This window comes from uncultured Ilumatobacter sp., from assembly GCF_963980585.1.
Lineage (GTDB): Bacteria > Actinomycetota > Acidimicrobiia > Acidimicrobiales > Ilumatobacteraceae > Ilumatobacter_A.
Genome location: NZ_CAXCAM010000025.1, coordinates 1 through 48938, shown reverse-complemented (window position 1 = coordinate 48938; position 48938 = coordinate 1). Strand labels below are relative to the sequence as shown.

Here is a 48938-nt window from a genome sequence, read left to right as displayed (position 1 = left end):
ACACACACAGCGCAACACAACTCATCATCGACACCAACGGATACTTCCCCACGGGCTAACCAGAATTCTCTCAGCTCGAACACATTGAATTGCCGTCATTCTGAACACCAGGTAACACCTCGGAGTTGATCAGCAGCCAGCGGCCAACAGACACTCCACCGTCGCAAACACGACATGCATAGCCGCTGTTCCCCGTCGTACATCGCCGCAAAATCAATCATTAATCTTGTCTTGAATCGCTTCGGGTTTCATGCGTGCTGGTTGGTTTGAGTCCCTGACGGAATTGCAGGGACGGTTTGTCGGTAGTGGTTGGTTTCGAACTCGGCGGGTGGGATGCGGCCGAGGTCGTGGAAGATGCGTCGGTGGTTGAACCAGTCGACCCATTCGAGCGTCGCGAGTTCGAGGTCATCGAGCCCGCGCCAAGGTCCCTTGTTCCGGACGAGTTCGGTCTTGTAGAGCCCATTGATTGTCTCAGCGAGCGCGTTGTCGTAGCTGTCGCTGCGTGACCCAACTGAGTTCACGACGCCGTCCTCGGCGAGACGTTCGGTGTAGCGAATGCTGAGATATTGAACGCCGCGGTCGCTGTGATGAACGAGCTGATCGAGATCTGCGCCGTCGCGTTGTCTGGACCAGATGGCTTGCTCGAGGGCGTCGAGCGCGAGGTCGGTCTTGAGTGAACGAGAGGCTTGCCAGCCAACGATGCGGCGTGAGAACACGTCGGTGATGAACGCGACGTAGACGAACCCAGACCACGTGCGCACGTAGGTGAGGTCTGCGACCCAGAGCCGGTCGGGTGCCGGCGCTGCGAACTTGCGATCGACCAGATCCCGCGGCCGATCCGCCGCGTCGTCGGCGAACGTCGTGCGGACGGGTTTGCCGCGAACAGCGCCACGTAGACCGAGGTCGCGCATCAACCGCTCGATGGTGCAGCGAGCGACCTTGTGGCCTTCGCGGTTGAGTTGCGCCCACACTTTCGCGGCGCCGTAGACCCCGAAGTTCTCGCGATGTACCCGCTCGATCATTGGCCACAACTCGGCGTCGCGCAGGGCGCGTGCCGACGGCTGGCGTTGTTTGGCTGCCCAGTAGGTGCGTGGGGCGATCTGCAACGCTCTGCAGATCGGCTCGACTCCGAAACGCTCCCGGTGGGCATCGAAGTACGCGATCACTTCTTGGTTCGACCGTCGAGCTCGGCCGCGAAGAAAACCGACGCCGACTTCAAGGTCTCGTTCGCTCGGCGAAGCTCTTTCACCTCACGCTCGAGTTCTTTCACCCGCTCGCGTTCATCGCTCGTCAACCCCGGCCGATGACCGGCATCGGTCTCAGCGCGGCGAACCCAGATCCATAGCGACTCGTGATGCACGCCAAGCTTGGCGCCGATCTCGTTGATCGCTTTCCACTGCGACGGGTACTCGTGCTGGTGCTCGAAAACCATGCGCACCGCACGCTCTTTCAGCTCCGGCGGATACCGCCTCAACCTCTTTGACATGACTCCATCCTCTCAAGGATCAGAGCACGCAACTTTCCCGGAGCGATTCATCTCGCAGCGTTATTTGGTTCCTCCACGTATGTCGAGCCCGAAGTCTTTTGTGCACTTCCAGCTGCCATCACGATGCCCAACCGGCCGCAAGGCGGGGTAGGGGCGGATCGTTGATATTTGGATGCGCCACCGAGAGTTCCAAAGTGTCCCATGAGGGAGAAAAGCGACAGAGATGAGCAATCCCTGATTAGGCTTTTTGACATCCCGAGAAAAGAACGCCGACGGCCGCTCTGCTGCCTCCAAAGAGGGCCTTACGCGAAGCTTAGGTGAGACGTGCGACCAACTCGGTGAGGGGTGCACGGAAGTCTCGCAGCGGCTCTTTGCCCGCAGCCTTCCAGGCAGCGTTGTCGAGCACGCTGTTCGCTGGCCGTGGTGCTGGACGAGGCGGATCCAGATCGGCAGTGGCAATCGGCGACACTCGCCCGCGTTGGTGGCCCGCTGCTTCCAGAATGTCGCCGACAAACTCGAACCATGAAACGGCGCCACCATTGGTGAGATGGAAGGTGCCCGCCCGCCGCTCGAGAGCGAGGGTGCGCAGCGCGGGCGCGAGGTCGGCCGTAAAGCTCGGGTGGCCGCGCTGGTCATCGACAAAAGCGAGTGGCGTATCTCCCGCAGCCAGACGCAGGATGAGCTTCACCATGTTGTCTCCGTACTCGCCGCAGACCCACGATGTGCGGGCGATCGATGCAGCCGAACCGGCTGCGATTTCTCCGGCGAGCTTCGTGCGTCCGTACACCGACTGCGGGTTCGTTTCGTCGGTCTCGAGGTAGGGACGGTCGAGCGTGCCGTCGAAGACATAGTCGGTGCTGACGTGCACGAGGTGTGCACCGAATTTCTCGCAAGCGGCGCTCACGATTCCAACAGCGGTTCCATTCACTGCCTGGGCGATATCGACGTTGGTCTCGCATGCATCGACTGCTGTGTAGGCGGCGGCATTGATCACGGCATCCGGAAGGTGCTGAGCAAGGAACGCGTCGACGGCAGCGGCATCGGTGATGTCCACATCGCTCCGGTCCGCCGCAACCACGTCGTCGCCCATCTCGATGCAATGTTGCACGAGTTCCACCCCGAGCTGACCGGCTGCGCCGGTGATCAACACCTTCATCGACGACTCATTCGGCAACCGTGACGACAGGCAACGGGCCGATGCCGCGGAAGTAGTCGAGGATGGGCTTCGACGAATCGTTGAGCCGCAGGATGGACTTGCCGTTGAAGTTCTCGCCGCGTACGTCGAGTTGGTACGTCGCCAACCCTGTCGCGAACGCCTTGCGCAACGTGCCTGCCGCAGCGATTGGGTCAAGGCCAGCATCGATGCGAACCGAGCTGCTGACCGCGTCAATCAGCTCCGACGCGAGAAACGGATCGGACTGCAGTTCGGTCATGGTGGCGTCAACGATCGTGGAAATAAACGCCTGCTGCCGCTGAATCCGCCCGAGGTCAGCAGTGGGGTCTTTGCGCCAGTTTCCGTCGCGGAACTCTTCATAGTTACGGCTCCGTGCGTACGCCAGCGCCTGTACCCCGTCAAGCCGGTTACATCCCGGCTCCTGAGCCAGTCCGGAGTTGAGATCGCGTGTGACGTACTCGAAGCAGATGGTGGCACCGCCGACGGCGTCAACGAGCTCCTTGAAACTGAAGAAGTCAATGTCGACCACATGGTTGATCGGGATCCCGAGTTCTTGGGTCACCGTGGCAGCGAGCACGTCGGCACCGTCGTTGTACGCCGAGTTGATGCGATCCTGCTTGCCAGACCCGGCGATGGTGACCAAGAGGTCGCGCGGGATGCTCATCAGTGCCGCACCGTTGCCGTCCTTTTCTTGACGGAGCACCATGATGGTGTCGCTGCGACGGCCCTGCACCGCACTGGTGTCGCCGATACCGCCGAAGTCGGGTGCATTCGGGTCCGAACCCTCTCGCGAGTCCGAACCAATGAGGAGATAGTTGACCGCAGGCCCCTCGACGGCGACCAAGATGTCCTCAAGCCCCTCGATCCGCTCAACATTTGCCGTGCGGTCGTCCGCGGCGCGAATCACGCCTGCCGCGCCAACAGCCGCAGTGAGGAGGGCGAACAGCAAGGCGAGCGGTGCCGAGCTCCGGCGACGCCGCCTCTTTGGGGCGTCGGCGTACTGATCGCCCCCTGGGTACTGCTGCATCAGAAGAACGCTAACCGGGGGGCGGGCTGGGCGTGCGGCACCACAGCAGATCAATCCGATGCGATACCGGCACCGTGTGTTCCGGGCCGCAGGTGCACAACATCACCCACATCAAAGACCCGCTTCTTACCCATCTCGGAGACCACGATGATGCGCCCCTCGGCGTCGATGTCAACGGCTTCGCCCTCAAAGGTCATATTGCCAGGGAGGTGGACGCGAACGAATTGCCCAAGCGTCAGCAATCGAGCCCGGTAGGTCTGAGCGAGGACCGCCGGATCACCCGATTGCGCGTCGAATGCATTGAGCACCTCCACGAGCAGCTGCTCAGCGGTGCAATCCACGAGATCGTTGACGCGCGCCGCCTCTGGCGGCGCCCACGCGACGTTGACACCGAACCCGACAATCAGACCTGGCGCCGACGTCGAACGTTGCGCCAGCACGCCGGCAAGCTTGCGACCGTCGTACAACACGTCGTTCGGCCACTTCAGACCCAATGTCGCCCGATTGCTCGCCTCGATCTTCAACCCCGCCAGCTGGTTGACAGCGTCCACAATCGCGACGCCGACCCGTTGCAGCATTGACGTCGGCCGATCACCAGGGGACATGAGATACATCGATGCGAGCAGGTTGCTTCCCGCCGGAGCATCCCATCGCCGGTCGAGTCGACCGCGCCCTGCGGTCTGATGTTCGGTGCGGAGCACAGTTCGATCCGCCAGCTCACCCTGTTCCGCCGCACGCAACAGGTCATCGTTGGTGCTCCCCGTCTCGGCCACGACAGAAACGTGCCATTCGTCCATCTTGGAAATGCCTGACGCCGGGCTCATGCCGCCTACATTGGCACCCGTGCTCAAGAAGATTCTGATTGCCAACCGCGGCGAGATTGCCGTCCGTGTCATCCGAGCGGCTCGGGAGATGGGCATCGCGACTGTCGCGGTGTATTCCGAACTCGATCGAGACGCCCTCCATGTGCGCCTCGCAGACGAAGCCTTCGCTCTCGGCGGCCAAACCGCTGCCGAGAGCTACATCAACACCGAAGCGGTGCTCGACGCAATCGCCAAGAGCGGCGCCGATGCGGTGCACCCCGGTTATGGCTTCTTTTCTGAGAACGCCGACTTCGCACGCGCCATCGCCGAGATGGGCGTCGAGTTCATTGGACCACCGGCAACGGCAATGGACGAGATGAGCGACAAGGTCTCGAGCCGTCAGGCGGCCATCCGTGGCGGTGCTCCGGTTGTTCCTGGGACGACTGAGTTCGCCCAGGGCCCCGACGAGATCCGCGATTTTGGCAACGAAAATGGTTGGCCGGCGGTCATCAAAGCTGCTTTCGGTGGCGGCGGGCGAGGCATGAAGGTGGTCAACAATGCCGATGAGGTCGACGACGCCTTCGCAAGCGCGCAACGCGAGGCACTTGCGTTCTTCGGTCGCGACGAGGTGTATGTCGAGCGCTACCTCACATGGCCACGCCACGTCGAGATCCAACTGGTCGGCGACAAGCAGGGCAACTGCGTCTGGATCTCGAGTCGCGATTGCTCGGCACAGCGACGTCACCAGAAGCTCATCGAAGAGGCTCCCGCTCCAGACTTGGCGGACGGCATCGAAGAGGCGATGGGCGAGGCAGCCGTCAAGGCAGCCAAGGCCGTTGGCTACTACGGCGCCGGCACAGTCGAGTTCATTTACCAGGACTCGGAGTTCTTCTTCCTTGAGATGAACACGCGGTTGCAGGTCGAGCACTGCGTCAGCGAAATGATCACGGACATCGATCTCGTCGAGTGGCAGATCCGGGTCGCCGCTGGTGAAGAACTTCCGATGACTCAGGACGAAGTCAGCGCCCTGCGGCGCGGCCACTCCATCGAGATCCGGATCAACGCCGAGGATCCGGCCGAAGGCAAGTTCCTCCCCTCGCCCGGGCCGATCACCAAGCTGGTCGCTCCGGACGGCTTCGGTGTGCGTTTCGATTCGGGGTATCTCTCCGGCGACGAGATCAGCCAGTTCTACGACAACCTGGTCGGCAAGCTCGTCGTGTGGGGCCGCAACCGCGAGGTGGCAATCGCCCGCACGATTCGAGCACTCGAAGAACTCGTTGTCGAAGGCGTTGCGACCACGATTCCGGCCGACCTCGCCATCTTGCGACACCCTGACTTCGCGGCGATGGAACACTCCACCAAGTGGGTCGAGCAGACACTCGACCTCACCGGCGTCACCGGCCAACCAACCGGTGCACCCGAGCAGGATGACGACGCCGAGCCGCTCGTGCGTCGATCCACGACAGTCGAGGTGAACGGCAAACGGTTCGACGTCAACATGTGGGTCCCCGAAGCTCCGGTCGGCGCGGCTGCGCCCGCAGCCAAGAAGAAGAAGCGGTCAGCGTCCGGCGCCGGTGGCGGCGGAGCTGCATCTGGCAGCGTCGAGGCACCCATGCAGGGCACGATCGTCAAGCTGCTTGTTGAGGTCGGCGACACCGTCGAGGCCGGTGCCGGCATCGTCGTGCTCGAAGCGATGAAGATGGAGAACCAGATCAACGCTGAGAAGGCCGGCACGGTCAAGGAACTCAAGGTCGCAGCTGGAGACACGGTGGGTGGCGGGGACATCCTCGCCATCATCGAATAGGCAACTGCTCCGGTCGGCACCGACCGTTGCTCGTTCGCTACCGTTTGGGGCGGGGAACAGACAACGCGAAGGGGACACACCATGAGCCACGGTGGACGACTTGCAGCGAAGGCACTCAAGGCCGCTGGGGTGGAGTGCGTCTTCACTCTGTCCGGTGGCCACGTCATGGGCATCTATGACGGATGCCTCGACGAAGGCATCCGGGTCATCGACGTGCGCCACGAGCAGGCAGCGACGCACGCCGCTGATGCATGGGCACGACTGAACCCGGGCAAAGTCGGTGTTGCGATCCTCACGGCCGGACCCGGAGTGACCGACGGTGTCACCGGCGTCGCCAACGCGTGGCGGGCCAACTCTCCGATCGTCGTCTTTGGCGGACAAGGCCCGTTCAACAACCTGCGCCGAGGCTCGCTCCAGGAGATGGACCACGTCTCGCTGATGCGTCCAATCACCAAGTGGGCGGACACCTGCTACGAGACCGCCCGCATCGGGGAGTACGTCGAGCAGGCGGTTCGCCACGCGATGTCTGGCGTTCCGGGCCCGGCGTTCCTTGAGATTCCGATGGACGTCTTGCACAGCCCAATCGACGTCGAAGCCATCACACTGCCAACGTTCCGCGACTACCGCGTTGCATCATCGGCGCCAGCAGCATCGATCGAGGTTGCCGCCAAACTCCTGCGCCAAGCCAAACGCCCCATGGTGATGGCTGGCACCGCCCTCAAGTGGTCCGAAGGTGGCCCCGCACTTCGCCGTTTCGCCGAGGCGACCCGATCGCCGGTGTACACGAACGGGATGGGCCGGGGACAACTCCCGATGGATCATCCGCAGTTCTTCAATCGGAGCCGGAAAGAGGCTCTCGCCGCGGCGGATGTCGTGGTGTTGGCAGGCACCCCGCTCGACTTCCGGATGAAGTACGGCGCCTCAATTCCTGCCGACGCACAGATCGTTCAGCTCGATCTCGACGACACGCTGATCGGCCAGAACCGGTCAGCTGACATCGGCCTCGTCGGGAATCTGGGCGTCAACCTCGATGCGCTCACCGACGCCCTCAACGGCAGCCTCGATTTCTCCGAACACACAGCTCACCTGCGCACGATCGAGGACGCTGCGGACGCAGCCCTGGCCGCCCAGTTGCACTCCGACGAAGTACCCATTGATCCGATGCGTCTATGTCACGAGATCGCCGACTTCGTTGCGACCGACGATGAGATGATCGTCATCGGCGACGGTGGCGACATCGTTGCCCAGGCTTCCAAGGTGCTCAGGGTCCCGCCGAACGGCACCTGGATGGACCCCGGACCTCTCGGAACGCTCGGCGTCGGCATGCCGTTCGCGCTCGCTGCGCAAATTGCCAACCCGGATCGCCGAGTGATGATCATCTACGGTGACGGATCGTTTGGACTCAATGGGTTCGAGTTCGACACCGCCGTGCGGTTCGGGCTACCCATCGTCGGCATTGTTGGCAACGACGCAGCCTGGGGACAGATGATGCGTCCTCAGGCGATGATCTACGGTGAGGACCGACTCGTCGCCACTGAGCTGAGGGCCACGCGCTACGACAAGGTGGTCGAGGCGCTCGGCGGTCATGGCGAGCACGTCACCCGGCCGCACGAGATTCGCGGCGCCATCGAGCGCGCCTTCGCCTCTGGGAAGCCCGCCCTGGTCAACGTCGAGATGCGCAAGGACGTTGGCGCGATGAAGGGTTCAACGTACGTCTAACGAGAACACTTAGCCGTGCAGATCTCGGCTGATCTCGGCACGGCGCAGCAGGAACGCCGGCTCATCGAGCCGCTTGCGGCGCATCCACGTCGTGACCTCACCGTTGCTCTTGCTCGCATTGCAACTTCGGCACGCTGGCACGATGTTGTCAAGGGTGTAGCGCCCTCCACGCGACAGCGCGAGAACACAGTCACGCTGCATGGTCTCGGTTGGCTGTGTTCCGCAATAGGCACAACCGCCCCACAGTTCCTGCAGCTGCGCCCATTGCTCGTCGGTCAAGTCGTGCTCGACACCATCCATGCGTCGCTTCCGCTTGCGTGCGGCCTTCGCGCGTCGACTCCTGTTCACCGCCACGCCTCAACAGTACGGCGACAGCAGTACGGCGATGCGATATTCAACTCAGTCACCACAGCCCGATCAAGTTGACGGCAACCGACGCCGGGCACGACCCTCAAGTGGGAGCCGGATTGAGTTGACTACTCCGCTGCTTCGGCAAGCGCTTCGCTCAGCGCCGGATGCACGAGGATGCTCTCAACCAGGTCACTCACCGTCAAGCTTGCCGTCACTGCGACCGCGATGACGGAGATCAATTCGGCTGCGTGACGGCCGACAATCGACCCACCGAGTATCTCACCGGTGTTCGGGTCGGAGATGATCTTGACGAACCCTCGAGTGTCGCTGTTGATCATTGCCTTTGCGGTCGACGAGAAGGGCACCTTGGTCACGCGGATCTTGCGACCCGAAGCGAATGCCTCCGCCTCTGCCAAGCCGACGTCGGCAATTTCAGGCTCGGTGAAGATCGCCGAGGCGGCTTTGTCGTAGTCGAGGTGGCGATGGTTGCGGGTGTGGAGGCCCATCACGTGTTCGGCGACTTTGCGACCCTGAATCGACGCCACGGATGACAGCGGGAGCTTGCCACTGATGTCACCCGCTGCATAAATGTGCCCGACGTTGGTGACGCAGTGCTGGTTGATGTCGACATAGCCCCAGTCATTGACGTCGACGCCCGCCGCATCGAGGCCAATGCCGGCGGTGTTCGGCACAGAACCGATGGCCAACACCGCATGGGACGATTCGATGACTCGACCATCGTCGCAGCGGACGACAACGGTGTCGCCAGCCTCGGAACGCTCGATTGCCTCTGCCCGGGCGCCCATCACCAGTTTCACGCCACGACGCATGAACTCCTGCTCAAGCACGGCAGCGACTTCAGGATCCTTGCCGGGCAGCACCTGCTGCCGGCTGACGACGAGGGTGACCTTGGCCCCGAACGACGAGAACATGTGGACGAACTCCACGCCGGTGACACCGGAGCCGACAACGGTAACACTGTCGGGAAATACCTTGGGCGGATAACAGTCGCGTGTCGTGAGGATGCGGTCACCGTCAGGGTGGCACCACTCGGGGACACGCGGCTGCGAGCCGGTTGACACCAGCGCGGCGTCGAACTCGACGGTCTGGAGGCCATCGACACATTCGACTTCCATTGTGTGCGGACCCGTGAACCGGCCCGACCCACGGAGAATGCGAATGCCCTGGCTCTCGAGGATCTCGGTGTTGTTGTCGCGCATCCGGTTCTTGATGCTTTCGATGCGGGTGGTCAGGCTCTCGACGTCGACTTCGGCATCGTTGTTCTCCAACCCCATGCCTTCGAGACGATTCGAGAAGCTGATCGCGCCGCCGGTGGCAATCATCGTCTTCGACGGAATGCAGTCCCACAGATGGGCCGCTCCCCCGACGACGTCGCGCTCGACCATGGTGACCTCAGCCCCCATCCGCGCCGCATGCGTCGCCGCATTGTTACCGGCTGGGCCGCCGCCGAGGATGACAAATCGTGTGCTCACACGGTCAGGCTACGCGAGTAATTGACTCGGGGCGTCGACCGATGGGCCGTGATGTCGCAGGTGTTCAGTGGTCGCCGACGTACAGGCCGTCGTCAGCGAAGATCGTCGACCGTTCGGATTCTCCATCCAGCGCAGCCAACGATCCGGCATTCGTGTTGCCGCAGTACCTGCTCGGGTACAACCCGACGTCGCGTCGCTTGCCGACCCATTCAAAGTGCATACCGTCAGGCGTCAGGAAGTTGCCGCCCCAGGCAAAGCCATGCTTGCGGAAAATCCGAACGGTGCGACAGTCCATGTCCGGCGGAGCGCAGCCCTGGCACGAACCGACAGTGTTCGTGTCCACCGCCTGGCCCCACGTGTGACGCGACAAGAAGCCGATGCTGCTGTTTGGGGTCAGTCTGTTGAATCGCGGGACATAACAGCCGCCTGCCGTGTTCGCGTGGAAATAGTTGATCGTGTACTCGAGACCGGACGCGATGACTTCGTTCATCGCGTTCGTCAGCGCAGCGCGTACGAGGTTGTGACACCCGGACCTCAGACTCAGCTGACCGATGGAGCCCGCCGAGATGTTCGCGTTCTTCCAGGTGCTGTCGATCGACACCGATCCGTTCGTGTTGACACGGTAGGCAAACTCGCCCAGGGCAGCTTTCGTTTGCGCCATCCCGAGCGTCGCATCCGGATCTGGCGGATCCCAGCTGCGGCGCACGCGGATTGATGTACTGATCAAGTTCTGCCTGATGAGTTCGGCATCGAGCGAGGCTCGCGAGTCGAAGCCCCAAAGCACCATCCGGCTCTCACGCGTGACGCCGAGACGCTCCGCAGCCTCAATCGACAACAACAACTCGGTACCGCCGGAGATTTCGTCTGGGACGACCTTCGCAATGGTGAACTGCAGCACCGCACCGTTGGAAGCGACGAGGTCGACAACGTCACCGGCACGAGCCCCGCGCAGCTCGGCTGTCAGTTGACCCATCACGATGTCGGTGGCGGTCAGGACTGCAGCAACGTCGTTGCCCATCAGATTTGCGACCGCATGTGCCGGTAGCACCGTCGTGGCCATGGGATACGAGTAGCCGGAGGGTGCCTGTTGCACGACCGAGCCACCTCGACGAACACGTCGCATCCCGGTACTCGCAGAGCGACCAATTGCGCCGGTGCCTCCGGCCGCTCGGGTGGCAGCCAACGCCCGTGCGCCGACATCGGACCGAAGCGCTCCGCTGTTGTAGATGGTCACGACGTCGACGTCCGGCCCTGCCGGGCCGGGAACACGAACCGCCGGCTGCGCCACCGCAGCTGGGCCGTCGATCTGCGGGTCACTCAGCGCGACCACCGGAAGTGCACCGGCCAGAGCAAGAGCGATCGCGATGACGACAGCGGGACGGCGCATCAGGAGAATGCTACGAACTCGCGACGAAAACATGGTGGCACGACCCCGAAGTTTCGCTACGGTCATCGCACCGTGAGCGAGCCGACCGACCCCCATTCCGACGACACTCCGGATGTCGTCGCCGCCCCTGAGGCGGCTGCCGGAAGCGGCCTCGCTGCCGAAAAGGAACGACGGCTGGGCCTGGTCGAAGCCATGCGGGAGTCAGGCGACAACCCATACCCCTACCGGTTCGACCGCACCCACACGCTGGCCGATGTGCGCAGCGGCTGGGGGCACCTCGAGCCGGGCATCGAAACCGAGGATCCAGTCTCGGTCGCAGGCCGCATCATGCTCAAGCGCGACTCAGGCAAGCTCATCTTCGCCACGATCCGCGACCGGTCCGGCGAAATCCAACTCTTCATCTCGAAAGCTGTGGTCGGCGACGACGAGTTCGCTGCCATCAAGGACCTTGATCTCGGCGATTGGGTCGGAGTCAACGGCACGGTGATGACCACCCGCAAAGGCGAGTTGTCGGTCAAGCCCGATCATGTCGAATTGCTGTCCAAGGCCATCCGTCCAATGCCCGACAAGTGGCACGGGCTCACCGACGTCGACACTCGATTCCGCCAACGGTATGCAGACTTGATCGTCAACGAGGACGCGCGCCGCAACTTCGAGATCCGCCACGAGACCGTCGCCAGTTTCCGCCGAACCCTTGCGAAGCATGGGTTCATCGAAGTCGAGACGCCGGTGCTGCATCCCGAGGTCGGCGGCGCCCACGCTCGGCCGTTCACCACCCACCACAACACACTCGACATGCAGCTGTACTTGCGCATCGCCGTCGAGTTGTACCTCAAGCGCTTGATCGTCGGCGGAATGGAACGCGTCTACGAAATCGCACGGACGTTCCGCAACGAGGGCGTCTCGACTCGACACAACCCCGAGTTCACGATGATGGAGCTCTATCAGGCGTTCGGTGACTGGAACGACGTGATGGACATCACCGAGGAACTCATCACCACCGCCGCCCAAGATGCCCTCGGCACCACGGTCGTCGAAGTTCGCGGTGAGCAGGTCGACCTGGCTGATGCCTGGCCTCGCAAACGCATGATTGACTACGCCTCCGAAGGCACCGGCGTCGAGCTCCATCCGTCCATGCCGATCTCCGACGTCCGCAAGGTCGCTGCGAATCACGACGTCTTCGTCGAAGACCGCTGGGGCGCCGGCAAGATCATTGAGGAGCTGTTCGAGAAGACGGCCGAGTCATCGATCATCCGGCCGACCTTCGTCACCGGACACCCGGTCGAGATCTCGCCGCTCGCGCGCGTTGATCGCAACGATCCCTTCCTCACCGAACGGTTCGAGTTGTTCGTCGACGGCCGAGAGCTCGCCAACGGGTACTCCGAGTTGAACGACCCCGTCGAGCAGCGTGCACGGTTCGAAGACGAACAGGCGGCCAAGGCGGCCGGCGACGACGAAGCCGGCAGCCTCGACGAGGACTACATCCGAGCGCTCGAGTACGGCATGCCACCCACCGGTGGTCTCGGCATCGGCATCGACCGTCTGGCGATGCTGTTGGCGGGCGTCGACTCGATCAAGGAAGTCATCCTCTTCCCCACCCTCCGACCCGAAGTTCACTGACCACGAGTGACTCCGGGGTCGGGACCAGGTGTAGCTCAGCTACTCCGGGGCCGGGCCACGCGTCACTCGACCATCTGAGAATCTGGAGAAACCAATGACACGCATGGCATGGGGCGCTGGCCTCGCAACGATCGACTCAGCAGGCAACACGCTCGACACCTGGTACCGCTGGCTTGGCTGGGGCGAGTACGGCAGCGACCCCGGCGCAGATGGCGCCGGGGGCGACTCTGTGCACTGGGACACGATCGAATCAAAGCTCGGCATGCGCGATCACCGTGACGAAGTACGCAACGTCACGATCCGGCCCGTCCGAATTTCGGTTGATGTCGATGCAGCACCCGCCTCGCCAGAGGATGCGTATCTCCGACTGCACCTACTCTCCCACCGCCTCGCTCCCCCGCACTCTTTGAACATGGACGGCACCTTCGGGGCCCTCAACAACGTCGCGTGGACCAACCTCGGGCCCGTTGCTGTCTCCGCGCTTGACGACGTTCGACTCAAGGTGAAGCTCGACGGCGGCGTACTGAGCGTGCACGGCCTCGACAAGTTTCCGCGCATGACCGACTACGTGGTGCCCACCGGCGTCCGCATCGCCGATGCCGATCGTGTGCGACTCGGCGCCCACCTCGCCGAAGGCACCACGGTGATGCACGAGGGCTTCTGCAACTTCAACGCAGGCACGCTCGGCACCTCGATGGTGGAAGGCCGCATCTCAGCCGGCGTCGTGGTCGGCAACGGTTCCGACGTGGGCGGCGGCGCCTCGATCCAGGGCACGCTGTCCGGCGGCGGCACCGAGACCATCTCGATCGGCGAGCGCTGCCTGCTCGGGGCAAATGCCGGCATCGGCATCAGCCTCGGTGACGACTGCGTTGTCGAAGCCGGTCTCTACATCACCGCCGCAACGCCAATTCTGACTCCCGACGGCGTCGTCAAGGCTCGGGACATCTCCGGAGTCAGCGGTGTCCTGTTCATCCGTGATGGGCAAACAGGACAGGTCATCGCCCGGCCGCGCGACAAGAGCTGGGGCGAACTGAACAGCGAACTGCATTCGAACCAGTAGCAAGCACCACATCGAGCACCGCAGTTTCGATACGTTGCAGCGCAATGGTGTGCACCACTCCGAGCCACAATCTGCAGAGCTGCTGATGGCGAAAGCTGACGAATTCGGTGCTCCAGTCGAGATCGAGGCCGCCGGCCGCATCGTGCCGATCACGAATCCGAACAAGCCGATGTTCCCGTCGGTCGGACCAAAGAAGGCCCAGCGAACCAAGCTGGACCTCGCTCGCTACTACGTGTCAGTCGGCGACGCGATCATGCGCACGCTTGTTGGTCGACCCGTGCTGCTCGAGCGCTACCCGAATGGCGTACGCGGGAAATCGTTCTTCCAGAAACGCATCCCCGACTCTGCGCCCGAGTGGCTACACACCACAACCGTGGAGACGATCAACGGCACCCCCTCACGAGCGCTGGTGATCGCCGACCTGGCACATGTGTTGTGGGCCTCGAATCAGGGGGTGCTCGGTCTACATGTGTGGCCCTACCGGGCGAGCGAGCCCGACGAGGCCGACGAAATGCGCATCGACTTGGACCCGACGCCGGGCGTGCCATTCGATCAAGTTCGAGAGGCGGCTGCACTGGTCCGCGATTACCTGGCCGAACTGGGGATGCTCGGGTTCGCCAAGACCACGGGCAGCAAGGGCATTCACATCTACGTGCGGGTCGAGCCGGGCTGGGATTCGTTCGCCATCCGCGGCGCCGTCATCGCCCTCGCCCGCGAATTATCCGAACGGCAACCGAATCTCATCACTGACAAGTGGTGGAAGGAGGAACGTGGCGAGCGGGTGTTCATCGACTACAACCAGAATGCTCCGCACAAGAACATGTTCGGCGCCTGGGGTGTCCGACCACGCGTCGGAGCACAGGTGTCGACACCGTTCCGTTGGGACGAACTCAACACGATCAATCCCGAGGTATGCACGATCGACACAGTGCCGCACCGGCTTGCCGCCCACGGCGACCCGTGGGAGCTGATGGATGAAGCTCCGTGCTCAATCGCTCCGCTCGTCGAGCGATTCGCCGCCGATCTCGCCGATGGCATTCCCGATGCCCCGTGGCCACCGGTGTATCCGAAGATGCCAAACGAGGCGCCCAGGGTGCAGCCCAGTCGCGCCAAGCATGACTAAACCTGCGGTTGCAGGTATTCACCCCGCTGTCCGCGAAGACGCTTCGAGCACGGCCAGCGACATCGTCGAGCGGCGAACTGTTGACCGGAGTTCGGAACTCGCGGAACAGGCTCCTGCGCATCCGACGTTGTGGAGCGTCCGCCTATCTCCCATGATGGGGCGATGACGACGATTGATGCGTTCACCCAGCTCGCACGTGGCCGCCGCACGTCGTTGGTGATGGAGTCTGATCGGTCCGTCGACCACGACATCATCGACCAACTCTGCGAACTTGCGTCGTGGGCCCCGAGCCATAAGCGCACCTGGCCGTGGCGTTTCGCCTCGTTTACCGGCGATGGTCGCTCGCGGCTCGGCACCACGATGGCGACCGATATGGCCGACGCTGACTTCGGTGACGACGCCAAACGCATCAAGACACAGGGCAAGTACCTCAGAGCGCCTGCCGTCGTTGTCGTGGGCTGCGAACCACATCCCAATGAAATGCTGCACCTCGAGAATCGTGATGCCGTCGCCGCCGCGATTCAAAACCTTCTACTCGGCGCAACGGCGTTGGGGCTCGCGAGCTTTTGGTCGACCCCAGCGCTCACGCGCCCACCCAAGGTGCTCGAGCTCTGCGGCTTCAGTCCCGACGATCGCATCGTTGGCGTGATCTATCTCGGTTGGCCAGGCGGCACGTGTCCGGTGCCTGAACGGGACCCCGTCGAGGTGGTCCGGATCGAGCAGTGATTGAATGCGGGGCGTGCCCGCACTCGACATTGCCACTCAGACGATCGTCACGCTCGACCTCGAAGGGGTCTTGATCCCCGAGATTTGGATTGCCGTTGCTGAACGGACCGGCATTGACGGTCTGCTGCGCACGACGCGTGATGAGCCTGATTACGACGTCTTGATGCGCTATCGCCTCGGCCTGCTCGCTGAGCACGGTCTCACGATGTCGTTGATCGAAGACGTCATTGCCGGTCTCGTTCCCCTTCCGGGTGCCCACGATTTCCTGGCGAAGCTTCGAGCCCGCACGCAGCTGATCATTCTCAGCGACACCTTCGAGCAGTTCGCTCGGCCCTTCATGCGCCAGCTCGATTGGCCCACAGTCTTCTGCCATCGGCTGGTTGTCACCGACGACCGCATCGTCGACTATCGACTGCGCCAACCTGACCAGAAGCGCAAGTCCGTGCAGGCCTTCCATGGGCTGAACTATCGAGTCATCGCTGCTGGCGACAGCTACAACGACACGACGATGCTCGGCGAAGCCGACGCCGGATTCTTGTTTCATGCTCCAGCCAACGTGATCGCCGAGTTCCCGCAGTTCCCAGCGCTTGACTCCTACGACGAGCTCCTCGACGCAATCACCGCCCAGCTCTCCTGAGGCCCATATCTCGCGACGAGACACATTCCAGCCGGCCGGCACCTCTTGGCCGTCAGCTGGCTTCCGGTCAGGGTGTGTAGACGCCGAAGACCTCGCGCAGGCTGTCGCTGATCTCGCCGAGCGTGCAATCGGCACGCAGTGCATCCTTGATGCTGTACAGCAGGTTGTCGCTCGTCCCGGCGGTCGCCTTGACCTTGCCGAGCGCTGATTCGACCGCCGCGGGGTCACGGTTGGCCTTGTAGCGTTTGAGCCGCTCGATCTGACCGGGCTCCAGTGTGGGGTCGATCGGAAAGACTGCCGGTTCGGGCTCGTCATCCATCGTGAACTTGTTGACGCCGACGATGGTCCGTTCGTTGTCGTCGATCGACTTCGTGTACTGGTAGGCCGAGTCCATGATCTCGTCCATTTGGTAGCCCTGCTCGATCGCAGCGACTGCACCACCCTTTTCGTCGATGGTGGCGATGTAGTCCCATGCGAGCTTTTCGACTTCGTCGGTGAGTGACTCGACCAGGTACGAACCGGCCATGGGGTCCGGCGTGTCGACGACACCCGACTCGTAGCCGATGACCTGTTGAGTTCGGAGCGCCATGCGGGCCGCGTTCTCGGTCGGCAGGCTGAGCGCCTCATCGAAACCATTGGTGTGGAGTGACTGCGTTCCGCCCATCACTGCGGCGAGCGCCTGCAGCGTGACGCGCATGATGTTGTTCATCGGCTGCTGCGCGGTCAGCGTCGATCCACCGGTCTGCGTGTGGAACCGGAGCATCTTGCTCTTGGGATTCTGGGCATTGAACCGCTCGGTCATGATCGTGTGCCACATCCGCCGACTGGCGCGGAACTTCGCGATCTCCTCGAAGAAGTTGTTGTGACCGTTCCAGAAGAAGCTGAGCCGCGGCGCGAAGTCGTCAACGTCGAGGCCCGCATCGACCGCAGCCTGGACGTAGGCAATAGCGTTCGCCAGCGTGAATGCGATCTCCTGAACCGCTGTCGAACCCGCTTCGCGAATGTGATAGCCAGAAATTGAGATCGTGTTCCAGTTCGGAATGTGGTCGGCGCAGTACCCGAAGATGTCGGTGATGATCCTCATCGACGGGCGCGGCGGGTACACGTAGGTGCCCCGGGCGATGTACTCCTTGAGCAGGTCGTTCTGGATGGTGCCGCTGATCTGGTCGGCGGCGACACCGTTCTCTTCGGCGACCAACTCGTACATCAGCAGCAGAATCGCCGCAGTCGAGTTGATCGTCATCGACGTCGACACCTTGTCGAGCGGGAGACCGGCGAGGAGCAGTCGCATGTCTTCCATCGAGTCGATGGCGACGCCAACCTTGCCGACTTCGCCCTCGGCCCGACCGTGGTCGGAGTCGTATCCCATCTGCGTCGGCAGGTCGAACGCGCAGCTCAGACCGGTCTGGCCCGCGTTGAGGAGAAACTTGAACCGCTCGTTTGTCGCCTCGGCATTGCCGAAGCCCGAGTACTGGCGCATTGTCCAGAGGCGTCCGGTGTACATCGAGGAGTAGACACCGCGGGTGTACGGCTCTTCCCCTGGCGCTCCGAGTTGGGTCGCAGCGTCCCAGTTCGCCAGGTCGGTCTCGTCGTAGAGCCGCTGGATCGGAATGCCGGAATCAGTGTGCGGAAGGTTGGGCGCGTCAGCCATGGGTCGATCGTAGGACGGCATGGTGCCTGACACCATGTCGTCAGCCGCCAACTTGTCGCGCTCGGTCAGTTCGCGGCGACGACGGCGACTTCCATTCGCCATTGCGGCTGGGCGAGTTCGGGAACGGTGACGAGTGTGCTTGCGGCCCGGTGGTCGCCGAGAAATGCATCCCGTGCAGCCATGACCGGGCCGAGCGGCTCGCCGCTCACCACGTACGTGGTGACCGACACGATGTCGAGCGCCAACATGTCGGCGGCTGCGAGCATTGCTGCGATGTTTTCCCACACCACCTTCGCTTGATCCTCCATCGCGTCAGGCGTCGACCCGTCCGGTGCGGTCGGCACGACTCCAGACGTGTGAAGCCAGCGAGTCGGATTCTCCACCAACACGGCGTGGTGATAGTTCGCCGCTGGATTGGCGATGGACGACGGATTCACGGGCGTTTGCACCCCTGCAGTGTCGCGTAGCGGCGCGACACAAGCGGGGGTCTGACCCCATTTGTGACTCTTGGGCCACACTGGCGAGGTGCAGTCGGCGACGTCAACCCCAGCATCGGGCGGTCCAATCGCCCGTTGGCTAAGTACCGCGCAACCCGAGGCGCTGTTCGTGTTGTCTGCGGTGGCGCAGTACATCGGCGCAGCGATCGCCGTGCTCCTGTTCGATCAGGTGGAACCGCAGACCGTTGCATGGTTCCGAATCATCGGCGCCTCCATCGCGCTGCTCGCCGTATCACGCGGCTGGCGCTCCGGGTGGACTCGTCCACAGTTGATCAGCGTGGCGGTGTTCGGCATCACCACGGCGCTGATGAACATCTGCTTCTACCTTGCGATCGACCGCATCGATCTCGGCAAGGGCGTCACCATCGAGTTCATCGGCCCCATCACCGTTGCCGCAGTCGCCACAAGGTCTCTCCGTAACGGTGTCGCGCTTGCCTTCGCGATTGTCGGCGTCGTCGTCCTCGGCGGGGTTGAGGTCGCCGACAACCTCGACGGACTGTTCTTCATCCTGTTGGCGTCAGCACTCTGGGCCGGCTACATCGTGTTGGGCTCGCGGGTCGCCCAAGTCGACCGCGGCGTCGCCGGCCTCGGTCTCGGCTTGTGCATCGGAGCGATCGTGACCACGCCAATCGGCGCTCCGTGGAGTGGCCCGGTCTGGCTCTCCCCCACACTTCTCGCGGCCTGTCTCCTCGTGGGTGTGTTCTCGAACGCGATTGGGTACGGCATCGACCAGTTCACGATGCGTCGCATTCCGATCCGTCGCTTTTCACTGCTGTTGGCGCTCCTGCCAGTCACCGCATCAGTGATCGGCTGGATCGCGCTCGACCAACAGCCGTCCGGGCTCGACATCATCGGCATCGCATTGGTGCTGGTGGGCGTCGCTGTCCAAGAGCGCGACGAGATCGAACGCGTCGAGCGGGTCGTCCGCACCGACCCGGCTTGACCTCGGGCGTTACAATTCAAACATGACCGACACCGTCGAGGAAACACTGTCCGCAATCCAGAAGCAGGCTGCTCCGGAGATCGAGGACATGGAAGCCGAGCGTCAGCGCCGCAAGGAGCGCCTCGCCTGTGGGCTGCGCACCATGGGTCGCCTCCATCTCGCAGAGGGTGTGGCAGGCCACGTCACTGTTCGCGACCCCGAGTTCACCGACCGCTTCTGGGTCAACCCGTTCGGCCACAACTTCAAGCTGATGACCGTGAGCGACCTCATCTGCGTCGACCACAATGGTGATGTCGTCGTCGGCGACCGACCCGTCAACGCAGCGGCGTTTGCGATCCACAGCGAACTCCACAAGGCACGGCCCGACGTCATGGCCGCCGCACACTCCCATTCGATGTATGGACGCACGTTCTCCACCCTCGGCAAGCCACTGAAGATGATCAGCCAGGACGCGACAATGTTCTACAACGACATCGCGCTCTGCAACGAGGGCAGCGGTGCCGTGGTGCTCGACACCGCAGTCGGTCGGGCCATGGGCGAGGCACTCGGCACCAAGAAAGCGCTCATTCATCAGAACCACGGCCTCATCACCACGGGCGGTTCAGTCGATGCGGCCGTCTGGTGGTTCATTGCTCTCGAGCGCCTCTGTCAGAGCCAGTTGCTCGCCGAATCAGCAGGTGAGCCGATCGAGATTCCGGACCACCTCTGCGAGGATGGTTACAAGGCGCAGGGCAACGACATCGCCGGCTGGTTCCAGTTCCAGCCGTTCTGGGACGAGCTCGTTGCTCGCGAGCCCGAATTCCTGACCTGACTCGCTGACTCAGCCCACCACGTGGTCTCAGTGGTCTCAGTGGGGGGCAGCCAGGCCCGGTGCGCAGAGGCCGTCGAGTTCTTTGATCTCGATGCGGTCACGGTTCTCGTAGGTGACTTCGTTCTCGGGGTTGGGCTTCAGGTTGAAGACGCGGAACTCCATGTCGTTGGTGTCGACAGTGAGAATGCGACCGATCAACGGCTCGCCCAGATCGAGGATGACCTTGATCGTCTCAAGCGCTTGGATCGAACCGATGATGCCGGGCAACACGCCAAGCACGCCGGCCTCGGCGCAGCTCGGCGCGAGTTCGGCTGGCGGCGGCTCGGGCACCATGTCGCGGTACGTCGGTCCTGCGGTCGGGTGGAACACGCTGACCATGCCTTCGAATCGGAAGATCGATCCGTGGACGACGGGAATACCGAGTTTCACGCTCGCATCGTTGAGGAGGTAGCGGCTGGGGAAGTTGTCGGCGCCATCGACGACCACGTCGTAGCCCTCGAGAATGTCCATGATGTTTGAGGCGTCGAGCCGCGTGTCGTAGGTGACGACGTTGACGTCCGGGTTGAGCATCGTCAAGGTCTTCTTCGCTGAGTCGACCTTGCGGTCGCCGATGCGGTCGATGTTGTGGAGGATCTGTCGCTGCAAATTCGACGAGTCGACGTCATCCATGTCGACGATGCCGATCGTTCCGACGCCTGCAGCAGCGAGGTACAGCGCTGCTGGCGAGCCCAGCCCACCTGCACCGAGCATCAGCACCTTGGCGTCGAGCAACTTCGTCTGACCTGCGACCCCGACCTCGGGCAGCAGCAGGTGGCGCTTGTAGCGGTTGTTCTGCTCGGGGGTCAGCGTGACGGGCTTCTTCCAGTCGCGCCCCTCGTCCTTCCACCGGCCGTAGCCGCCCTCCATCGAGACGACATTGGTATACCCGAGTTCGCCAAGGGTCTTGGCCGCAAAGGCTGAGCGGACACCACCTGCGCAGTACGCCACGATCGCAGCGGACTTGTCGACGATGCGTCCCTCGATCTGCGCTTCGAGATGACCACGCGGGATGTGGATCGCGTTCTGCAACGCACCTTCCTCAAACTCGTCGGGCTCGCGTACGTCAAGGACAAGCGCGCCCTCGGCGATCGCACTCGAAGCACCGTCGGTGTCGACTTCGTTGATTTCGGACTTTGCGGCGGAGAGAAGGTCTCGGAACGTTGCCATCGAAAAAGCCTACCGTCGATAGTTGACCTGTTGGGTCGGGAATGAGCGGGTACCGCCGCCGCCACCATCGTTTGCGTACCGGTGACATGTCGCCGGCGACATGTCACCGGTACGCAAACGGATCAGGTCAGGCGAGGAGTGCCGGTAGGACGGCGCCGATCTGGCCAACGAGCAAGTGATCCGCAAATCGGTCCATTCGGGTCTCCTCACCGTTGACAATGATGACTCGAGCATTTGCTGCTTTGGCGCGGGGGACGCAGTTGGCCACCGGAAAGACGCTGAGTGTCGAACCGACGGCGAGCAGCACGTCGCACTCTTCGCTGACCTGGAGCGCCCGATCGATGACCTCGGGAACAAGCGCCTGGCCGAAGCTGATCGTGTCGCTCTTCAGGATCCCGCCACACTCCAGACATGCCGGATCGACGTCGCCCGCACGCACCCTGGTCAGGCTTTGCGCCATCGGACGTTGATCCGCACAGTCCCAGCAGCGCGTGAACCACACGGTGCCGTGCACTTCGACCACCTTGTCGGGGTCGGTGCCTGCCTTCTGATGCAGCCCGTCAATGTTCTGCGTCACCACTGCGTGGAGTTGACCACGGCGTTCGAACTCGACAATGGCAGCATGACCCTGGTTGGGTTCCGCAGTCCACGCGGGTGTCGTCAGTCGGTTCTGCCATGCGACTTTGCGTAACTCCGGATCGGCAAGATAGTTCTGCAGGTTCGACGCCTTCTCCGCTGCCGGGTTCTTCGTCCACACGCCGTTCGGCCCACGGAAGTCGGGGATCCCGGAGTCCGTCGAAATGCCCGCACCTGTCAACACCACGATGCGCTTTGCTGCCGAGATCAGACTCCGAGCCGTCTCGGTTCCGACCGGAAGCTCGGGCAATGTGTGGCGGGGTTCGACTGACACCTGGTGATCTTGACCGATCAGCGCACTCCAGGGCTACTCATGCCGGGCGGTCGCAGGTCGGCCCGCTGGCCGACGTCGGAGGAGCACCTTCTACGATCGACTCATCCCAGCGGGCACGTCACCGAAGGGACCTCGTTCTCGAAAGCGAACCCATGACCCCCAACATTGTGCTCATCAACTGCGACGATCTCGGCTACGGCGACCTCAGCTGCTACGGCTCCGAGCTCCATGACACACCAGCGCTCGACGCCCTCGCCGCCGAGGGGGCTCTCTTCACGGACTTTTACATGGCCTCGCCGGTCTGCTCTCCGTCCCGAGCCGCGATGTTGACCGGCAGTTACCCGACACGAATCGGGTTCGGCGGTGAACCGATGAACAACATGCGCGTGTTGTTCCCCGGGCAGGGTGTCGGTTTGCACCCCGACGAGGTGACCATTGCGTCGATGTTGCGTGGCGCCGGATACGCGACGCTCGCTGTCGGTAAGTGGCACTGCGGCGATCAACCTGAGTTTCTCCCGACGAATCACGGCTTCGACGAATGGTTCGGGCTGCCGTACAGCAACGACATGGGACGCCAGGCCACAGCCGCCGGCCAGCCAACGCTTGAGGAATTGAACCAGCGCATTCAAGCCGCGGGGATGGACTTCGAACTCAAGTGGCCCCCGCTTCCCCTCATGGAGGGCAACGAACTCATCGAGTGCCAGCCTGACCAGGCATCCCTGACCCGGCGCTATGTGGAACGGTCGACGCAGTTCATCCGCGAGCACAGCGACGCCCCCTTCTTCTTGTATTTGGCGCACATGTACGTGCACGTCCCGATCTACGTGGAGGAGCAGTTCCAGGAGCAGTCCCGCAACGGCGCGTACGGGGCCGCCGTTGCCAGCATCGACTGGGCGACGGCAGTCATCGTTGAGGAACTCGAACGACAGGGCCTCAGCGACAACACGCTCATCATCTTCACCAGCGATAACGGCGCGCTCGCTCCTGGGCCAGACGGTGCCGGCAGCAACGCTCCGCTCCGAGCCGCGAAGGGCACCACGTGGGAGGGCGGCCAGCGCGTACCGTGTCTGATCCGGTGGCCTGAGCGAATCGCTCCCGGCACACGGGTCACCGAGATGACCTCGGCGCTCGACCTCTTGCCCACGCTCGGTCGGCTCACTGGCGCGCCGGTTCCTGTCGACCGTCTCCTGGATGGCGCTGACATCTCAGAGTTGATCGGTCTCGACGGCCCGCCGGTTGACGCAGGTCGCTGTTTCTTCTACATCGGTGGCGCAAACATCGAGGCAGTGCGCGTCGGTGGCTGGAAACTCCATGTCCGCAAGGGCGGGACCGAGCTGCTCGAGCTGTACGACCTGGCCAGCGACATTGGGGAGACGGTCGACGTGTCGGACGATCACCCCGACATCGTCGCCGAGTTGCTTGCGCGTGTTGAAGCGGGCCGAATCGACCTGGGCGAGCAAGCCAGTGGCATCGTCGGCGTCGGAACACGCCCCATCGGACGCGTTGACAACCCCGTCACGCTCGCCGACGTTGACCCCTCCGACCCGGCGACGTTGGCCGAGTACGACCTGCCCTACCGCGGTTGATCCGGTCCTCGATCCGCACTTCGCAATCGAGCCAGTCGATTGGCTCCGCAGGTCTACCTCACGCAAGTTACGAAGGCTCCCGACCCCATTGGCGGCGCGGTCGGTAGCGTGAGCCGCCGTGTCTACCCAGGTCGTGAATGAAGCGAGTAAACGTCGAACGTTTGCCATCATCAGCCACCCTGACGCGGGCAAGACCACGCTGACCGAGAAGTTTCTCCTTTACGCCGGGGCCATTACCTCAGGCGGTGCCGTCAAGGCGCACGAAGGTCGCCGGTCGGCGACATCGGACTGGATGGACATGGAGCAGAAGCGCGGCATCTCGATCACCTCCACGGCATTGAACTTCCCGTACCGCGACCACGAGCTCAACCTTCTCGACACGCCGGGCCACCGGGACTTCTCCGAGGACACCTACCGGGTGCTGTCTGCTGTTGACGCTGTGGTCATGGTGCTCGATGCGGCGAAGGGCATCGAGCCGCAGACGTTGAAATTGTTTGAGGTGTGCCGCTCACGCAACCTCCCGGTCATCACGTTTCTCAACAAGCTCGACCGGCCCGGCATCGAGCCACTCGAACTGCTCGACATGATCGAAGCCCAGATCGGTCTCCGCCCGACGCCGGCGACATGGCCTGTCGGCTCTTTCGGTGATTTGCGTGGCGTGATCGATCGCCGCACGGACATCTTCACCCGTTTCACCCGCACCGCTCGTGGGTCCCAGATCGCTCCGGAAGAAGACGTCCCGGCTGCACGCGCTGCGACCGAAGAAGGCAAGGAGTGGGAAAAGGCTGCCGAGGAGACCGCACTGCTGAGCGCAATGGAGGCCGATGTGGACATGCCGTCGTTCCTCGCCGGCGAGTCGACACCGGTGTTCGCCGGGTCAGCCCTGACCAACTTCGGTGTCAGGCACCTGCTCGACGCCATCGTCGACCTCGCCCCTGCGCCGACTCCACGCCTCGACGTCAACAATGAGCCTCGGCCGCTCGACTCGCCGGTGTCGGCGTTCGTGTTCAAAGTCCAGGCCAACATGGACAAGAACCATCGCGACCGTATTGCCTTTGCCCGGATCTGCTCGGGCCAGTTCGATCGCGGCATGGTTATGACCTGCGAGCGCACCGGTAAGCCGTTTGCCACGAAGTACGCGTCGACCGTGTTCGGTGCCGAGCGCACCACAATCGACGAGGCGTTCCCCGGCGACGTTGTCGGTCTGGTCAACGCCACCGGCCTCAACATCGGCGATTCGCTGTTCGACGAGACCGGCCCCAGAGTGAAATTCCCGCCGATCCCCTCGTTCGCCCCCGAGGTGTTCGCCACTGCCCGTCCGGTCGACACCGGCAAGTCGAAGCAGTTCCGCAAGGGCCTCGCGCAGCTCAACGAAGAGGGTGTGGTCCAGGTGCTGAAGGATCCGGACTGGGGTGACGCCTCACCGGTGTTGGCAGCAGTCGGTCAGCTCCAGTTCGATGTGTTCGCCAACCGACTCGAATTCGAGTTCAACGCTCCGATCGAGATCTCACCGGCCCCGTATCAGGCGATCCGAGTGACCGACAAAGAGTCGGCTGACAAGTTGCGCGAGAAGCCGGGCGTTCGCATCCTCGCCCGATTCAGCGGCGACATGGTTGCGCTGTTCGAAAACAAGTACGCCCTGCAGCGCATCGAGCAAAATGAGCCAGAGCTCACGCTCGAACCCATCGTCGCTGGCTGATCAATCCGTCGCGGCGTGATCTTTTTCTCCGTCGGCTGAATTCGGACCGCAGGTCGGGCCCAGGCTCAGCGATCGCGGACGAGTTCGACGAAAGATTTTCCGGTGTTGAGCGGAATGACTGCCCCGTTGGCGTCGCGTAGCGTGAACGGGTCGTACGCAGTCGTGCGTTCCCAGGTTCCTGGGATGCTCTCGCCGTTGCGGTGCACCACAGCCGCGCCCATGCCGACCGTGATCGGATTCGGCGAGCGGGCATCGACCGGCGACGGCGCATGGAACACAAGCAGTTCGACGACGTTGTCGACGGCGATCTGCGCACCCGACGCTGCCGTGTGGCGATTGCCGTTCTGCGATCGCAGGTACTTCGACGACTCGGCATCCCAGACCCAATCGACCGACACCCCGTCCATCCCGACATTGAATGCGGCCGTCGGTACCGCTCCGACGTCGGCGGGTGGCGTCCATGCGGGATCGATTGCCCAAAGCGGTCGAGCCGCACCTGCCGTCGGCGCATTGTCGAGAGCGCACGAAGGGTTGAGCTGAAGGTTGTGCGGTGCGCTTCGACTCGAGTTGCGGTTGTAACACGGGCTTTTCTGCGCCGTGAAGTTCACCAGAACACCAGACCGGGCGGCTGACTCGACCCAGTTCGTGACACCACCGTTCCCGCCCGACCACACAAGGATCGGCCGGTTCATCGGCGCCAGGATGTCGAGGTCCCCGGTGCGGGCCGACCGGACGGGTCCGAGTCGGTCGGGCAGCTGAGAGTGGAACAGCGCGACGAATCGGGTGACACCCTCGACGTTCTCTTCAATGACAACGTCAGCCTGATCGAGCCCCCACTGCGGCCGCGCCCGAGGGTAGTTATCGATCTTCGCCGCGATGATCGAACGGTTCGAGACATCGGATCCCGCCGGTTCGCCAGTGAGCGCTGCGAATCCGTCAAGTGCTGGGAGCGGTTCGTATGGTTCCCAGATCGGGACGCCGTTGTCGAGAATGGTCGTCGGGACCGGCACCGTGGTGGTCGTGGTCGTGGTCGTCGTCGTCGTCGGCGTCGTCGTGGTCGTCGTGGTGGTGGTCGTTGCCGGCGGCACCGTGGTCGTCGTTGGGCTCGTTGTGGCAGAACTCGTTGAGGGCAGTGAATCTGACAGCGTGTCGGTGCTGCCCCCTCTGGCGAGCCCGACGCCGATGGCGATCAGCAGACCCACAGCGACGACAGCGGCACCGGCAAGAACACCGCGGCGGCGCGCGAAATTCGGTTCCGGGGTGTCGGCCACCGCGGTGAAGATAGTGCCATCCGCGCTGCAAACGACGTCGGACCCTTCGACAACGTGCTGATGGCTTGCGGGGCCGGAGGATTCCCGGTCACGCGTGTGGGGTCACCACGACCCTGAACTCCCTCCGCCACCGCCACCGCCGACTCCGCCACCACTGAAGCCACCGCCGCCGCTCCCCGATGACGACGGCGCTGTTCGCGCCGACCGAAACGAACCTGCGGAGCTGTACACGAACAGCGGCCCGTGCAGCACACGTTCCGGATGCGGAATATTGCTGGACTCGATGGCCCGCTTCCATGCATCGGCGGCACCGAGCGCTACTGCCCAGGCGCTGTACTCGCGCACAACATCGTTCTTCCACGCCCACTCGACATGGCGTCCCTCACTTGCTGCAAGGAAGCGACGAAATGACTCCGACCGCAGGGTCAGCGCAGAACCCGTCGCCGAACGCGACGGCAGCAACGATTGATACACGAGGAACGCGCATGCGGTCACCACCAGCACGCTCAGTATGAGCGCGATCAGCGGATGCGACACTGCCGTGAGCAAACTGCGCCCAGCGGTCGCCAACGCACTCGCACTGATGACCAAGATGAAGATGAGCGGTACGAGCAATCTCGTCAGCGCCGTGAAGTTGACCGTCGGCGTACCTGGCGCACCGCGGGTCCACCATCCAGCTTCGGCGACGAATCGGAGTTGTTCACTTCGAATTGCACTCCACGCGCGCCCGAAGTTCGGGTCGTACTTTCCGAGCTCGATGGCGTCTCCGGACGAGAAGATTTGGTCGATGTGTGCCCGGTCGACTGCACTGAGCCGCGTGACGTCGGTTCCACGACGGAGCATGTCGTCGTCATCCACCGCGATCGCATCACGCGCGATCATCTCCGAGAACCATGCGGACACCGTGTCGTCGTCCACGCGCTCGGTCAGCAGCGCTGCCGCCTGCCATGGCTTGATGCCGCGGGGCGGTACGAACTCAATGGTCGCCAGTTCAGCGAGTCGACTATCCGGCACGCGATACGTTGGAACGTCGGCAATCGGATCACCGTTCCGTGGGGTCGGGAGGTCGCCGAATGCAGCGTCGGCTGCCCCACCAGCACCGTGCACCTCGTTGCTGCCGTAGCGACGACTCGTGGCAAACACGCCGACTGCGGCCAAGACGCCCGCTGGCAGCACGGCGAGGCCCAGCGGGCGGAATCCCGTCGGATTCCGCGCAGGGAGGGCCGGTGCCGCATCAAAGTTGGTCGGGGCGGTGGCGACAATCGTTCCGCCGACCGTGATGCCCTCACCCGGATTTAGCGGCTCGATCACCGCGACGTAATCGCCGCTTTCCGACTGGGTGAAGTCGCATCCACCAAATTGGCCGAGTCCACCGGTGTCACAACGGACATTGTCGAGTACGAACCCGGTGAGCACGACTTCAAACCGGTCAGTCGTGAACGTCTCGTCGGTCCCGATGATGTCCACGGCGAGGACGCCGTTCGACACGTCCGCTTCCGGCAACGTGTACTCGAGTTCGTACCGATGCTGGCCGGTGAAAAAGACCCCGGCGTTGCCGATTCGGATCTGAGTACGACTCCCGAAGTTGCTGCTGGTCACCTCGCCGTTTGCATCCGGCGAGAACGCTGCGACATCGACGGGGGCACCAAAGTCGTCTGGGATATCGCGCTGGTAGCCGCGACGTTCAGTGAGCCCGAAGTCGATGTCGACGACTTCACGGATCCGAATACCATCGACACCCTCTGGTCGCACCGTGACCTGTTTCGCGTCGAAGTGTTCGGGCCGAAAGAGTGCCTCGTCGCCGGCACCAATGACCCCAAAACCTGCCAGCGCCGTCATGGCCACAACGCTGAGACCGACGAGGGCGTGACCAACAGGAGTGACGCGGCGAATCATGCTGCCAGTGTCGCTCCTGCACTGCGACCTTCCTCTTGTTCCACGGTCGAGCCCACTGATTGAGTACCGGCTTCCTCCAGCATCACCGGCGCCGTTCACCCGGCGCATCACGATCATCCGCGAGGTCCAGACGTGTCGCTCCACTCAGAAGTCAGCCGTCCCACGAGTCCGGCCGATGATCACCGACCCGCAACTGGGTCGAGCGACGTCGAGTCAGGTGCACTGATCAACGTCCGCCAATGGATGGATCCGCTCGTCGACGACAACGGGCACGATCCGCGATCGGGCTACGTGGAAACGTTCTGGCTCGGCGTGCTCGGCCCGACGGCGACATGGCTCCTCCGGCGTCTCGCTGCTGGGCTCCAGCAGCATCCGGAAGGCTTCGCATTCGACCTCGTTTCTACGGCTGCAGCGATGGGATTGAGCTTTAGGTCCGGTCGGTCGTCGCCGTTTACCAAGGCGCTGCAACGCTGTGTCATGTTCGGCCTGGCACACCAACTCCCCGACGGCGGCCTCGCAGTGCGCCGCCGTATTCCTGATGTGGCCCACCGCCACCTCCGGCGAATGCCCCTTGATCTTCAGCGACTGCATCACGAATGGCAGACCTCCACGATCGATGTCGATGCCCTCGGACGAGCCCACCGATTTGCGATGACCATGCTCGAAGTCGGCGACGACCCAACGCTCATCGAGCCACAGCTCCGAGCGCTCGGCGTGCCGCGGGCAGTCGCCGAGCAAGTCACCGACAACGCGACCCGGCTCGACGTGACGTGACGTTCAGGAGCGCGTAGATCGCCGTCGGCGAGGCACCCGAACCGCAGTTCAGGCGAGGAGACGCTCGAGTTCGGCGTCGGCGTTGGCGTGGGGTTCGTCGCCGAGTTCTGTCTGCAGGCGCCGAAGCTCCATCTGGAGTTCACGAGCGACCGCGCCGTAGGCCGGGTCGGTGATCACGTTGCGCATCTCTGCCGGGTCGGCCACCAGGTCGAAGAGTTCCCACTCAGGCGGCTGCACCGGACCGTCAGCGCCCGCTTGGCCGAGGGGGTCGTTGTAATAACCGATCAGCTTGTGCGTTTTGGTCCGCACCCCGTAGTGCGCTGGCACGTTGTGCGCCCAGTCGCCGTGCATCCAGTACCGGTAGTACATCGACTCCGGCCAGTCGTCGGGCTCGGCATCGGAGAGAATCGGCAACAGGCTGCGGCCCTGCATCTCTGGGGGCACATCGACGCCGGCCAGATCGAGGAACGTCGGAGCGAAGTCGACGTTGACGGCCATGGCGTCGCTGGTCGAGCCCGCTGGGATGACCCCGGGAAGTCGAGCGAGGAACGGCATGGCGAGCGATTCTTCGTACATCATGCGTTTGTCGAACCATCCATGGTCGCCAAGAAAGAAGCCCTGATCAGAGGTATAGATCACCAGGGTGTTCTCGGCCAGACCGTTGTCGTCGAGCCAGTCAAGCATCCGCCCGACGTTGTCGTCGATCGACGCGATGACTCGGAGGTAGTCCTTGATGTACCGCTGGTATCGCCAGCTGATCTCGTCTCGTTCGGACAGGCCTGGGGGCACCAACGCCTTGAGGTCGATGATCGGATCGAGGTCCATCATCCTCATCTCCATCGCTTTGACCACGTCGGCGCGACCCTCGTGATCATCCATGAGCGTGCGCGGTTCAGGAATGTCGACGTCGTCGTACAGCGTGAAGTGTTTACTGCTCGGTTCCCACGTGCGGTGCGGCGCCTTGTGGTGGCACATCAGCGCAAACGGCCGATCCGGGTCTCGCATCTCGAGCCAGCGCAGGCTGTCGGCGGTGATCAGGTCGGTGACGTAGCCGCCTCGTTCGATCACCTCGTGTCCGCGATCGTCGTTCCTCGGCTCCAGCATCACCGGGTTGTGATAGTGGCCTTGTCCAGGTAAAACGCGCCATTGATCGAACCCCGTCGGATCGTGCTCGGGCCCGTGGCCGAGGTGCCATTTGCCGAACATGGCGGTCTGGTATCCGGCCGCCTGCAGTCGCTTCGGAAACGTGTCGAGCGTGTTGTCCATATGCGTGTCGAGCGTGGTCACGCCGTTCACATGGTTGTAGGTGCCGGTCAGGATTGAGGCGCGACTCGGCGTGCAGATCGAGTTGGTGCAAAAGCAAGCGTTCAGCCGCATCCCGTCCGCAGCGATGCGGTCAAGATTCGGCGTTTCGTTGATGACCGACCCATATGCGGAGATCGCATGCGCGGCGTGATCGTCGCTCATGATGAAAAGGATGTTCCGTTGCTTCATGGACGACACAGACGATATGGACGACATGGTGCCAGGCACCAAGTGGTCTTAGGCGGTGTGGGCGGCGCCTTCGGCCGGCGGAGTGAAATTGCAGGCGAGATCGATCAGCAGGCGCGTTCCGAACCCGCTTGCGCCCTTGGCTTGGACGCCACTGTCTGCCTGGTTCTCCATCGGGCCGGCGATGTCGAGGTGGGCGTAGGGTACATCGCCAGTGAACTCTGTCAGGAAGATTGATGCCGTGATCGTGGCAGCGTAAGGCCCTCCGATATTGCGCATGTCAGCAACGGCCGAGTCAAGCAGCTTGCGATAGCGCCTTGTCTCCATGGGGAGCTGCCACACTGGCTCGTCGACTTCTGCGGAACTGTTCTTGACCTGGTCAACGAAGTCTTGATTGGTGCCAAGGAGGCAGGCGATCTCGGTGCCGAGAGCCCGGAGCGCGGAGCCGGTGAGGGTGGCGATGTCGACAATGCCGTCGGGCTTGTCTTCCACGGCGAGCGACAGACCATCGGCAAGCACAAGGCGCCCCTCAGCATCTGTGTTGTGGATCTCGACGGTCTTGCCGTTGCGCATCGTGAGCACGTCGCCCAGTTTGAGTGCGCTACCAGACGGCATGTTGTCGGTGCACATCAGCCAGGCGGTGACCTTGGCCTTGCATTTCAGCGCCTTGAGCGCCGACATTGCTGAGAGCACGGCTGCCGCACCCGACATATCCATCTTCATCGCAATGTGGTCAGGGTTACTGGGTTTCAGGCTGATGCCGCCCGAGTCGTACATCACGCCTTTGCCGACCATCGCGAGGTGACCGGTCGGGTTCCGCGGTGAGTACGACAGCTTGACCATGCGCGGCGGCTCAGTAGAGCCTTGATTGACGCCAATCATGCCGCCGCAGCCCATCTGCGTCAGCTGATCCTTGTTGAAGACTTCGACATCGAGACCGGTTGCTGCCGCGATCTCAACGGCCTTGAGCGCGATGTCCTTGGCATTGAGGTACGTGGGAGGGGTGTTCGCAAGCTCGCGGGCCAGTGCCGCTGCACGCGCGACGACGACACCGTCGTCGGCGCCCTGCCGAACGCCTTTGCTGCGCTTGTCGGCAGCGACCAGGGTCAGGTCAGTCAGCTTCGCCCCGCCGCTCTCGTCATTCTTGAGGCCGACGTAGCGATAGCTACCGAGCAGGGCACCTTCGGCGACGGCATGTCCAGCCGCCTTCGCGTCGAGATGACCGAGGTCGGCAAGGTTGATTGCAAGATGGGCGTGCTTGCTCGCAGCGCGGGCAAAATTCGCAGCAGCGGTGCGCACGGCTGCGAGGTCAATCGAGTCGGGGTCACCGACACCAACCGCATACGCCACACCCTCGCCGTTCGGCACGGCGAGCATCTGGCCGACCTTGCCGTCAAAGTTGTTCGCGGCGAGACCTGCCCGGTTGACACCGAGCTGTCGTGCCACAGTGCCCTTGGTGGCGACCGCGTAGGCCACCGCTGTGGCGCCCTTCGGCACTGACTTGGTCGCGGTGACGTTGACGTTGGCGACGGATTGACTTGCATCGAACATCTGCACAGTCTGCCTCAACTCGTCTGAAACATTCCCGACCAGAGGCCTTCGAGTGGCGTTCACGCGTTTATGCAAGCATTTTTGATATCCGTGTTACCGTCCCAGTAGAAGAGATGCGAGGCGCATCACACGTGATCACGCATCATCTTCGTACATCAAATCAACCCGGTTGGTTTTGAAGCCGACCAATACTCCAGGAGGAGACACATGATTCGTAGGGGGAATGCGCTCAAGCGCACTGCGGGTGTCGTCATGGCACTCGGACTCGTCGCTACTGCTTGCTCATCGAGCAGCGATGGCGACGCGGACGCAAACACAGGCGACAGCGTCGCTGTCGAAGCACCGGTGGACACCGAAGTTGTCGAGTCGACCCAGTCCGAAGGCGGCACGCTCGCCGCCGTTCAGGCTGCCGGCACCCTCGAATGCGGCGGCAACGACACGCTCCCGGGCTTCGGTATCATCGACTCCGACGGCGCATTCAGCGGCTTCGACATCGACTTCTGCAAGGTCATCGCCGCAGCGGTGCTCGGCGATTCCGAGGCCATCAACGTCACTCCGCTCGTTGCGGCACAGCGTTTCCCAACGCTGCAATCCGGCGAAATCGACGTGCTCATCCGCAACACCACCTGGACGGCATCGCGCGACGGCGCCGAGCAGGCCAACTTCCTGAGGACCACCTTCTACGATGGTCAGGGCTTCATGGTGCGGTCCGACAGCGGCATTGCATCACTCGAAGACGCTGCCAACACCACGATCTGTGTGCTCCAAGGCACGACGACACTGTTGAACCTGAACGCTGTGTTGGGCGACCGGGGCATCCCGTTCACCCCGCTCGAGTTCGAGTCGAACGACGAACTGCAGCCCGCCTTCGTGGCCGAGCAGTGCGAAGTGTGGACCTCGGACGCCTCGCAGCTCGCTTCGTTTGCAGCAACGCTCGACATTGACACGACGGTGCTCCCCGACATCATCTCGAAGGAGCCGCTCGGCCCCGTCGTTGCTGATGGTGACACCGAGTGGGCCCAGGTCGTCAACTGGGCAGTCATGGCCGCGATCCAAGCTGAGGAATTCGGCATCACCTCCGCCAACATCGACAGCTTCGCCGACAGCGAGGATTCCGGCATTCGCCGCTTCCTCGGGCTGCCGATCGAAGACGACGACGGCAACTCGGTCGTCGCAGAAGTCGGCTTGGGTCTGCCCACCGACTTCGCCACCAACATCATCAGCCAGGTCGGCAACTACGGCGAGATCTTCGAGCGCAACCTGGCGCCCCTCGGTCTCGAGCGCGGACCCAACGCCTTGTGGACCGAAGGCGGGCTCATGTACGTGCCTCCGTTCCGTTGATCAGATAGTTCCGAACTGAGGGGTCGGTTGCCGCAGAACTGCGGCGACCGACCCTTCGTCTGGTCTTATGCTCGAACGGCTACTCCGACTCATCCTGATCCTGGCGATCCTCGCCGGGATCTACATCGCCGTCTGGTCTGCGCGCCGATCTGCGAAGGGCAGCGCCGGCGGTCCACCACCGTGGCGCGACACCAAAGTCCTCATCATCGCGGCACAGGTCGCTGCGCTTGGCGTCATCTTGTCGGTCGGTGACTACCTGTGGGCCAACTTCCGTGCTCGCACCGACGAGATCGGTCTCGAACTCAACTTCGACTTTCTCGATCAACCCAGTGGCATCTCGATTGCTGACAGCCCACTCGACCCAAACTCGTCAATTCAAAATGCTCTCATCGCAGGTGTCAAGAACACCTTCTTGATCTTCATCGTCGGCATCCCATTGGCCGTCCTGCTCGGGACGTTGATCGGCATCGCCCGGCTGTCGACAAACTGGCTGCTCTCCAAAATCGCCACGGTCTACGTCGAGTTCTTCCGCAACATTCCGACACTGCTCGTCATCGTCTTCACGTGGCAGGCCTTGCTGCTCGGGTTCCCACGCGAGCAGGATTCGTGGCTGATCCGCGGCAGTTCGACTGCAGCCGACAGCGGCCCCCCTTCTCTCGAAGGTCTCTTCATCTTCAACAACAAGCGATTTGCCTTCCCGTCGATCGGCGGTGGCGAGAACTTCGGTGCTTTCCAGGTCGTTTTTCTCGTCGCTGTGGTCGCTGCGGTTGCGATGTGGGTTTGGCGCACACGCAACTTCGACGCCACCGGAACGCCCCACCGTCGAGTGCTGTGGTCGTTCGCGACGCTGCTCGTCATCAGCGTCATCGGCTACTTCGTCCTGGGCGGCCCCTTCTCCATCTCTCGACCCATGATCGAACAGCGCATCGCATCAGGCGGCGTCAAGATGCAGATGCCATATGTCGCTGTCATGTTCGGCCTCGTGTTGTACACGGCGTCGCACATCGCTGAGATCGTCCGCGGATCGATCATGTCAGTCCCCAAAGGCCAAGTCGAAGCAGGCAACGCGCTGGCACTGTCCGGATTCCAGCGCTACCGCTTCGTCGTACTGCCCCAGGCCTTCCGGGTGGCATTCCCGCCGCTGATCAATCAGTTCCTCAACTACACCAAGAACACATCGCTGGCCATCGCCGTCGGCTTTGCTGAGACGACCGGCGTCATCCAGAACCTCTTCGGCCAGTCGCGCCCGGCGCCGCAGCTCTTGCTGATTCTCATGCTGATCTACCTGGCCTTCTCGCTGATCCTGTCGGCGATCGGCAACCTCATCAACCGTCGACTCCAGATCGTCGGGCGGTAAGTCATGGTCTCGAGTGAGTCCACAGCCGAAACGGCATATCTCGGAGCTGAAATCGCACAAGCGCTCACTGCCGATCGTCCGCTGCATTCCGATCAGACCCCCAGCCAGTGGGTCAAGAACAACCTGTTCAGCTCCGTGCTCAACACTGCGATCACCGTGGTGTCGGCCGCATTCGCCGGCGCGATCCTGTACTTCGGCATTCGGTGGGCAATCAACGTCGAATGGGAGATCGTGCGGGCGAACCTCCGCAACTTCATGATCGGGCAGTTCCCGAAGGACGAGTTGTGGCGGCCCTGGGCGGGCGGACTCACGCTCGTCGCCGCCGTCGGTTTGGGTTCGGCCGGTATGGCCCGAACTTCATTCGACGACGCCACCGAGAAGGGCTTGCCCGCAGAGCGACCGACCTGGACGGCGCTGCTGCGTCGCTTCTGGCCGATCCTCGCATTCATCTTCCTCGTGTTGACCTTCACTCGGACAATCCAGCCGACACTCGGCGTCCTCGCCGGCCTCGGATTGTTCGTTGCAGGACGCCTGATCGGATGGCAGCTCCCGAGCGGCATTCGTCGCTTCTCGCCACACATCATCGGAGTCGGCCTCGTGGCACTGTCCACGATCGTCGCTGGCTCCGGCGGGCTCGTCGCACTCTTGGGGGGTTTGGTCGGTGCGCTGATCCTTGCGACGGCAATCGGTGACAGCATTGATCGGACGTCGGCGACCGGCACGGTGGTGGCGTTGGCCCTGCCGCTGCTCGGTGGCGCGGTCGTCTGGTTCGTCATGTCGACGATCGACAGCTTCGGCTATGGCTGGAAGGACTGGGGCGGGCTCTACCTCACCTTGTTCGTGACGGTGGCCGGTATCTCGACCGGCATGCCGCTCGGCATTCTGCTCGCCATCGGCCGGCGTTCACAGCTACCCATCATCAAGGGCTTCTGCGTCACGTTCATCGAGTTCGTTCGTGGTGTGCCGTTGATCTCCCTGCTGTTCTTCTCGGGCTTCATGCTGCCGCTGTTGTTCCCGCCCGCTGCGACGATCCCCGACGGCACCACTCGAGCGATGATCGTCATCACACTGTTCTCGGCGGCGTACATCGCCGAGATTGTCCGTGGCGGCCTGCAAGCAGTGCCGAAGGGCCAAACCGAAGCCGCCCAGGCCCAGGGGCTGTCGGCCGGCAAGATTCAGCGTCTGATCGTGATGCCACAGGCGCTCCGAGCGGTCATCCCGGCGATGGTCGGGCAGTTCATCTCACTGTTCAAGGACACCTCACTGCTCGCCATCATCGGTGTGGCCGAGTTCCTCCAGATCGCCACCATCGCCAACACGCAGCAGGAGTTTCTGGGTAAGGGTCTCCAACCAGTCACCTACGCATTCGTCGCCGTTGGGTACTGGGCGTTCGCGTACACGATGTCGAAGGAGAGCCGCCGGCTCGAAACCCGACTGGGAGTGGGGACACGATGATCAACGCCGGCAGCGAAGCCACGCAGAACGAAGGGAGTCGCCTGTGAGCGATACCACCATCAACGCCGATGCCACGCAGATCCTCGGCGGCGGCGAAGCCATCATCGAGGTCGAAGATGTCGACAAGCTGTTCGGCGACTTTCAAGCGCTGACGAACATCAACATGCGAGTCGGCTCACAAGAAGTCGTCGTCATCATCGGACCGTCGGGTTCGGGTAAGTCGACCTTGATCCGCTGCATCAACCGGCTCGAACGTCACGACCGAGGCCGTATCTCCGTCGATGGCATCGAACTGTCCGACGACATTCGCAATATCCAAGAGATTCGACGCGAGACCGGAATGGTCTTCCAAAGCTTCAATCTTTTCCCTCACCTGACCGTGATTGACAACATCACATTGGCACCCAGGCAGGTCCGCAACATGCCCAAGCGCGAGGCGGAGGAGAGCGCGATGGAACTCCTTGAGAGGGTCAAGATCCCTGAGCAGGCCCGCAAGTACCCCGGTCAACTCTCAGGTGGCCAGCAACAGCGAGTAGCGATTGCCCGGTCGCTGGCGATGAAGCCAAAAGTCATCCTGTTCGATGAACCGACATCGGCGCTCGATCCCGAAATGATCAAGGAAGTACTCGACACGATGAAGGATCTCGCCGTGGAGGGCATGACCATGATCTGTGTCACTCACGAAATGGGCTTTGCCCGCGAGGTGGCAGACCGTGTCGTGTTCATGGCCGATGGTCAGATCGTCGAAGTCGGGACACCCGAACACTTCTTCGATAACCCACAGGAGGAGCGCACGAAGCTCTTCCTCAGCCAGATCCTGTAACCCGCGTCCTTCGCCCGACTCGACGATCAGCGCACCATTCGGTAGATCCCGCTGGCTGCCCGCCTCGTTTGGTCCGCCTGCAACCCGAGGGGCGACAAGCTACGACGGCTGGCTGCTGGCCCAGGCGGTGGCAAGTTTCGTGTATCGGCCGTCGAGGGCGAGCAGTTCGTCGTGTGAGCCGAGTTCGACGAGCTCCCCAGCGTCGATGACCGCAATTCGGTCGGCGCGTTGAATGGTCGACAGCCGGTGAGCGACCACGATCGTGGTCCGCCCGTTCATCAGCGATTCGAGGGCCTGCTCCACAACGGCTTCGGTGCCAGGGTCGAGGTTGCTGGTCGCCTCGTCGAGCACCAGCACGGCCGGGTCGACCAACGCTGCGCGTGCCAAGGAGACCAGCTGCCGCTCCCCTGCCGACAGTCGTGAGCCGCGCTCCCGCACCTCGGTGTGGATGCCGTCCTCGAACTGCTCGAACCGGTCGAGAGCGCCGATCGCTGCAAGTGCCTTGCTCACCTCAGCGTCGGTGGCCGCGGCGCGCGCGACGCGGACGTTGTCCGCGATCGTGCCTCCGAACAGGTAGCCCTCCTGAGGAACGACGACCACCCGGTCGCGTAGCGATGCCAGAGTCGCGTCGCGCAGATCGACGCCACCGAAGGTGATCGTGCCGTCGGTCGGGTCGTACAAGCGGGCCATCAGCTTCGCGAGGGTCGACTTGCCAGACCCCGTGGAACCGACCACCGCTAATCGTTCGCCATCTGCAACGCTGATCGACACGTCGTCGAGGACCTTCGCTTCGGTCTCGGGGTAGCGAAACCCGACTCCGGCGACGGTGACAGCACCGGCGGCCGGTAACACCTGCTTGCCATCCAGGAGGTCTGGCGTGGTGTCCAGGATCCCGAAGAGCTTGCTGAGCGATGCCGCTGACGATTGCACCGTGTTGTACAGCTGACTGAGCTGCTGGACCGGTTCGAAGAGTTGTGCAAGCAGCAGCACGACTGCAATCACGGTGCCGATGCTGACGTCACCGCGGTTGACGAGCCACCCTCCGATGCCGATTGCCAAGGCGGAGGCGATAATGCCTGCTGCCTCGACGAGTCCGAAGAACCAGGTTGACACCCGCAGGCTGTGGATGTGCGACTGGTACAAGCCGCGGTTCGACGTTTCGAAGCGTCGGACCTGCTCCGGCTCCCTGGCGTATGCCTGGATGACACGGACACCGGCGATGCCCTCTTGCAGGGTCGACAAGTTCTGACCGACCTGTTCACGTACATCGAGATACGCGGCATTCGAGTCGCGCTGGAACTTGCGCGCAGCGATGACCAGGACGGGAAAGACGAGGAGCGCGACGATGGTCAACTGCCAGCTCAACACCAGGAGCAAGATGAAGGAGAACGTCACGAGGAGCCCGGCACCGACAAACTGCAGGAGGCCCCACTGCACCAGCTCGGCCATCGACTCGATGTCTGCGGTCATTCGGGCAACGAGCACGCCGGATTTGTTGCGATCGAAAAAGGCCAACGACTGTTTCTGCATGTGTCCGAACACGCGCACGCGCAGCAGTCTGAGGAATCCTTCGCCAGCTCGGTTGATGAACACGTACTGCTGGCGCGATGCAAGATACGCGGCTGCGACGACGCAGATGTACATGATGACGGCATTGCGAACAACGCCGCGGTCGAGCTGTCGAATACCACTGTCGATGCCGTACTTGACGATCACCGGACCGAGCAGCAGCCCGAGCGTGGTGATCGAGGAGAATCCGATCGCCGCCATCACGGTCCGTTTGAACGGAGCGGCCATTCGAGCTGCGCGACGAATGACTTGCCGAGCCTCGTCAGTGTCCAGACGATCGTCTTCGTCGATTGCGTTCATCGCCCACATCAGTCCGCGCCTCCGTCAGGTGAGCTGCCTGCAGGTACAGACGCATCGTCAGGCCGATCCATAGCGGCGAGCACGTCGCGGTAGCGCTGGTCGGTGGCGAGTAGCTCGTCATGGGTGCCAATCGCTGCGACGCGGCCCCCGTCGAGTAGCGCGACCCGATCTGCCAGGGCAATCGTGCCCGGTCGATGCGCAATGACGATGGTCGTGCGGCCATCCATCACCGTCGACATCGCGGATCGAATCTCGTGCTCTTTTGACGGGTCGACAGCAGAGGTTGCGTCGTCGAGCACCAACACTCGCGGGTCGGCCAAGATGGCCCGGGCGATGGCAATGCGCTGGCGCTGGCCGCCGGACAGCGAGTAACCGCGCTCACCCAACCGGGTGTCGTATGCGTCAGGCAGCCCCATGATGAAATCGTGTGCTCCAGCCAACCGAGCCGCGCTCTCGACCGTTGCCTGGTCGGTATCGGGGTGGGCGAACGCAATGTTGGCGCTCACCGAATCATGGAACAGCAGTGTGTCTTCGAAGACAATGCCGACGGCTTGACGTAGCTCGTGCAACGTGAGGTCGCGGATATCGACGCCATCGATCTGGATCGACCCGGCGTCGACGTCGTAGAACCGGATGAGTAGACGGGCGACCGTTGACTTGCCGGATCCAGTGCCTCCCACCAAAGCAATCGATTGTCCTGCCTCCAGCTCCAGCTCGAAGCCGGTGAGCACGGGGAGTTCCGGTGCATATCCGAAGTCAAGATTGCCGAAGCTGACAGCACCAAGGCCCGTGCCGGTTGGAAGCGTCGTTGGATCGGTGGCGTCGCTCACGGTGGGCACGGTGTCGAGCACCTCGTTGACCCGTTCGATCGCTGCAGCGGCGCGTTGGCCCCAGGCAATGGCCATGCCCAGCATGCGTAAGGGCGCCACGAGGAGCGCGACGTAGAAGTTGAACTGCACGAGTTGACCAAGCGTGAGGTCACCCTCGATGACCTGAATGCCACCCACGCCGAGCACGGCGATGAGGCCGATCTGCGGCAGGAGCTCGATTGCCGGCAGAAACTTCGCCCGAATGCGCGCTGCCTCAATCGACACCCGACGGATGTCGTCTGCTTCCTTGCTCAGCTTGTCCGCCTGCACCTGCTCCGCACCGAAGCCCTTGACGACGCGAATGCCGCCGATTGACTCCTCGACGACAGTGGCCAGCTCGGCCTGCTCGGCTTGCACGGCCTGTACAGCAGGGTGGATGGAGTGGGAGAAACGTCGGCCGGCCCAGTTGACAAACGGCAGCGGGGCAAGGGCCACCAGAGCGAGGAATGGGTTGGTGATGACCAGGATCACGGTGACCACCAGGATCATCGCCAGGTTCGACGCGGTGATTGGAATCATCACAACGAACTGCTGAATTTGCTGCAGGTCGCTCGACGAGCGGCTCATCAGCTGGCCGGTCTGGGCTCGGTCGTGATATCCGACGTGGAGCGACATGATGTGGCCGAACAGCCGCTCGCGTAACTTCGTCTCGGTCCAGCGCGCCTCGCGAAACGCGTAGAACCGTCGGAAGGCGGTGAAGAACCCGACGATGACTCCTGCGCAGGCGATGAATCCGGCCCACATCCAGACGTTGTCGTCGCCTTCGATGCCCCGGTCGATGCCGAGTCCGACGAGTCGCGGCACGGCGACCTTGCCTGCCATCCACGCCAATCCGATGACGGTGCCGATGATCAGGTTGCGTCGCTGCTCTGACAACGTGGCTGTCAGCAGCCCCCAACGACCCTTGGCGCGAATTCTGGGTTCAGCATCCGCCATCGTTCAGTGCGCCGCTCAGCTCAAGAGCTCAGTGACGCGGCCCTTTGGTCGGCCGATGATGGCCACCTGCTTGGTGACGACAACGGGGCGCTGGAGCAGCTGCTTGTGTTTGACGAGAATGTCCACGATCTGGTCGTCGGTGGCCACATCGTCGTCGGTCAGCTCGAGCTTCTTGAACTTGCTGTCGCGTCGGACCAGGTCGGTGGCTGGGTCTTCGAGTTTGGCGATGATGCCACGAATCTCGTCAGCGTCCGGCGGGTTCTTGATGTAGTTGACCGTCTCGAAGTCGACGCCGAGTTCTTCTGCAATGCGCACGGCATTGACTGAAGAGTTTCAATGCTGGTTGTGATAGATCCGAACATCAGCCATATGGATCAGAATAGAACCCGGGCGGCGCCGCAGCCCCATCGGTTGTTCTGTAGAGATGGCGACCTCAGGGTGGCCGTCAGTCGAGCGTGACTTCGTTGATCGCACCGGTGGTCACGTCGTAGACGAAACCGCGCATGTACGTGGCGTCGACAAACGGCGTGACCAGCAGTCGCTGCATTGACTGGCGGACGTCTGCGTAGGGGTCAACGAAGGATTCGACAGACCACCGTGGCTTGATACCGAGCTCGGCTTCGAGCTGATTCTTGAAGCCATCGTCGGTGACCTTCTCCAGGCCGCAGTCGGTGTGGTGCACCAGGACAATTTCACGGGTGCCGAGTGCGCGCTGACTGAGACACAGCGAGCGGATCACGTCGTCGGACACGATCCCGCCAGCATTGCGGATGATGTGCGCCTCGCCGTTTTCCAGCCCGAGCAACTTGAACGTGTCCATCCGGGAATCCATGCAGGCCACAACCGCCATCTGACGCATCGGTGCGACCTGCAGATCGTGGTCCGAGAAGTTCGCAGCGAACTCAGAGTTCAGTTCGACAAGTTCGTCGGTGGTGGGTGTGAAGTCACTCATCGCGCTGACCGTACTGCGCAACGCCGTGACCTGCTCAACACTGTGACAGCACGTCTCTATGGTCGCGATCACCGACTCCCTCCTGGCATTTCATCCATCGCGTTCGTCCCGCGGTGCGGCACGCACCAACGAGCGCATTCAGGAGGTCTCATGTTTCCATCAATGTCGTTCAGCAATCTGCCGCGTGCTCACATCGATCCGATCGAGGCACCGCTGGTCGCTCTCCGACTCATCTTGATGATGGTTGACCCCGAGGCATCGGCCGAAACGCTGGTGCTGACCCTCGACCACCGGCGATGCGGTGTGAGCATCACTCACGTGTCGGGGACCGACGACCCCGATGCCGTGCTCGGCGTCATCGACGCACTTGCAGAGTCGGCACGGTCATCGCTCGGTGTCGCCGGTCTTGTCGTTGCCTCGATTCGACCGAACGTCGACCTCGAGATCAGCGACCTGGCCCGATGGCACGAAGCCGACCGATCATGCTGGGAGTCCGACATTGAGCTCGTCGAGTGGTTTGTGGTCGGCACGTCGGTCTCATGCCCACGTGAGTTCTGTGGCGTTCCGGCGCGATGGCCGCGCTGATCAGTCGTGCGTCGTTGGGGTGGGCTCCGCCTTGTGGGCGCGCCGTTGCGCCGGCGACAGCCGAAGTCCGGCACTGCGCAATCGACGAAGGAGTTCTCGACTCTCAACCGGCGTGGCGCCCGTGCTGATCATCTGGGCCCGATACGACTCCGGGATGTCGTAGTGGTCGCCGTGGAAGCCGCGGCGCGGGATGCCAACCAGATCGGCGAAGTCGTGCAGCTCGTCGTACGACACGTCGCTCACCAGGTGACACCATTTTTCGCCACGATGCCACCATCGAGCCTCGTCAATCAGGATCGTCACGGGGTGAAGCCTGCCAGACTGCACGGGTGAACTCACCCTCTTCTTCTCGCGACAACACCCCCGTCGGCCACGAGGCTCCTCCCGGTGTGGCTGAAGTTGCGTGGACCACCCATGTCAGCCTCGACACCGATCTCCTGGAACGGCTCGTCCTTCGACACCGCGAGCGCCAACGCCGGTATCACCGCATCGAACACGTCGAGGCCGTGCTCGGCCACATCGATGAGCTTGCGACCCATGAGTCGATCGACGACCTCAGCGTGGTCGTGGCTGCTGCGCTCTACCACGACGCGATCTACGAGTCGCAGCATCCGGCAAACGAACGAGCAAGCGCTCGCCTGGCGCGGCGTGACCTTATGGCGCTCGGGTGGGACACCTCACGAGCGACTCTGGTTGGCACCATGATCGAGGGAACCAAAACACATGTCGACCCGCCAGATACCGGCACCGCCGTGTTGTTCGATGCCGACCTCGCCATCCTCGGCGCCGACGATGTCGGATACCAAAGGTACGCCTCGAAAATACGCGACGAATACGGCCACCTCGACAACGCTGAGTGGACCGCTGGCCGGACCTCGGTGCTCACAGCGTTTCTCGAACGGCAAACGATCTATGCCACTGCAACCGGACGAGCGCAGTGGGAAGAGGCAGCGCGCGTCAACATCACCGCTGAGCTGGCCGAGTTGACGGTTTGAGCTCCGTTGCCGGCCTGCGACCATCCACGTCCGGAGTCGGCGTCTGAGTGGATCCCTGTGCCGGTTCAGGGTCGCCTGCCTCAATCTCAGCTTGGGCCGACCGTTCGACCGTGGCATAGATCAGGATCGCAGCGGTCGCGATTGCGCCCATCAAGGCCATCGCCTGGCGACGGCCAACCGCCTCGGCAAGCAAACCGAGCGGAAGCGCGGCAATGCCGAACCCGGCGAAGCTCAACTGCAGCAATGACTGCACGCGACCCTGATGCGACGGTTCGGTCAGGTTCAGTGAGATGGCATTTGACAGAGATTGGTATCCGGTCGTGCCGCCACCGATGATGATGACAACGAACACCGCAACCCAGTAGGTCGGCGACAGCGCAAGCGCAACGACGCCCGCACCGAAGATCGTGCCGGTGATTGCCATCACCCTCCACCGTCCTGGCTGATCGGCACGACCAGCGAGCCACAGCCCGACCGCCACAGCACCGATCGATGCCGCCGAACTGATCAGGCCAACCCAACCGTCGTTGTCGAGGTCGAAGGTGTCTTTGACCAATGCCGGAATGAACACGACATAGTTGAAGCCAAACATGATGACAACAAACGAGCTGACGAGCAGTCGACGCAAGTGTGGCCGCGACCGGACGTAGCGCACCCCGTCGATGATCTCAGCCAGCGGCCGCGCCGGGGGGAGGTCGGCGGCAGGCGCAACCCGGGGCAGACGCAGCACAGCGAGGAACGACACGAACGAAAACGCACCGGCAACGAGGTAGGCGCCGCCGATGCCAAAGAATGCGATACCGGCCAAGGCGCCGGCCAACGACGGAGCGACGACACGAGTGCCGTTCATGCTCAAGAGCGACAGGGTGATGGCGTTGCCGAGTTGTTCTCGGCCGACCAACTCGGTGGTGAACGCGACTCGCGCCGGCCCATAGAAGCCGAACGCAGTGCCTTGCACGAGTCCTGCTGCAGCAAGCATCCAGAACTGTTCATTTCCAGAGACAACAGCCACGCCCATCGCGGTGGCGCCTGCGGTGAGCGCGACCTGGCTCCACAGCATCACTGTCCGTTTTGGCAACCGGTCTGCTGCGACACCACCGAGTGGGGTCGCAATCAACATCGTCCCGCCGAACACGAGGTAGACGAGCCCAATGGCGCCGTCGCGCTCGGTGAGTTCCCAGGCGAGAATGCCTCGCAGCAGGAACTGCATCTGCACGGCCATGAACGAGAACGTTCCGGCCCACCACAGACATCGATAGTCGGGCAGCGACAAGGAGACAAAAGACTCCTTCAAACCCGTTCGACCCCCAGCCATCGTCCCATGGTGCCTGATTCAGGCGCGTACGAGTTCAGCGCACCGGTGTGCCATGTGTCAGAGCGCGATCCAGTCGTCGCCGACTCAGGCGCAGCGCCGTCAGCGACGACGTGGTTTCGTGCGCACCGGGATGGGGATCGGCGTCTTGTCGTTGTCACGTTCACCAGAAATCACGGCGCCCGCGGCAGCAGCCACTGCAGCGACGGTGACAATGATGGTGATCAACACGGCTACCACCGTACCCCATTGGCTCCGCAATGTGATTCACTGATCCCATGACCGATCTGGAAACGATGCCGGTGCAGGACACGGACCTGCTCACCGATGAGGCCACTGAAACCGAGGAACCGACCGCAGCGCACATCGTCAAGGTGAAGCGGGGTGAGAATGCTCAGGCCGTGGTGCTCGAGGCCCGGATCATGGGAACGCCGGTCGAAGCACTGTGTGGTTTTACCTGGGTGCCGTCGCGTGACCCGAAGCAGCTCCCCTTGTGCGAGGAATGCAAGGCGATGTACGGGCTCTACAAGGACTTCAACGACGGCTTGAGCGACACACCCAGTGACTGAACCGACGAGCACCGCTGGCTTGCGGATCCGTCAAGCGGTGCGGGCCCTGCTCCTCACTCCGGCCAGCGAAGTCTTGCTCGTTCGCTTCGAGTTTCCGACCCGCCACGTGTGGGCGTTGCCAGGGGGCGGGCTCGACCCTGGCGAGGATCATCTCACTGCCCTGCACCGGGAACTGGCTGAGGAGACCGGGCTCGTGGGCGCCGACGTCGGTCCACACATCTGGACGCGCGAGCACGTGATTCCGTTTCTCGATGGAACGTACGACGGCCAGCGGGACCAGATTCATCTCGTTCGCACCAACCGTTTCGATGCCGTTCCCGCCATCGGGTGGGAGCAGATGCGGGCCGAACGCGTCCACGAGATGCGCTGGTGGGACGTCAATGAGATTTCGTCGCACGCCGAGCGTGTCGCAACCGGCGAGGTGGGCGCGGTCGGTTTTGCGCCAGGTTCTTTCGCGCCCATGTTGCGACAGTTGATCGACGGCGGCATTCCGACCGAGCCGCTGCTGACCGGGGTCTGAGTCAGGCCGAGCCAGTCGCCGCCGTACCTGCGGAACCTGCCGAACCTGCCGAACCTGCGGAAATGGAAGAGTGATGGCTCGTTCGGATGATGCAGGTTTGTTGGGCAACAGCGAGGAGGTCGCCCGTTTCGGACCACATCCGGACTGAGCCGTGCCCGATCGAATGTTGGAATGACTCGGGGATGATTTCGAGCAGTGCCCATTCGGTCTCGAAATCAGTCTGGACGATGCGGAGGGTGTTGTCGATGCTCGTGCCACCGAGTGGCTGGCCCAGTGCGATGCAGAGGCCGAGCGGCACGATGTCTCCGATGAAGGCCAGGCTCGCGGCAGTTCGCAGCGGCTGCCCACGCACTCGACTCCAGACCGCAAGCGGGCACGGCTGGGGTCGCTGATCCTCGCCGAACGCAAATGTGCCGACAGCGACCCGCCTGTCGAGCAAATCAAAGAAGCTGTTCGGCCGGTTCGGAACCGCGTCAAACGGTTCAGCCAACGGGCCACAGTCTTCTGGCGGCGGGACCGACGGCATCGTAAGAAACGTCTCTCGCTTCCCTTCGGGCCGACTGGTGTGGGCACACAGCGAAGACAGCATGAGTTCGCCGTCGACGGATGCATTCACGTGCACCTGCGACGTCGCGCGACCAGCAACCGGTGTGGCCACATCAACGTCGACCACCGTGCCCGGCGCGGTATTGGTCAGGAACTGGGTTGTGATCCACATCAACGGTCGCTCAGTGACGCGCTCGGCAGCCTCGATTGATGCAGCAATGCCGGAACCGCCATAGAGGAAGTCAAAGGGCGTCGACAGTTCGGGTGTCACCGGAAGTTGGAAGTGTGTGGAGCGGTTGCCGTCGGCGAGCCGCAAGAGGTCGAAATGTTCGGTCACGTCGCAGACCGTCGCAGACCGTGTGTCCAGTCGACAAGTCGCACCGCAGTGCGATGCGAGCACTGTGCCAGTGTGTGACCGTGAAGATCGCCGACTGCACCACGTTCGTCATCGGGAACCCGCCGCCTCACCACGGCGGCCGCTACTTCATTGTTGTCAAGCTCACGACGGATACCGGCGTGGTCGGATACGGCGAGATCTATGTCGCGACCGTCGGGCCCCACATCGTTGCGGCAATGGTCACCGACATCGCCGACCGATTGGTCATCGATGCCGACCCGCATCGCATTGAACTGCTGTGGCGGCGGATGTACTCGAGTGGTTACGCGCTACGACCCGACCCGACGCTGGTCGGCATCATGAGCGGCATCGAGATGGCCTGTTGGGACATCGTCGGCAAGGATGCTGGCCGCCCGATCAGCGATCTGCTGGGTGGGCGCGTCCACGATCGGCTCCGCACGTACACCTACCTCTACCCGACGCTCGATCGACCAGATGTGTACGCAGACCCGGCCCAAGCTGCGGACCAGGCCTTGTTCGAAGTCGGGCGCGGGTTCAACGCGGTCAAGTTCGACCCGGCCGGCCCCTACACCGCCTTCGACGGCCACATGCCGAGTCTCGATGACATCGCTCGCTCAGTGGCCTTGACCGGAGCCGTCCGCGAGGCGGTTGGCGATCGAGCCGACCTCCTCTTCGGAACCCACGGCCAGTTCACCGCTGCCGGAGCCATCCGGTTGGCACAGCAGCTCGAACCCTTCGACCCCCTCTGGTTCGAGGAGCCGACGCAACCCGACCTGCCCGAAGAGATGGCACGGGTCGCACGGCAAACGACAATCCCGATTGCGACGGGCGAGCGACTCACGACGATTTCTGAGTTCGCAGCACTTGCTCAGCATCAGGCGGCAGCGATTTGGCAGCCCAATCTCGGGCGTTGCGGCGGCATCTTGGCCGCGAAGAAGATCGCAGCGATCGGCGAAGCCGCAGGCTGCCAGATCGCCCCGCACCTGTACTCGGGTCCGATTCTCGGTGCGGCGAACATCCAATTTGGCGCAACGTTGCCGAACCTGTTGATCGTCGAGGCGATTCAAGACTGGTCCGGCTTCCACGCCGAATTGCTCACCACGCCGCTCGATTGGGAGGACGGCTACGTACGGCCGTCACGAGAACCGGGACTCGGCACCGAGCTGAACGAGGCTGTGGCCCTTGCTCACCCGTACGTGCCCGATCCCGATGACAGCACCGATTTGCATCTCGGTATGCACCCTTCACCGATTCGCTGAGCGATCAGCTCACCGGGTCAGGATGCTCGATCACGGCGTCGGTGGGATCAGCGTCTGATTGAGCGTGTGGACAATTCCATTGTCGGCCTGTTCTGCAGCGGGTACATCAAGGACCTCGGCGTTATCAATCATGATCGTTGACTCCGAGACGGCGACAAGCCGTTCGACGTCGTCCTCGAAAGTGATCTCTTCTCCATCGACGAAATCATCCCGCTCAAGCTTTTCGCCGCGCAGCACGTGAGCATTCACGAAGTCCTTGGCAGTGGCCTCATCTGTCAAGTCCGGTGCGTCGGTCAACTGCTTCATAGCTTCGTCATATGGCGCCATGATCGTAAAGGGGCCCGGGCCTTTGAGGTCGCTCTCCAGCCCGGCCACGATAATTGCCTGGTTGAACAACGAGAGGTCCTCGCGATTCTGAATGATCTCCAGCACAGTTTCGGGTTCGGGCGTGGTCGTAGTTGTTTCGGGCGTGGTCGTAGTTGTTTCGGGCGTGGTC

General features: G+C 62.8%; 45 protein-coding genes and 1 other annotated feature. Of the genes, 21 read left to right on the top strand and 24 right to left on the bottom strand.

Going from position 1 to position 48938, the window contains the following annotated elements:
* Positions 1-248: 248 nt before the first annotated feature.
* The 4 genes from ACH2DW_RS09635 to ACH2DW_RS09620 all read right to left on the bottom strand — a co-directional run bounded on the left by ACH2DW_RS09635 (position 249) and on the right by ACH2DW_RS09620 (position 4511).
* Positions 249-1486, bottom strand: a protein-coding gene (locus ACH2DW_RS09635; protein ID WP_394929529.1) for an IS3 family transposase whose coding sequence is annotated in 2 segments (ribosomal slippage) — positions 249-1189 and positions 1189-1486 — 1239 coding nt in all. Because the reading frame shifts where the segments join, the coding sequence is not laid out codon by codon here.
* Positions 1092-1205: a sequence feature (AL1L pseudoknot), on the bottom strand. (Overlaps the previous gene by 114 nt.)
* Positions 1487-1799: 313 nt before the next feature.
* Positions 1800-2642 (bottom strand): dTDP-4-dehydrorhamnose reductase, encoded by an 843-nt coding sequence (gene rfbD, locus ACH2DW_RS09630; RefSeq protein ID WP_394929528.1) that lies wholly within the window; start codon positions 2640-2642, stop codon positions 1800-1802.
* 7 nt (positions 2643-2649) lie between these two features.
* Entirely contained in the window at positions 2650-3687 is a 1038-nt protein-coding gene (locus ACH2DW_RS09625) for an LCP family protein (RefSeq protein WP_394929527.1), read from the bottom strand.
* A 50-nt stretch (positions 3688-3737) separates the two neighbouring features.
* Positions 3738-4511, bottom strand: a complete 774-nt coding sequence (locus ACH2DW_RS09620) for a biotin--[acetyl-CoA-carboxylase] ligase (RefSeq protein ID WP_394929526.1) — start codon at positions 4509-4511, stop codon at positions 3738-3740.
* Between the two features lie 19 nt (positions 4512-4530).
* Between ACH2DW_RS09620 and ACH2DW_RS09615 the strand changes: the two genes are divergently transcribed.
* Complete coding sequence (locus ACH2DW_RS09615; RefSeq protein WP_394929525.1) at positions 4531-6294, top strand: acetyl/propionyl/methylcrotonyl-CoA carboxylase subunit alpha; 1764 nt, start codon at positions 4531-4533, stop codon at positions 6292-6294.
* Between the two features lie 81 nt (positions 6295-6375).
* Positions 6376-8013: a thiamine pyrophosphate-binding protein gene (locus ACH2DW_RS09610; RefSeq protein WP_394929524.1), complete on the top strand. Its 1638-nt coding sequence runs from the start codon at positions 6376-6378 to the stop codon at positions 8011-8013.
* A 9-nt stretch (positions 8014-8022) separates the two neighbouring features.
* Here the strand turns inward: ACH2DW_RS09610 and ACH2DW_RS09605 are convergent, their stop codons facing one another.
* From ACH2DW_RS09605 to ACH2DW_RS09595, 3 genes are all read right to left on the bottom strand, one after another.
* The gene (locus ACH2DW_RS09605; RefSeq protein WP_394929523.1) at positions 8023-8367 is read right to left on the bottom strand and encodes an HNH endonuclease; all 345 of its coding nucleotides are present in this window, start codon (positions 8365-8367) and stop codon (positions 8023-8025) included.
* A gap of 122 nt (positions 8368-8489) precedes the next feature.
* Positions 8490-9857, bottom strand: a complete 1368-nt coding sequence (locus tag ACH2DW_RS09600; RefSeq protein WP_394929522.1) for a dihydrolipoyl dehydrogenase family protein — start codon at positions 9855-9857, stop codon at positions 8490-8492.
* A gap of 64 nt (positions 9858-9921) precedes the next feature.
* The gene (locus ACH2DW_RS09595; RefSeq protein WP_394929521.1) at positions 9922-11244 is read right to left on the bottom strand and encodes a M15 family metallopeptidase; all 1323 of its coding nucleotides are present in this window, start codon (positions 11242-11244) and stop codon (positions 9922-9924) included.
* 72 nt (positions 11245-11316) lie between these two features.
* On the opposite strand from ACH2DW_RS09595, the gene lysS reads away from it, so the two are divergent.
* The 5 genes from lysS (at position 11317) to thrH (ending at position 16410) form a co-directional block, all read left to right on the top strand.
* Entirely contained in the window at positions 11317-12864 is a 1548-nt protein-coding gene (gene lysS / locus ACH2DW_RS09590; protein ID WP_394929520.1) for a lysine--tRNA ligase, read from the top strand.
* A 94-nt stretch (positions 12865-12958) separates the two neighbouring features.
* Positions 12959-13924, top strand: coding sequence for a 2,3,4,5-tetrahydropyridine-2,6-dicarboxylate N-succinyltransferase (gene dapD / locus ACH2DW_RS09585; protein WP_394929519.1), 966 nt, complete (start codon positions 12959-12961; stop codon positions 13922-13924).
* An 85-nt stretch (positions 13925-14009) separates the two neighbouring features.
* Positions 14010-15047: a non-homologous end-joining DNA ligase gene (ligD, locus tag ACH2DW_RS09580; protein ID WP_394929518.1), complete on the top strand. Its 1038-nt coding sequence runs from the start codon at positions 14010-14012 to the stop codon at positions 15045-15047.
* 162 nt (positions 15048-15209) lie between these two features.
* Positions 15210-15773 carry a nitroreductase gene (locus ACH2DW_RS09575; protein ID WP_394929517.1) on the top strand — a complete coding sequence of 188 codons (564 nt, stop codon included), beginning with the start codon at positions 15210-15212 and terminating at the stop codon, positions 15771-15773.
* A 13-nt stretch (positions 15774-15786) separates the two neighbouring features.
* Complete coding sequence (gene thrH / locus ACH2DW_RS09570; protein WP_394929516.1) at positions 15787-16410, top strand: bifunctional phosphoserine phosphatase/homoserine phosphotransferase ThrH; 624 nt, start codon at positions 15787-15789, stop codon at positions 16408-16410.
* A gap of 67 nt (positions 16411-16477) precedes the next feature.
* Here the strand turns inward: thrH and ACH2DW_RS09565 are convergent, their stop codons facing one another.
* Together ACH2DW_RS09565 and ACH2DW_RS09560 are read right to left on the bottom strand one after the other, a co-directional pair.
* Positions 16478-18061, bottom strand: coding sequence for a methylmalonyl-CoA mutase (locus ACH2DW_RS09565; RefSeq protein ID WP_394929515.1), 1584 nt, complete (start codon positions 18059-18061; stop codon positions 16478-16480).
* A 65-nt stretch (positions 18062-18126) separates the two neighbouring features.
* The gene (locus ACH2DW_RS09560) at positions 18127-18510 is read right to left on the bottom strand and encodes a RidA family protein (RefSeq protein ID WP_394929514.1); all 384 of its coding nucleotides are present in this window, start codon (positions 18508-18510) and stop codon (positions 18127-18129) included.
* 76 nt (positions 18511-18586) lie between these two features.
* Between ACH2DW_RS09560 and ACH2DW_RS09555 the strand changes: the two genes are divergently transcribed.
* Together ACH2DW_RS09555 and ACH2DW_RS09550 are read left to right on the top strand one after the other, a co-directional pair.
* A complete protein-coding gene (locus ACH2DW_RS09555) occupies positions 18587-19501 on the top strand; it encodes an EamA family transporter (RefSeq protein WP_394929513.1) in 915 nt (304 codons plus the stop codon).
* Positions 19502-19523: 22 nt separating this feature from the next.
* Positions 19524-20312 carry a class II aldolase/adducin family protein gene (locus tag ACH2DW_RS09550; protein WP_394929512.1) on the top strand — a complete coding sequence of 263 codons (789 nt, stop codon included), beginning with the start codon at positions 19524-19526 and terminating at the stop codon, positions 20310-20312.
* Between the two features lie 36 nt (positions 20313-20348).
* Here ACH2DW_RS09550 and moeB read toward each other — a convergent pair whose 3' ends face one another.
* Positions 20349-21518, bottom strand: a complete 1170-nt coding sequence (moeB, locus tag ACH2DW_RS09545) for a molybdopterin-synthase adenylyltransferase MoeB (protein ID WP_394929511.1) — start codon at positions 21516-21518, stop codon at positions 20349-20351.
* Between the two features lie 127 nt (positions 21519-21645).
* The gene (locus ACH2DW_RS09540) at positions 21646-22428 is read right to left on the bottom strand and encodes an NAD-dependent deacetylase (RefSeq protein WP_394929510.1); all 783 of its coding nucleotides are present in this window, start codon (positions 22426-22428) and stop codon (positions 21646-21648) included.
* A 152-nt stretch (positions 22429-22580) separates the two neighbouring features.
* On the opposite strand from ACH2DW_RS09540, the gene ACH2DW_RS09535 reads away from it, so the two are divergent.
* Positions 22581-24014 (top strand): sulfatase, encoded by a 1434-nt coding sequence (locus ACH2DW_RS09535; protein ID WP_394929509.1) that lies wholly within the window; start codon positions 22581-22583, stop codon positions 24012-24014.
* Between the two features lie 118 nt (positions 24015-24132).
* The gene (locus tag ACH2DW_RS09530) at positions 24133-25713 is read left to right on the top strand and encodes a peptide chain release factor 3 (RefSeq protein WP_394929508.1); all 1581 of its coding nucleotides are present in this window, start codon (positions 24133-24135) and stop codon (positions 25711-25713) included.
* A gap of 65 nt (positions 25714-25778) precedes the next feature.
* Here the strand turns inward: ACH2DW_RS09530 and ACH2DW_RS09525 are convergent, their stop codons facing one another.
* A complete protein-coding gene (locus ACH2DW_RS09525; RefSeq protein WP_394929507.1) occupies positions 25779-26984 on the bottom strand; it encodes a DUF3048 domain-containing protein in 1206 nt (401 codons plus the stop codon).
* A 102-nt stretch (positions 26985-27086) separates the two neighbouring features.
* The gene (locus ACH2DW_RS09520) at positions 27087-28880 is read right to left on the bottom strand and encodes a DUF2207 family protein (RefSeq protein ID WP_394929506.1); all 1794 of its coding nucleotides are present in this window, start codon (positions 28878-28880) and stop codon (positions 27087-27089) included.
* A gap of 132 nt (positions 28881-29012) precedes the next feature.
* Here ACH2DW_RS09520 and ACH2DW_RS09515 point away from each other — a divergent pair, with 132 nt between their 5' ends.
* Positions 29013-29654 (top strand): hypothetical protein, encoded by a 642-nt coding sequence (locus ACH2DW_RS09515; protein WP_394929505.1) that lies wholly within the window; start codon positions 29013-29015, stop codon positions 29652-29654.
* A gap of 48 nt (positions 29655-29702) precedes the next feature.
* Here the strand turns inward: ACH2DW_RS09515 and ACH2DW_RS09510 are convergent, their stop codons facing one another.
* Positions 29703-31148 (bottom strand): sulfatase, encoded by a 1446-nt coding sequence (locus ACH2DW_RS09510; RefSeq protein ID WP_394929504.1) that lies wholly within the window; start codon positions 31146-31148, stop codon positions 29703-29705.
* A 48-nt stretch (positions 31149-31196) separates the two neighbouring features.
* Complete coding sequence (locus ACH2DW_RS09505) at positions 31197-32696, bottom strand: leucyl aminopeptidase (protein WP_394929503.1); 1500 nt, start codon at positions 32694-32696, stop codon at positions 31197-31199.
* Positions 32697-32948: 252 nt separating this feature from the next.
* On the opposite strand from ACH2DW_RS09505, the gene ACH2DW_RS09500 reads away from it, so the two are divergent.
* The 4 genes from ACH2DW_RS09500 (at position 32949) to ACH2DW_RS09485 (ending at position 37672) form a co-directional block, all read left to right on the top strand.
* Positions 32949-34037: an amino acid ABC transporter substrate-binding protein gene (locus ACH2DW_RS09500; RefSeq protein WP_394929502.1), complete on the top strand. Its 1089-nt coding sequence runs from the start codon at positions 32949-32951 to the stop codon at positions 34035-34037.
* A 67-nt stretch (positions 34038-34104) separates the two neighbouring features.
* Positions 34105-35394, top strand: a complete 1290-nt coding sequence (locus ACH2DW_RS09495; protein ID WP_394929501.1) for an ABC transporter permease subunit — start codon at positions 34105-34107, stop codon at positions 35392-35394.
* A 3-nt stretch (positions 35395-35397) separates the two neighbouring features.
* Complete coding sequence (locus tag ACH2DW_RS09490) at positions 35398-36849, top strand: ABC transporter permease subunit (protein WP_394929500.1); 1452 nt, start codon at positions 35398-35400, stop codon at positions 36847-36849.
* A 79-nt stretch (positions 36850-36928) separates the two neighbouring features.
* Entirely contained in the window at positions 36929-37672 is a 744-nt protein-coding gene (locus tag ACH2DW_RS09485; RefSeq protein ID WP_394929530.1) for an amino acid ABC transporter ATP-binding protein, read from the top strand.
* 99 nt (positions 37673-37771) lie between these two features.
* Here the strand turns inward: ACH2DW_RS09485 and ACH2DW_RS09480 are convergent, their stop codons facing one another.
* From ACH2DW_RS09480 to ACH2DW_RS09465, 4 genes are all read right to left on the bottom strand, one after another.
* Entirely contained in the window at positions 37772-39541 is a 1770-nt protein-coding gene (locus ACH2DW_RS09480) for an ABC transporter ATP-binding protein (protein WP_394929499.1), read from the bottom strand.
* An 8-nt stretch (positions 39542-39549) separates the two neighbouring features.
* Positions 39550-41346: an ABC transporter ATP-binding protein gene (locus ACH2DW_RS09475; protein WP_394929498.1), complete on the bottom strand. Its 1797-nt coding sequence runs from the start codon at positions 41344-41346 to the stop codon at positions 39550-39552.
* Positions 41347-41361: 15 nt separating this feature from the next.
* A complete protein-coding gene (locus tag ACH2DW_RS09470; protein WP_394929497.1) occupies positions 41362-41661 on the bottom strand; it encodes an arsenate reductase family protein in 300 nt (99 codons plus the stop codon).
* Between the two features lie 130 nt (positions 41662-41791).
* Positions 41792-42298, bottom strand: coding sequence for a beta-class carbonic anhydrase (locus ACH2DW_RS09465; RefSeq protein ID WP_394929496.1), 507 nt, complete (start codon positions 42296-42298; stop codon positions 41792-41794).
* A gap of 162 nt (positions 42299-42460) precedes the next feature.
* Between ACH2DW_RS09465 and ACH2DW_RS09460 the strand changes: the two genes are divergently transcribed.
* The gene (locus ACH2DW_RS09460; protein ID WP_394929495.1) at positions 42461-42883 is read left to right on the top strand and encodes a hypothetical protein; all 423 of its coding nucleotides are present in this window, start codon (positions 42461-42463) and stop codon (positions 42881-42883) included.
* Here the strand turns inward: ACH2DW_RS09460 and ACH2DW_RS09455 are convergent, their stop codons facing one another.
* Complete coding sequence (locus ACH2DW_RS09455; RefSeq protein WP_394929494.1) at positions 42884-43186, bottom strand: DUF4031 domain-containing protein; 303 nt, start codon at positions 43184-43186, stop codon at positions 42884-42886.
* Positions 43187-43212: 26 nt separating this feature from the next.
* Between ACH2DW_RS09455 and ACH2DW_RS09450 the strand changes: the two genes are divergently transcribed.
* Complete coding sequence (locus ACH2DW_RS09450; RefSeq protein WP_394929493.1) at positions 43213-43878, top strand: metal-dependent phosphohydrolase; 666 nt, start codon at positions 43213-43215, stop codon at positions 43876-43878.
* Here the strand turns inward: ACH2DW_RS09450 and ACH2DW_RS09445 are convergent.
* Together ACH2DW_RS09445 and ACH2DW_RS09440 are read right to left on the bottom strand one after the other, a co-directional pair.
* On the bottom strand, positions 43847-45193 hold the full coding sequence (locus ACH2DW_RS09445) for an MFS transporter (RefSeq protein ID WP_394929492.1): 1347 nt from the start codon (positions 45191-45193) through the stop codon (positions 43847-43849). The two genes, ACH2DW_RS09450 and ACH2DW_RS09445, sit on opposite strands and share 32 nt — an antisense overlap.
* Positions 45194-45292: 99 nt before the next feature.
* On the bottom strand, positions 45293-45421 hold the full coding sequence (locus ACH2DW_RS09440; protein ID WP_394929491.1) for a hypothetical protein: 129 nt from the start codon (positions 45419-45421) through the stop codon (positions 45293-45295).
* Positions 45422-45468: 47 nt separating this feature from the next.
* On the opposite strand from ACH2DW_RS09440, the gene ACH2DW_RS09435 reads away from it, so the two are divergent.
* Both ACH2DW_RS09435 and ACH2DW_RS09430 read left to right on the top strand, forming a co-directional pair.
* Positions 45469-45759, top strand: coding sequence for a DUF3039 domain-containing protein (locus tag ACH2DW_RS09435; RefSeq protein ID WP_394929490.1), 291 nt, complete (start codon positions 45469-45471; stop codon positions 45757-45759).
* Positions 45752-46279 (top strand): NUDIX domain-containing protein, encoded by a 528-nt coding sequence (locus ACH2DW_RS09430; protein WP_394929489.1) that lies wholly within the window; start codon positions 45752-45754, stop codon positions 46277-46279. The genes ACH2DW_RS09435 and ACH2DW_RS09430 overlap by 8 nt, the downstream gene beginning before the upstream one ends.
* 1 nt (position 46280) lies before the next feature.
* Here ACH2DW_RS09430 and ACH2DW_RS09425 read toward each other — a convergent pair whose 3' ends face one another.
* Positions 46281-47162, bottom strand: a complete 882-nt coding sequence (locus tag ACH2DW_RS09425) for an acyl-CoA thioesterase (RefSeq protein ID WP_394929488.1) — start codon at positions 47160-47162, stop codon at positions 46281-46283.
* A gap of 80 nt (positions 47163-47242) precedes the next feature.
* Here ACH2DW_RS09425 and ACH2DW_RS09420 point away from each other — a divergent pair, with 80 nt between their 5' ends.
* Positions 47243-48442: a mandelate racemase/muconate lactonizing enzyme family protein gene (locus tag ACH2DW_RS09420; RefSeq protein ID WP_394929487.1), complete on the top strand. Its 1200-nt coding sequence runs from the start codon at positions 47243-47245 to the stop codon at positions 48440-48442.
* A 30-nt stretch (positions 48443-48472) separates the two neighbouring features.
* On the opposite strand, the gene ACH2DW_RS09415 is transcribed toward ACH2DW_RS09420, so the two are convergent.
* On the bottom strand, positions 48473-48938 hold a 466-nt coding region (locus ACH2DW_RS09415; protein WP_394929486.1), incomplete at its 5' end, for a fasciclin domain-containing protein.

Coding starts and splice junctions, on each gene's coding strand:
- ACH2DW_RS09575 (WP_394929517.1), top strand. CDS start 15,210: ATGACGACGATTGATGCGTTCACCCAGCTCGCACGTGGCCGCCGCACG.
- ACH2DW_RS09595 (WP_394929521.1), bottom strand. CDS start 11,244: ATGCGCCGTCCCGCTGTCGTCATCGCGATCGCTCTTGCTCTGGCCGGT.
- ACH2DW_RS09490 (WP_394929500.1), top strand. CDS start 35,398: ATGGTCTCGAGTGAGTCCACAGCCGAAACGGCATATCTCGGAGCTGAA.
- ligD (WP_394929518.1), top strand. CDS start 14,010: ATGGCGAAAGCTGACGAATTCGGTGCTCCAGTCGAGATCGAGGCCGCC.
- ACH2DW_RS09610 (WP_394929524.1), top strand. CDS start 6,376: ATGAGCCACGGTGGACGACTTGCAGCGAAGGCACTCAAGGCCGCTGGG.
- ACH2DW_RS09460 (WP_394929495.1), top strand. CDS start 42,461: ATGTCGTTCAGCAATCTGCCGCGTGCTCACATCGATCCGATCGAGGCA.
- moeB (WP_394929511.1), bottom strand. CDS start 21,518: ATGGCAACGTTCCGAGACCTTCTCTCCGCCGCAAAGTCCGAAATCAAC.
- ACH2DW_RS09550 (WP_394929512.1), top strand. CDS start 19,524: ATGACCGACACCGTCGAGGAAACACTGTCCGCAATCCAGAAGCAGGCT.
- ACH2DW_RS09435 (WP_394929490.1), top strand. CDS start 45,469: ATGACCGATCTGGAAACGATGCCGGTGCAGGACACGGACCTGCTCACC.
- dapD (WP_394929519.1), top strand. CDS start 12,959: ATGACACGCATGGCATGGGGCGCTGGCCTCGCAACGATCGACTCAGCA.
- rfbD (WP_394929528.1), bottom strand. CDS start 2,642: ATGAAGGTGTTGATCACCGGCGCAGCCGGTCAGCTCGGGGTGGAACTC.
- ACH2DW_RS09625 (WP_394929527.1), bottom strand. CDS start 3,687: ATGCAGCAGTACCCAGGGGGCGATCAGTACGCCGACGCCCCAAAGAGG.
- ACH2DW_RS09465 (WP_394929496.1), bottom strand. CDS start 42,298: ATGAGTGACTTCACACCCACCACCGACGAACTTGTCGAACTGAACTCT.
- ACH2DW_RS09520 (WP_394929506.1), bottom strand. CDS start 28,880: ATGATTCGCCGCGTCACTCCTGTTGGTCACGCCCTCGTCGGTCTCAGC.
- ACH2DW_RS09505 (WP_394929503.1), bottom strand. CDS start 32,696: ATGTTCGATGCAAGTCAATCCGTCGCCAACGTCAACGTCACCGCGACC.
- ACH2DW_RS09495 (WP_394929501.1), top strand. CDS start 34,105: ATGCTCGAACGGCTACTCCGACTCATCCTGATCCTGGCGATCCTCGCC.
- ACH2DW_RS09445 (WP_394929492.1), bottom strand. CDS start 45,193: ATGGCTGGGGGTCGAACGGGTTTGAAGGAGTCTTTTGTCTCCTTGTCG.
- ACH2DW_RS09565 (WP_394929515.1), bottom strand. CDS start 18,061: ATGGCTGACGCGCCCAACCTTCCGCACACTGATTCCGGCATTCCGATC.
- ACH2DW_RS09475 (WP_394929498.1), bottom strand. CDS start 41,346: ATGGCGGATGCTGAACCCAGAATTCGCGCCAAGGGTCGTTGGGGGCTG.
- ACH2DW_RS09500 (WP_394929502.1), top strand. CDS start 32,949: ATGGCACTCGGACTCGTCGCTACTGCTTGCTCATCGAGCAGCGATGGC.
- ACH2DW_RS09480 (WP_394929499.1), bottom strand. CDS start 39,541: ATGAACGCAATCGACGAAGACGATCGTCTGGACACTGACGAGGCTCGG.
- ACH2DW_RS09620 (WP_394929526.1), bottom strand. CDS start 4,511: ATGAGCCCGGCGTCAGGCATTTCCAAGATGGACGAATGGCACGTTTCT.
- ACH2DW_RS09510 (WP_394929504.1), bottom strand. CDS start 31,148: ATGAAGCAACGGAACATCCTTTTCATCATGAGCGACGATCACGCCGCG.
- ACH2DW_RS09535 (WP_394929509.1), top strand. CDS start 22,581: ATGACCCCCAACATTGTGCTCATCAACTGCGACGATCTCGGCTACGGC.